This window comes from Intestinimonas sp. RTP31139st1_F5_RTP31139_211217 (genome assembly GCF_040226735.1).
Taxonomy (GTDB): domain Bacteria; phylum Bacillota; class Clostridia; order Oscillospirales; family Oscillospiraceae; genus Intestinimonas; species Intestinimonas butyriciproducens.
Genome location: NZ_JBCOAQ010000011.1, coordinates 39738 through 83017 on the forward strand (window position 1 = coordinate 39738; position 43280 = coordinate 83017).

Sequence of the window (43280 nt, forward strand, 5' to 3'; positions counted from 1 at the left end):
GACAAGCCTGTGTACAACATGGACATCTTTTTCCCCAAGCGCACCGCCGACCGTGAGGAGAGCGTGGAGGTCCGCTGAATCCTGTGAAACCGGCTGTGCCGGCTGCACGAGGAAGCGCGGCCAGCACAGCCATTTGGAATGGAGAAGACAACGCATGACTGATCAGAAATCCCTGCGTACCCGCCTGAAAGACGGCGAGACCGTATTCGGCATGTTCTATAAATTGAACAGTCCCCTGGTCACCGAGATCATGGGCTGGTCCGGCCTTGATTTCATTGTTGTGGATTGTGAGCACTCCGCCATCGGCTACGAAAGTGTGGAGGACATCGTCCGCACCGGGGAAAATGTGGGGCTGTCCACCATCATTCGCGTCCCCTCCGCCTCGGAGGAACATATTTTCCACGCCCTGGACTGCGGCGCCACCGGCGTTCAGATCCCCAATATGACCACGGTGGAGCAGTTCCGGGAGAACGTCAAATCCGCCAAGTACTACCCCGAGGGCACCCGGGGCCTCTCCCGCCAGACCCGCAACGCTATGTACGGCTTCTGGGATGAGAAGGCCAAGCCCTATGTGGAAGCCTCCAACGAGAAGTCCCTTGTGGTTGTCCACATTGAGAATAAGGAGATGGCGGACGCCGCTGAAGAGATCTGCCAGATCCCCCAGATCGATGTGGTGTTTGTCGGCCCCGCCGACATGAGCCAGTCCCTCGGCATCCCCGGCAAGTCCACCGATCCCCGCGTGGTGGAGGTAGCGGCCAAAGTGCTGAAGACCGCTGAAAAGTACGGTAAGGCCGGCGGCATCAACGTGACCAGCAAGGCCGATATGGAGCGATATATCGACCTTGGCGCCCGCTACATCCTTTACAGCTCCGACACTGCGGTATTTTCCAAGACCATGAAGGAGCTCGCGGCCCAGTTCGCACCTTACCGCAAGACCAACTGACACAGCCAAGTCCATGTTTTCCGGTCACCTGTGCACGGATCGAAATCAGAATTTAGGAGGAATACCAATGAAACGCAGATTGGCAAGCCTGATCGCCCTGGCGATGGTGGGCACCATCGCACTGACCTCTTGCAGCTCCGGTTCCGGCTCCACCACTCCCGCGCCCGCAAACACTGACTCTGTGCAGACAGAGGGGAAAGACTACGGCGGACTGAAGTATCTGCGGATGTGTTCCGGCACCCAAGGGGCAACCTGGACCACTGTGGGGTCCGCCATGATGGAGTATGTTGGTTCCGCCGTGAAGGATATGGGCGTGAGCGCCTCCAACGGACCCGGCGGCTCCGTGGCCAACTGCCGTGCCGTGGCCAACGGAGAGTATGAGCTGGGTTGGGCGTTCACTTCTACCGTATACGACGCTTACGGCGCTACCGGGGCGTTTTCGGAAGATGAACCCATGGAGAACCTGACCCATATTATGTCTATCTTCCCCAGCCAGCAGCACTTTGTGGTACCGGCCGACAGCAGCATTCAGTCTCTGGCCGATATCAACGGCAAGGTCGTCAATTTTACACCTGTCACCGAGACCAGCTATACTGTGAACAACAAGGTGTTCGAGGCTTACGGCATCAATCAGGATACCATTGAGAGCGCCGGCGGCACCGTGACCCTGACCCGATTCAATGAGGCCTCCGAGCTGCTGAAGAATGGAGAGCTGGACCTGTGGACCGCATGTATCGCCGCCCCCGGCTCCGCTGTCAGTGATATGGCATTTGCCCCTGGCATCCGCTTTGTCAACATTGACGAGGACAAGATTCCCCAGATTTTGGAACAGCTGCCTGGCTTTACTGAGATGACCATCCCCGCCGGTACCTACGAGGGCGTGGACGAGGATGTTCGTACCGTCGGTACCGTAGGATCCATCTTCTGCACGGCGGATCTCCCCGAAGATGTGGTCTACGACTTCCTGAAGACCATCTATGAGAACTGGGATGCACTGAAGGCCATCAATCCCACCGCCTTCGGTGATCTGGACGTGAACGACTGGCTCAACGGCGCTACCGCCCCCATCCATCCCGGCGCTGAGAAGTTCTATAAAGAGATGGGCGTCATGTAAACTCAATCATCTTTAGGGAGGGGGATCCCCTTCTTACCGCCTGCACCGTAAGAAGGGGATCCCCTCCGCAATCGTTACTTGGCCGAGTTCAGGCGAATACCCCTGGGTCGGATTCAACGTAGCCTTGAAAAAGAGAAGGAAGGAGTTCAACTCCCATGCTGTTCAAAAAAGACAAGCAAGCGGCATCTACCGGGTCCGAAAAGTCTCTTCAGGAGAAGATGATCGAAAAGGAAGAGGCCGCTGCCACCAAAGAGCGTATGGCGGAGGAACTGATCCAGGGCAAAATCAGCCTGTTCAAGAATCCTCTGGCGGTGGCGACCGCCCTTGTGGCGGTGGTACTCGCCCTGCTGCATATTTTTTACGCCTACAATGGTGTGATCGAGGCCTGGAGCCTCCGATTTGCCCATCTGACCTTGATCCTGTTGATGTGCTTCCTCATGAAACCTACCGGCAGGGCCTCCGTCAAGCAGAAGCCCACCATTGGCACTGTCTGGGATCTCGTGGCCATTGCGGCCACCCTAGTGGTGGCGGTGTACATCTTCTCCGACATCGCAGGATTCCAGAACCGGGCCGGTATGCTGAATAAGATGGACGTCATCATGGGGGCTATCTTTATTGTGCTGGTGCTGGAGGCCGCCCGCCGCACCGTGGGTAAGGTCATGGTGATCCTCTGCCTCTTCTTCCTGGCCCACACCGCATTCTCCCACTATTTCCCGGGCTTCCTGAACGGACCTCCCAGCTCCTTGAAGAGTATCGTGAACTGGATCTTCGCCTCCACCGAGGGTATCTTCAGCACCCCTGTGGGCGTGATGGCCAGCTACATCTTCCTGTTTGTCCTCTTTGGCTCCCTGATGATCCACACCGGCGCCGGCGAACTGTTCATTGATTTCGCGCTGGTTGCAACAGGAAAAATGCAGGGCGGGCCCGCCAAGGCCGCCGTGGTCTCCTCCGCCATCATGGGCACCGTCAGCGGCAGCGCCGCGGGCAATGTGGTGACCACCGGCACCTTTACCATCCCCCTGATGAAGAAGGTGGGTTTTCCTCCTGCCTTCGCCGGTGCGGTAGAGGCCTGCGCCTCCAGCGGCGGCCAGATCATGCCTCCGGTCATGGCCGCCACTGCATTTATCATCGCCGAGACCATGGGCGTGCCCTACATCAAGGTGGTGGTGGCCGCCATCATCCCCGCTGCCATGTACTACTGGAGCATTTTCAAGATGGTGGACATTGAGTCCTATATGCAGGACTTGAAGCCCTTGAAGCAAGAGGATCTGCCCGACCTGAAAGCTGAGTTCAAGGAAAAGGGACACCTGATCATTCCTCTTGCCGTATTGATCATTGTGATTTTCATGGGCATGTCCGCCGGTAAGTCTGTGGCCATCGCCATTGCTCTCATTTTTATCGTCTCCTCTCTGAGAAAGTCCACCCGCATGTCCATTACGGAGATTATATGCGCCTTTGAGGAGGCGGCCAAGAGCGCGGTGCCCATCACTGCCGCCTGCGCCGCCGCCGGCATCATCATTGGCTCCCTGGTCACTTCAGGTCTGAACATCCGCCTCACCAGCATCATCACGAATCTGGCTGGCGGAAGCGTGCCCATTCTGCTGATCTTCACCATGATCGCAGCCATCATCCTGGGTATGGGCATGCCCACGGCCGGTGTGTATATTACCCTGTCCGCCCTAGTCATCCCTGCGCTGGTCAATGCCGGGATCAACCTCTATGCCTCTCACTTTTTCCCCTTCTTCTTCGGTGTGTTCTCCAGCATTACGCCTCCCGTCTGTTTAGCCGCCTTTGCTGCGGCGGGTATTGCGGGTACCGATCCCATGAAGACGGGATTCGAGAGCTTCAAACTGGGCCTGATTGCCTTGGCCATGCCGTTCTTCTTTGTGGTCAACCCGGCCCTGCTGGCCCAGGCATCTCTTCCCATCTGCATTAAGGAGGCATTCTTCGCTTTTGTCGCAGTCAACTGTCTGGGCTATGCCATCAAGGGCTGGTGGGGGAAAAAGCTCCCCGCATGGGAGCGGCTGCTGTTAGCGGCCCTGGTTTTGTTGCTGCTGACGCCTTCCACCATTGCGGAGATCGCCGCGACGGTAGTTTACTTCATTCTGTTCTTCAAGCACAAGAAGGACAAGGCGGTCCTGAAAGCCGCAGCCTGAGCAAGGAGGCATAACATTATGTATGAACTTCTGGAATACCTGATTGCCATCGGCGGCTCCGTAGTGCTCTTTTTTATCACAAAGAGCACCAATATGGGCGTGCGCCAGTTTACGCTCTATCTGTGTGTGCTGGTCGTGTGGAGCATCGTTCTGTATGCGGCGCTCTACCTGATCCATAAAGCAAAGTCGAAGTCCAAGAAACCCTCCTGACGTTTTCCCAACACATCCCAACCAATACTTTGCGCTGGAATGCCGCCGGTCCGCTTTGCGGCCGGCGGCATTCCGGCATGAGGCAGACTGGACAACAGGAGGTTATGATGGAAGGACAATGTGCATTCTGCGGCCTGTCCAATCAGGTGCGGATCTGCAAGAATCCGGATACCGGCAAGGGCCCTCAGTTTTGTTCTACATTGCTGTACCCAGAGTGTATAGAGAAGGCGGCAGAGGAGTACCAATCGGAGGAGATACACACATTTGCGGTAAACTCCGCAAAGAATGAGCGGTCCTGCTATGATTGCAGCGTGGAAACAGCCGGACTTCCCAAGCCGGTGAAGTGCCGGATCGAGGAGACCATCGACTTCTGCAAGAGCATGGATTATAAAAGAATCGGCCTTGCCTTCTGCGGCGCCCTTCACAGAGAGGCGGCCGTGGTAGCGAAGATTTTTCGGGCGCACGGGCTGGAGACCGTCTCCGTCATGTGTAAGGTAGGCGGCATAGACAAGGCCGCCATCGGTATCCAAGAGGAGGAAAAGCTTCACCCGGGGAGATTTGAGGCCATGTGCAACCCCATTGCTCAGGCAGAGATTCTGAACCAGGCGGATACGGACTTTAACGTGGTGATAGGGCTGTGCGTGGGGCATGACTCCTTGTTCTTATCTCACAGCAAAAAAATGTGTACCGTCCTGGCGGTAAAGGACCGGCTGCTGGGGCATAACCCCCTGGCCGCCGTATACACCAACCACAGCTACTACGGCTTTTTGAACAACGGGGATTGACCGCATAGAGACTTACTGTTACAAATAATGGATAAAAGGAGGGCCCGCCATGCAGGGCACCATAAGCAAGGACTTGATGAAGTCCGCCGTTAAGGAGGTTTGGATCCGCTCCCTCACAGAGATCCAGCCGGATATCCTCGAGGCGCTCAACGCCGCAAGGGAAAAAGAGACCAATGAAAGGGGCAGGAAGTATCTGGATATTTTGATTCAGAACGCGCTGCTTGCCACCCAGAATCGGACTGTGATCTGCCAGGATACCGGAGTGCCTACCTTTTTTATCAAAACATCACTGGGCTTTCCCTACGACGGCGATCTGCGGGAGGTCTTTGATGAGGCTCTCCACGAACTGACCATGGGGGAATTTCCCATGCGGCCCATGGTGGTACATCCCCTGACCCGGGAAGACCGGTGTGATAACACTGCGGCCAACGTGCCCCTTCTGCACATCGAGCTGGACCACGGCACTGATTATATGGAGATCAAAGCCATGCCGAAGGGAGCAGGGTCCGGAATATGGGGGACACTCCAGTTCTTCCCACCCTCGGTGGGAGCGGCCGGTGTGAAAAAATTTGTGGTGGACTCCGTTCTGCGGGCCGGTTCCAATCCCTGTCCGCCCCTCATTGTGGGCGTAGGCCTGGGCGGGCCTCTGGAGGAAGTGGCCCGACTGGCCACGGTGGCCTCTGCACGGCCCATAGACCGGCGTCACCCTGAACCAGAGATCGCCGCACTGGAGGAGGAGTTGAAGGAGGCGCTCAATATGAGTCAGATCGGCCCCATGGGCATGGGTGGGGACACCACAGTTCTGGCCGTCAATGTGGAGTATTCCGGCACACATAAGCCCTGGATGCCCGTGGCGGTGAACATCAACTGCTGGCCAGGGCGAAAGGCCACCTGCCGCATCTACAGCGACGGCCATGTTGAGCAAGTGAAGGGGGAATAGCCATGGCAAGAACCGTCTATTTGAAGACGCCGCTGACAGAGGAGGATGTTCGAGGACTGCAGTTGGACGATGTGGTCTACCTCACCGGCGACGCCTATACGATGATGTATATCGACCATTTTACCCGTCTGACCGGTATGATCAAGGCAGGGGAGCCTCTGCCTATGGAACTGAAGGGGAATGTCATTTATAATACCGGCACAATTTTTCGCCGTGAGGAGGACGGCACATACGACTTCCGGGCCATTGGAGCCACCACCAGCTCGAAATTTAACGCCTATACGCCTGAGTTTATCCGTCTTTCGGGTGTCCGGGCCGTAATCGGCAAGGGCGGTATGGACCGGAATGTTTTGGACGCCATGCAGGAATGTGGCTGCGTGTATCTAGCCATCGTAGGGGGCTGTTCGGCCATCTATACCCCCCATGTGGAGTTGAAGCGGGAGTTCTGGCCGCAGAAGAGCTGGGCGGACAACCAGCTCCAGCTCAGACTGGACGCCTTCGGCCCCCTCTTCGTGGCCATGGATGCCAATGGGAACAGCATCTATGAGCAGTGCGGAGACACGGCCCAGGAGAACCTGCCCGCCATCTATGAAAAGCTGGGGATTAAGGCAACGTAATGAGTAAAAGGCGGGCAGCGGATCATCCGATCCGCTGCCCGCCTTTTCGCGTGGGGCCATCCCCGGTTTTCTCTTCTGGCCTGACCCTCTTTTTCATAGGATGGAACAAACACATTTAGGAGGGAACCGGATATGAAATTGTTTCTGGTCAGACGAAAGCTCATCACAGCGGTGGCCTGCCTGCTGCTGGCGGCGGGGATGTTCTATGTGGTGAACCACCCGGCCATAGTAGGGGCCGCCGCGACCACAAGGCAACTGCCCATCTACTGCGTGCAGCGGGACCAAAAGGTGCTGTCCATTTCCTTCGACGCAGCATGGGGTGATGATAGGTTGCGGTCATTGGGAGATGGGAGATGCATACGGTGACGATATCGAGCCCCCGTTTTCCCAGACAGGCTGCCTGGCCGGGGGGTGATTTCACAAAAATAGGATGAACTAGATGGGAGGCTCTATGGGATAGACCTCAATGGCACCCGCCAGGTCCCAATGATCCAGAACCTGCCGAATTTCATAGAGCGTGGCAAAGACATAGAGCTGATTATAATAGTCCACAGTTTCCTCAAGGCCCAAAACCGTTTTTACCTTTTCCAGCCGATACCTTATTGTATTACTGTGTTGAAAGAGCATCTCTGCTGCCAGGGAAATATTTCGGTCGCATTTTACATAAGTAAGTACTGTTTCCAGCAGATTGGAATGATGACGTTCGTCGTATTCGGAGAGCAGTCTTTCAATATTATAGTAAAATTGCTCTACCCAAGCGTGGTGGCGCAGAGCGCAAAGAAACTGGTAAACTCCGATTTGGCAGAAATCAAGCAGAGGTTCCTTGCTGATGACGGAAGTAGCGCAGGCGTATATGCTCTCCCAAATGCTCGCAGGCAGGGTATTGAGCGATTCGCGAGGAGTACTGATTCCAATTCGAAAATCCATCCGCTCTAAATTGAGCAGATAGAGCAGCTGCAACAGTTTTTTCCGAATGGTGTCCACCCCATCGTCAGTGGAGTAGATGACTAAGATTCCAGACGGATATTTTACTAAGGTGTAAGCGTCATACTCCGAATGGAGCGATTCCTTCCGATTGTGCAGATAAGCTCTGTAATATTGATCGAGTTTGTCTGAAAGTATCTGTTCCTCGCCAGAGGCAGGGCGGCAATAGCAGCAGATATTGTTGGCCCTGAAAAATGGATTGATATTTTTGATGCGCGCATCAAGTCCGGCGTTCTTTGGGCCCCGGAACAATTCATTGATGCGATCAATCAGGGACGCATTAAAGTTATTGGAGAGCAAAGCGTTCTTAATGTTAAAGATAATATCCTCAAAGTTGACATTAGAAAACAAAAGGATAGGGGTATGGTTCCGATTGGCCAGGTCGATAATCTCAGGCGGGAGCTCGCGGAAATAGATATCCTTAATTGCAATCGCCGCCACATGCTGCCCAATCAGCGCTTGCAAACATCCAATGCCGTCGTTGATGTTCTCTCTGGCGTAAGAGAGCGTGGTGATAACGAATTCCCCGGAATTGAATTCCCTCTGAATGACTTCCTTGCTTTCCCATTCAAAAATCCCTACTCCACTGATGACGTTGTAGAGTCCGCTCTGATTGGTCAGGAATTCGAAGTCGGAAAACAGGGGTTGGGAGAGAACCTCCATGACAGTCAACATAACGGCATTAACCTCCATGGCATACAGTAAGGCAGAGCGGGCGGCGGTTGCTCTGCAGGCGGAAAGGAAAAACATTTATAGAAATGATCGGTTTCCCCTTTCCGTCTGCAGTCCATTATACTGGATTCCCCTATATAATGTAATCAGGAAAGATACCGGGAAATGCTGCGTGAATAAAGTAATGCAGGACATTCCGGAAACACAGAGCTCTAGTGGGCGGGAAGTGCAAACCCCTTAGACTGAAGTACCCAGCGGGCGACGGCATCGTTGGTGGCAATCCAGGCTCCGCGGGACTTCATATAGGCAATCAGCTCACCCAGGGCATTTACGCGGCAGGCACGGCCAATAAACTGAGGATGGATGATGAAATCCATAACACGGCCCCCTTCCTCTGCCATGCCGTCGAATTCCTCGCGCCAGATCTCCATTTGCTGTGCGGCAGATTTGATACCATATCTGGCAGGGGGGCTATCGATATAGTAGTCGTAGGCGGTGTCGTCATAGAAAGCATCCGCCATCAAGTCTACCAAGGGGACGGACTTTTCCCCGATTTCCACCAGGTGAGGCCCATCCCAATTGCCCCGGTAAGAGGTGTAGTAGTAACCGCGCTCCAGCATAAGCTGCCCCAAGGACTCGGTGAATTCTTCCTCAGTAGGGCGGAATCCGGTGGGCTTGACGCCGCACAGCTCCCAGAGGATGCGCTCGGCCTCCTCAAAAACGAGTTTAGGGTCGTCGCCCATGCTGTCAAAATGATGCAGACCGTGGTTAGCGATTTCATGGCCCCGGCGGTGGATCTCCCGAATGACCTCCGGGTATACGGTGGCATTATAGGCGGGCACAAAGAATGTGGCCTGGATCCCTTGTATATCCAGCATATTCAGTATGCGGGGAATTCCCTGCTTGGCTCCATAGGTGCCTTTGGACATATGGACCAGGTGCCCCGGATCCAGGCGGTTAGATTCTGACCAGTTGAGCTCAAGGTCTACGTCGAAGGCAAAAGAGACTGCAACACGTTTCCCATCGGGCCATTCCATCATTGGGGGTGCCCTCCTTCCGTATGTGCTAAAACGTATCTGGCAACTGCTTCACAGGTAGTAATCCAGGCGCCCTGCTGCTGCATGTAGCCAATAAAATCACCCAACCGCTTGATCCGGCCGGGCCTGCCGATGAGGGCGGGATGGAACTTCAGCACCATGATTTTATCGCCCTCAGCAGCTACGCCGTCGAATTCCTCGCGCAGCATGTTGATATACTCCCTGTTGGTGAATGCAATGCGGTGTCCTGGCTCAATGGCACAGGAGTAATAATAGTAGGTAAAGTCGTCCAGAACTACGTCCGTGGGCAGCTCCACCAGTGGGGACTCTCCAGCCTCGGCCTCGTGGAGATAGGCATAGTCACAGTCCCTCAGATTCGAGCTGTACAGATATCCGCGCTCCCGCATCAGGGAAAAAGCTTCTGGATGCAGGGTGCTGTGGGGCGCGCGGTGCCCTGCGGGCCGACGCCCCGTGAGACGCTCGATTACGGACTCAGCCTGTTCCATCTTAGCGGATTCGTCTTCGCGGCTGTTATACCGCTCTGGCTCGTGCAGAATGCCATGATAAGCAATTTCGTGGCCGGCCTTATGGATGGCGGCGGCGGCCTCCGGGTAGTGCTCAAGCACATAGCTCGGGGTAAAAAAGGTCCCCTTGACGCCGTAGGTGTCCAGCATCTTCAGACAACGCCAGATTCCCTCGTTCCCGCCGTAGCGGCCTTGATCCTGCTCGTCCGGCTCTTTGCCCTGGCGGGCCAGATTGGAAATGCGGAGGGTCTCCGCCTCAAAGTCAAAGGTGAGCATGACCGCGACCCGTCTGCCGTCGGGCCATTGGATCCCGGGACCGGTTCGTATGCCGTCAATCAGAGAATACATAGTGGGTCCTCCTTATGTAAATGGCTGCATAAAAGAATATTACAGCTTGTCTTCGCGCATCAGGGCTGCATTGGTGCCGTTTACTTCCCAGAAAGCCTTTGCCGCACGGGCGGCCAGATCCGGCACACAGGCCTGGGCTTCGGCGATGATGGTGGGCTCGTCGGCTGTGAGTACTTTGCCGCCGGCCAATAGGAGCTTTCCATCCACACACACCAGAGAGACTTCGCTGCCGCGGGCGCTGTAGACTAGATTGGGCACGATGTTGCGCATGGGAGCGGTGTAAACCGGCATCATTGAGGGGGCGGTCAGGTCCACCGCAATAAAGTCGGCGCGCTTTCCCGCGCGGAGGGAGCCCACCAGCTCGTCCAGACCCAAGGCCTTGGCGCCGTCGATGGTGGCCATGCGCAGAGCGCGCCAGGCAGGCAGCTTCTCCGGATCCTGGTACTTGATTTTGTTGAAGAGCGCCACCAGTTTCATCTCATTAAACATATTGTGGCAGTTGTTTCCGGGCGCCTGATCGGAACCCAAAGCGACGATGCCGCCGGCATCCTGAAAGACGACGGAGGGAGGGACGATGCCGTCGATGATGCCGATAGAACCGGGACAGGCGATCATGGACGCACCGCTGCAAGCCATCTGCCGGACTTCATCATCGTTGGCATCGGTTAGATGAACAGCAAGCAGCCGTTCGTTTAAATAGCCGATTTCATTCAACCAGGCAATGGGGCGCTTGCCATAGCGCTGCATAATTTGGGCGGTTTCGCGGCTGCCCTGCTGGACATGCATATGAATTTTGGTTTGCCGAACCTTAGCCAAGGTCTGGATTTGGGCAAGCAGTTCCGGACTGCAAAAGTCCGCGCCTTGTGGCCCGAGAAAAACCTTGATTCGACCGCCGGCACAGCCATTCCAACGGTCAAAGAACTCCAGGCCCTCCTGTAAAGACTGGGAACCCATGTTGGAGTCAAACTCATAGAGTTCACTGGGCGCATAGATTTTGTAACAGGCGTCCCGAATTTCTTTTGTAAGACAGGCGCGCACGCCGAGCTTCTCGACAAAAGAGGCGGTCTGCTCCGGAATGACATTGGAATCACTGAAGGTAGTGGTGCCGGCGCGCAGCGCCTCCATGTAACAGACCTTGCTGCCCAAGATTTCTTCCTTGCGGCTCAGGGCATCATCAAAGGGGCCCATACCATACATCATCCAGTGTTTCGTATCCTGTGCCAGACCGCGGCAGATGCCAATATCGGTATGCATATGTGCGTCGATTAGGCCAGGCAGGACGACATGATGGGGCAGCTCCAGAACCTGCTCTGCCTGGTACTGAGATAGCATGTCCTCTTGGGGCCCCAGAGCTTCGATAGCGCCGCGATCTACGACCATGGCGGCGTCGCCTAAATAACCGACGCCACTCCCCTCCAAAGTGTAAAAGTGGGGTGCAATAACAATCATATCTACTTTTTTCATGTTCTCTACCTCGCAGTATGGGAAGTGCCCGCAGACGCAGACGATCTGCGGGCACTTGCCCACTGTAATTGTATACGAACCAGATATATGGGATGTCGCGGTTATTCCTTGTCGCCGAAGTCCTGTTTGGTCTCGGACTTGACCTTGAGGCCGTAGTGGGATTCAAAGTAACGGTATCCGATATAACCGGTGACCAGAGCAATCGCAATAAAGGCCCAGCTCGCCTTAGGAGCCCAGGACAGAGTACCCAAGAACATGATGAATGCCATGATGGCCAAAGCAATCGAGAGAACCCTCCAGCAGGGCATATGATAGGTGGGGTGGTAGTCGTCGCGCTTGTGATATTTGAAAACGACCAGGTATCCAATGATGGAGCGCAGGGATATCGTCAGGGTGAAGTAGCCCAGGATCTCACTGATATTGGAGACAAAGATAAAGAAGATGGCCAGGGCGCACTGCACGACGATGGAGAACGCAGGGGTTTTGTACTTGGGATGAATTTCGCCGAACTTGGGGAACCACAGACCGTCGCGGGCCATCTGGTACTGGACGCGGGGCTGAGAAAATACAGAGGTGGCCAGAGTGCCGGTCACAACGACCACAGCAAGCGCGGCGCTGAGCGTGCCTGCCAAGGAACCAAAGCCGGGAATCTGGGACACAGCGGCGGAGACGGGGGCCTCGGCGGCGGCCAGTTCAGCAACGGGGAGCAGACCAGCCATGGCGGTAGCAAATACAGTGTAGAACACGGTAATGATGACCACGGTGAGGATGAGGGCAATCGGCATGTTCTTCCTGGGATTTTTAATCTCGCCGGCGCAGACAACGACTTGAGAGGTGCCGTCATAAGACCAAGTGGTGGCAGAAATACCGGCGATGAGGGCGGCAATACCCACGGGGGCGCCGGGAGCTGCAGGCGCGGCGAGAAGGTCGCCGCGGGCAAAGCAGATGGCGACACCGGCCAGGATAACGAAGGGAATGATCTTAAAGGTGGTAATAATGTCCAGCAATTTGCCGCCGCCCTCTACGGAGCGAATGTGAATAAACATGAAGAGCAGGATGAAAGCCGCAGCAATAAACTTACCGACCAGAGGGCTATGATGTGTAAAATAGGAGAGATAGCTGGCGATGGAAAGGGCCATGGCCGAGAGCCCGGGAGGGTCGGAAGCAACGAAATTGAGCCAGCCGGAGATGAACGCTAAGGGGCGCCAGCCGGCGAGTTCAAAGGTCTTATACACGCCACCGCTGACAGGATAGGCAGAATAGATCTCAGCATAGAACATGGAGGCGGGAATCTGGTACAAACCGCCCAGCAAAAAGGAAAGCGCAATAAACAGCGCACTGCCGGAAGCACCGGCAATTTCGCCGATGGAGGTAAAGATACCGGAGCCGACTGTGGTGCCGATGCCGATGGCAATCGCTGTGGACAGGCCCAGTTTGCGGGTTAAGCCTTCGTCGTGAAATACCCGATCGTCCTGATTGGTTGTGTTAGACGACATAATGTTACCCCTTTCTTCTCTTTGCCTTTGTTTGTGGTCGGAGGACGCTCCGGCCTTTGGATTCAGCGCTTTTCTGGATTGGAATTCGGGATGCCGTGGGGGTCGGGACAAGATTTGAAGAGTTTTGTGCTACTATTATAGCACATCTTTTTGGTAAAAATCGCTGTGCCATCTCCAAATCTAAGCTGAGATTCTTGTACAAACACACAACGAAAGACGAAAAAGTAAGTGCGAAAAAGGAAACCTATGCGCACATATGTTGTCTATCATAGGAGTCCCTATAAAATAATGTCCACTGAACAAAAAAAGGCCACGTGATATCAAGAAATAGCGCCGTTTCTGCGGTATAATAAGTGCAAGGAAAAACGGGAAAACACGCGAAAAACCTTGCACTTGGAGGCGGCCATGTATCGATACAGTAACGGTCAGATCAGCCTTTCTGACTTCAATCAACCGGCAGGCATGAATCTGAAAGAAAGCAATCGCTGGGTCAAAAAGGCACAGACAATACCCTGGCTGGATATTGAGAAACGCTATGCCAAGCGGTTCACCAATCGCAAGGGCAATGTGGCAAAGCCACTACGCTTAGCCTTAGGAGCCTGCATCATTCAGGCGGAGTACGGTTTTTCCGACGAAGAAACAGCTCTGCAGATTCAGGAGAATCCGTATTTTCAATACTTCTGCGGCAATCCCGGCTACGACGACAGCAAGCAGCCCTTTGACCCATCTCTTATGGTGTACTTCCGTAAGCGCCTGACGCCGGAAGTGCTGGGAGAAATCAACGAGATGATACTCAAAACTGCAACCACATCAGAGAACAACGACGACCATAACACTCCCACAGGCGGTGGTAACAGCGGCACTCTGATTGTGGATGCAACCTGCGCGCCGTCTGATATCCGATTTCCGCAGGATGTGTCGCTTTTGAACGAGGCGCGTGAAAATGCAGAGCAGATCATTGATACGCTGCAGGAGCAGAGCGCGGAAGAGAAACCCAGAACCTATCGCAACAAGGCCCACAAGGACAGCCTCAAGTATATGCGCAGCCGCAAGCACAACGTGAAGAAGACGCGCGAAGCAATCCGTAAGCAACTCCAGTATCTCCGCAGAGACCTTTCCATCGTCGATTCTATGCTGCAATCCGGCCTGAAGCTATCCCAAAAGCAGCAGCTTCGGCTTGAAACACTGCGAAAAATTTACGAACAGCAGAAGTACATGTATGACAACCATACACATTCCGTTCCTGACAGGATTGTCAGTGTAAGTCAGCCGTTCATCCGACCAATCGTACGCGGAAAAGCCGGAAAGCCGGTGGAGTTCGGGGCAAAACTGGATATCAGTGTATCCAATGGATGGGCAAGGTTGGAGTACTGGTCATTTGATGCCTACAACGAAGCCACAAAGCTGGTTGAAACCATAGAGCGTTACAGAGCCCGTGAGGGACATTATCCGGAGCGCGTGCTGGCGGACAAGATTTACCGAAACCGCGAAAACCTCAGCTACTGCAAACTGCACGGAATCCGGCTCAGCGGTCCGGTATTGGGAAGACCGAGAAGGGACGAGCAGCGCGACAGGCGGCAGACCCATTTCGACCAGAATGAACGGATAGAGGTTGAACGACAATTCAGCTTTGCAAAACGCAAATGCAACCTTGGAAAAGTGAAAACGAAACTGGCGGAGACCGTAGGTTTTACGCTTGCCATGTCGATTGTAGTGTTGAATCTGCGTAAAATCCAGCATACCCTTTCGCGCCTGTTTGGGCGGATTTTGCACTTTTTATTGCCGCAGCAAAAATTGGTATTTGTTCAGTAGACATTAAAATAGAGAGAGGAGAAGAGCAGGATTTTGTAGTTTGCTACAAAGAAAGGGGGTTACGTTCAAAACATTTACAAGATGGTCCTATGGTATAGTGGAAACAGAAAGGGGTGGCCGGGATTTGAAGAGTTCGGCGCCACAAAACCAGAAAGGACTGTTTGTAGTATGAAGAACTTCAAGTTTGACGTGGACTATGTTCGCGATCAGTTCCCTGCGCTCAGCCGTTCCGTGAATGGAAACCCTGCCGCCTTTTTTGACGGCCCCGGCGGCAGCCAAGTCCCGCGCCGGGTGGTTGCAGCCATCGAGGATTATCTCTTTTATCACAATGCAAACGCCGGCGGTGAGTTTTTGACCTCCAAGGACAATGACCGCCTCTTCCGCCGCGGGCGCGAGGTCTTAGCCGACTTCCTCAATTGTGCGCCGGAAGAGGTGTGCTTCGGTGCCAACACCACCTCCAACAACATCCGCCTGGCATTTGGATTCCTGCGTACCCTGAAGGCTGGGGATGAGATCATCATTACTGACATCGACCATGAGGGCAACCGCTCTCCCTGGCGGACTTTGGCCGATTTCGGTATTGTGGTGAAGAGTGTGTCTCTGGACCCCGAAACCTGCACGCTGAATTTTGACGACTACAAAGCGAAGCTTTCCGATAAGACAAAACTGGTCTGCGTCAACTGGGCTGCAAACGCCTGCGGGACCATTACCGATGTGAAGGCCTATATTGAGCTGGCCCATAAATACGGGGCCGTCACTGTGGTGGACGCTGTGCACTATGCGGCTCACAAGCCCATTGATGTAAAGGCCATTGATACCGATATTCTGCTGTGCTCTGCTTACAAGTATTTTGGTCCTCATGTGGGCGTTATGTATATCCGCAAGGAGTTGGGCGAGAGCTTCCCCTCGGTGCGTGTTTATGCAGAGGATAATGCCGACATGCCCACCAAGATGGAGACGGGGACACTCTCTGTGGCCAATATCTGCGGCGCCGCAGCGGCCGTAGAGTTTATTGCAGACCTGGGAGAGAAGTACGGCGAGTGCTTTGAAGAGGAGCTGGGCGCTCTTCAGGGGCGCCGCAGGGACATTGTAGCCGGCATGTTGGCCATCGACGCCTACGAGGATGGCTTGGTGGGCCGCATCCGCAGTGAACTGTCTGCAATTGACAATCTGAAGCTGTACATGGCGCCTGAAGGCACGCCTCGTACCACGACAGTCTCGTTCACCATCCATGGCGTCAACTCCGCCGAGGTGGGCAAATTCCTGGCCGAGAAGGGGCTGTTTGTGTGGAACGGTGACTTCTACGCGCTCGAAATTGTACATAACGTCCTAAAGCTGGGCCCCCAAGGCGGATTGGTCCGGATTGGCTTGGCGCCCTACAACACCGAGCAGGAGGTAGACCGTCTTCTGGCCGCTATCAAAGAGTTCGCTGCTGCGCATAAGTGAGTGTTCCCACACCGGGGAGCCCTCTGCATGTCGGATTAAGAGGGAGAGGGCCCTCCCGTTGGGAGAAACAACGAGAAACTGGAGGTGCAAGACATGGCTCGCCCTGAATTGATCGTTATGCTCACTTGGAATGATAAGACGGTTGAGAATGCCAAGGAGCTTTTTCTGGAATCCAAAGACGCCCCGGCGAAGTTTTGGGGCTGTAAGCGGGAAGGAATCTCTGAGGAGCGACTTCGGGACCTTATTACCACGATGCGGAACGCAGGGAAGGAGACCTTCCTGGAGACCGTAGCCATCGACGAGGAACACTGCCTGGATACGGCCCGAATCGCTGCGGAGTGCGGAGCGGACCACCTGCTGGGCACGGTATACTTCGACAGCGTGCAAAAGGTCTGCGACGAGGCCGGCATGACGTATTCCCCCTTCTTCGGCCTGGACCCCGCGGACACCCGTCTGCGCGGCACTGTGGAGGATATCGTCGCCGATGCCAAGCGTGTAGAGACCCAAAATATATGGGGCCTGTCCTTCTCAGGATTCCGCTATGTGAGCGGAGATCCAGCGGAACTCATCCGCGCAGTGTGTAATGCGGTGGAGAAGCCGCTCACTCTGATGGGGAGCGTCAACAGCTATGAGCGCTTGGATGTGCTCAAAGAAGTACCGAACCTTTTCGGCTTTACAATCGGCGGGGCCTTCTTCGAGAAAGTCTTCGGTGAGACCTTCCCGGAACAGATCGAGGCTGTGCACAATTACCTGTTAAAGGAATAAACAAGTTTAAGGAGGGGACCCGCCATGGATGCGTTGGAAGCGATTATGACCAGACAGAGCATTCGCTCCTATACCGGAGAGGGTATTTCGCGGCAAATGCTGCGGCAAATTGTGTCTGCCGGTATGCAGGCGCCTTCGGCGCATGCCTGTGCAAGCTGGAGATTTCTTACCATAACCGACCGGGAGACCATGCGCGGGATTATCCCTTATAGCCCGTGGTGGGGGCTGTTGGAGGAGGCCGCTGCACTGATCGTAGTATGTACCGATACCAGAGGAGTTGAGGGGATTTCCCACGAATTCCAGGTTGACGGCTGCGCAGCCGCCATGGAAAACATGCTGTTGGCGGTCCACGCCATGGGACTGGGCGGCGTATGGCTGGGAGTCTGTGAGGGGGAGGAGAACTGCTGCCTGGTCAAGGCCCGGCTGAAGCTGCCCGGCTACACGAAGCTGATAGGGATGATGGCGGTGGGCCATCCGGCAAAGCGGCCGGAATGGAAAGATCGTTTCGAGCCGCAGAAGTGGTTTGAAGAAGACTGGGGGAACCAGCTCCACCCGGACTGAATCCCTCTGTTTACAGGCGGGCGCAGAAACAGTATGATAAAGTTAGGGATTGTTTGAACAGAATTAACAAGCCCAACCGCCGGAGCTTTTTCACCCTGGACGGAGCCGGACATAGCTCCAATATTCAAACAAGACCTGGTCCCTCTGGAACCGTACAGGAATTTTCTGAATGAGAAAGGATGGGCGCAGTGTACGATCTTTGCATCAAAAAAGGGACAATCGTCAATGCAGACCGGAAGGTCAAGGCCAACGTCTACATTAAAAATGGGAGAATCGACGCTATTACCGCGGAGGAGGATATTCCGGCCGCCAGGGTGATCAATGCTGAGGGACGACTGGTCCTCCCTGGGTTTGTAGATCCGCACACCCACCTGAATGATCCCCCGGGAGGAGATGTGAGCGAAACATTCCTTACCGGTACCCGCTCCGCCGCTGCGGGCGGCGTGACCACCTGCATTGAGATGCCGCTGACCACACCTGTGGTCTCCACGGCAAAAGCCTTTATTGATAAACGGGCCATTTGCGGGCCCAAGGCTGTGGTAGACTTCGCCATGTTTGGCGCATGTGTACCCGGCAATCAGGATGAGATCCAGAAAATGTTGGCCCACGGCGCTGTGGCGTTCAAGGCATTTACGCCGTTTTCCATTGAGATTCCCCGTCTGGATGACGCTTCCATGCTCAAGGCCATGGAGAGCTTGGGCAGGGAACAGGTTACACTGAGCATCCACTGCGAGAATGCAGATATGATCACGAGCCTGACCGAGGAGCTTCAGGCCCAGGGGCGGGTGAAGCCCGGCGATTATCAGGATGCACACCCCCTGATCTCCGAATTGGAGGCAGTTCAGCGTGTAGCGCTCATGGCCTATAAGACTGGGGCCAGAGTCCACGTGGTGCATTGCAGCTGTCCTGAGGCGGTGGACGTGGTGTCCTACTACCGCTCTTTGGGTGCGGACCTCACCGTAGAGACCTGCCCGCACTACCTCACGCTCAACGAGAAGGATGTGGAAAGGTGGGGGGTGTATTGCATCTGCAATCCCCCTATCCGCGACCAGAGCGTGCAGGATGAGTTGTGGAAGCGGGTGCTGGAGGGCAAGCTGGACTGTATCGGTACCGACCATTCGGCCTATCTCCACACAGAGAAGGCCGAGGGCAAGGACAATATTTTCAAAACTCCGGCCGGGATCACCGCCATGCAGCTATGCTATCCCCTGTTCTTTGACGAGGCGGTAAACAAACGCGGCATGTCCGTGGAGCAGTTCGTCAGCATGTCCAGTACCGCGGCTGCCAAACGCTATGATATCTATCCCAAGAAGGGACTCATCGATGTGGGAGCCGATGCCGATGTGGTCATCTTTGACCCAAAGGCCCAGTGGGTGGTGGAAAATAAAAAACTATTCTATCTTGAGAAGTGGACCCCACATGTCGGCCGTACCGTGACTGGCCGGGTAGACGAGACCATCGTCCGCGGCAAAAGCGTCTACCGCGACGGCGAGATTCTGGCGGAAGGCGGGTATGGCTGCTTCGTCCCCGCTCTGCGCTGAGGAGGGGGAAAAGGTGCGTATTTTGCTGTTGAATCCCAATTCTACACAGATGGTCACCCAGCGTATCCAGCGGGCGGCGGCACCCTATCAGAGCGCGGAGTTGGAGATCACTGCTGCCACCGCAAAAAAGGCGCCTCCGGCCATTGAGACTGCGATGGATGAACTGCAAGCCTCCATCGCCGTACTGGAGGAGCTGGAGGCGCGCAAAGGAACCTATGATGGTGCGGCGCTGTGCTGCTTTTCCGACCCGGGATTGGATGCGGCCAAGGAGCTCTGCGATGTGCCCGTGGTGGGAATGTGCGAGGCGGCGGTCTATTTTTCCGCCTTTTACAGCCGGCGATTTTCCATCTTGGGCTCCTGTGGCTCCGGCGACGTGCCCTATATGTACGGCCACATGAAACGCTACGGTGCGGAGACGCGGCTGGCCAGTGTGGACTATACCGGCACCGGTGTGCTGGGTGTGCCCGATCAGGTGACGGACGACATTTCGGAGAAGATTGAGGGTATCATCCACAGAGACGGTGTAGGGGCGGTACTGTTAGGCTGCGCTGCTTTTGCCGGCATGGGTGATGCGTTGAGCAAAAAGCACGGTATTTATGTTACAGACGGCATTGGTCCTGCCATTATGACATTGAAAATGCTGCATGAATACAGGCGGACCATCTGAGCCGCCACATCAAGAAAGCGGTGGGGGTTGCCATGTGTGGGATGGAGAACGGCCAATGGATTCAGAGGCATTTGTCTGAACTGGCTGAGAGCACCAAAATAGACGGGAAAATCTGGCGGGCCAGCTATACGGAAGAGGACGGCATAGGACATAGGATGTTCCGGCGCTGGATTGAAGAGGCCGGCCTGGAGTGGCGCGAAGATGTGCTGGGAAATATCTACGGGCGCCTGCCCGGGCGGCGCAGCGGGACCATCCTGTTGGGGTCCCACATCGATACGGTGCGGGACGGAGGGCGCTATGACGGGGCCGCCGGCGTTATGACGGCTCTGGCCGTTCTCCGCGACTTGAAGGCCGCCGGCTATGAACCGGAGTACAATTTGGAGATCGTGGGTCTCGTAGAAGAAGAGGGAAGCCGGTTTGCCTCCTCCTGCCAGGGGAGCTGCGCCATCTGCGGTACGCTCCGGGAGGAAGACCTTTTGGAGAAGGATTCCGACGGGGTTACCTTCCTGGAGGCGGCCAATCGAGCGGGATATCACCCGGAGCGGATGGAGGAAGCACGGCGGAAAGACGTGCTGGTTTATCTGGAGCTTCACATTGAACAGGGGCCCCTGTTGGAACAGCAGAAAAAACAGATTGGAGTGGTGGAGAATATCGTGGGTATCGCTACCTATGACATTACTATCACTGGAGAGCAAAACCATGCGGGCACCACGGTCATGGCGCTGCGTCGGGACCCGGTTGTGGCGGCCGCCCGTCTGATTGACCAAGTGACGGATGAGGTCATGGAAAACTCGCCCGGTGGGACGGCCACCTTTGGTCGGGTGGATACGGATCCAGGAATGCTCAATGTTATCGCTGGCCGGGTCCATCTGCTGCTGGACATGCGGGATAAAGAGGAAGAAAGGCTTCGGATGCGGGAAGCGCAGCTCTTCCGCAGACTGGAGGCGCTGCGGGAGCAAGGATTTGGCGCCGAGGCGGTCCGAACGCAGTGGACCCCTCCTGTGGCCATGGATCCAACGCTCGTAAAAGACATACACGCCGCCGCCGAGGCGGAGGGACTTTCCTACCTTCATATGAACAGCGGCGCGGGCCATGACGCTATGGTATTTGGAAAGCTCCTGCCCACAGCGATGATCTTTATTCCCAGTCAAAAGGGCATCAGCCACAATCCAATGGAGAATACCTCCACAGAGGATCTGGAGGCGGGATTCCGTGTGTTGCGCCGGGTGGCCATGTTGCTCAGTGCCCATGAGTACTGCTTGAAAGGATGATTCTATGAACCGCAAACCGAGATTGGGACTCGTCGGTGTGGCGAGTCATGACGAGAGCGGCGGACAGCGCGCCGACAGCTTTTTGGCAGAAGCCAAAGAGGCGATGGAGAAGGCCGGCATCGACGCCTACATCGCCCCGACCATGGTCTGGACGCCTGCTGAAGCGCTCCAAGCCGCCGAAGAACTCAATGAGGCGGGTATCGATGCTGTGGCGGTGGTACATATCACTTGGATTATGGACTCCCTGTCCTATCTGCTCCTGAATAAAGTAAAGGTTCCCGCCGCCCTGTGGGCCGTGCCCTATACCGAGACTTTCTCCCTGGCATGTGTGCAGCATATGGGGGCCACTCTGAAAATGCAGGGAATTCCCTATGTTCCCGTATATGGGCATCCACAGGATGCGGAGCTGGTGGAACAGCTGCGCCGGGTGGCGGAGGCCGGATACCTGCTCTCCCAAATCCGAGAGATGAACGTGGCTCTGATGGGACCGCGCCAGACTTGGCGTGTGGCCGGTCCTCAGGATATGAGCATGGAAGAGTGGGAGTTTTCCCGCAAGTTTGGGACGACCATCGTCCACCTGGAGATGGATGAGATTCTGGACCGCGTGGCAAAAATCAGCGACGAGGATGCCCGCAGGTGCTTAAAGGAGCTGGACGGCCGCACAGGAAAAGCAGTGGCGCCGCCTGAAAATATGCTCTATGCCGCCAAGGTCTATCAGGCTGTCAAGGACGTAATACAGACAAATCGTCTGGAGGGTGTGGCTGCAGAATGCTATCCTAAATTTGACGGCTTAACCAACCTGACTGCCTCCTGGCTGGCCGATGAAGGCGTGGTTGTGGAGACAGAAGGAGATATCGCCCACGTGGTGCTCCGCGTGGCCATCAATCTATGTGCAGGCCCCGGCGTCTCTCTGCTGGGGGAGGCGGGCAGCTTTGATCGGGAGGAAAACGTGATTGCGGTCTCCCATGGCGGAAGTTCGGGCGCTTCTGTCACGGAGGATATCTCCAAGGTGCAGGTGTCTCCCTCCGGCGAGATTGGCACCTATGTGGGCACGCCGGTGAAGGCGATGCCCGTGGTCACGGTGGCCAATCTTACCGGACAGAAGGGCTGCTACAAGATGCTGATTGCCAGAGCCGAGACGGTGCCTGTCGAAGACGAGGAATGGGACAGCGCTGGGCGCCGTCTGCTGGTCAAGCTCCGTTTCGAGCGGGATGCGGACCAAGCAGTGCGCATCTTCCTGGAGGAAGGTATCGACCATCATCTTGTAATCCGGGAAGGTGATTACACCAAAACGCTGTCTCTTCTGTGTGATTTTCTGGGAGTCGAAAAAATATTTCTTTAAAGCGGCGTGAATCTTATCAGCGAGCCCGACATTTTATCCCAATTCCCCTCCTGCCCTTCCCAACCATCTTTCCGGGTTCGCAGAAAAGCCTCCTGTCGCAGCAAAATGCTTCGGCGGGAGGCTTTTCAGTTTATGAAGCTGCGGATTCAGCGCAAAAGGGGCGAGAGAGAAAGCGGATGAAAGGGGGGAAGCCAGTGCAGATGCAGGAGAGAAAGACAATGCTTCGCACGGTCTGTATGCTGTCCTGGCCCACCGTGCTGGAACAGGCGCTCCAGACCGGAGCACAATATGTAGACACAGCCATGGTAGGACGAATTGGGATGCAGGCATCCGCTGCGGTTGGGCTCACCGCCTCTGCAATGTGGCTGATTACGGGACCTTTGGCGGCCATTGGAATGGGGGTGCTCTCCTGTATCTCCAAAGCCATCGGCGCGGAGGACCGGCAGAAAGCGGGGATAGCCTGCAACCAGACAGTGCTGCTGACCCTGGCCACAGGCGTGCTCTTTGGCGCCATTGCGCTGGGCATCAGCCCCTTCCTGCCGGACTGGCTGGGGGCCGGGAGGGAGATCCGGAGGGATGCGTTCCGCTACTTTTTTATCACTAGTCTGCCCATGGTATTCCGTGCTGCGGCAGTCATCTTCGGCGCAGCAATTCGTGCCACAGGGAATACAAGGACACCTATGAAAATTACCGCAATCTCCCTTTTGGTCAACATAAGCCTTAACTACTTTCTAATCTCACCTTCACGGGTGCTCTTTCTGGGGCCGCTGCGCTTCCATATCTGGGGCGGCGGACTGGGTGTGACAGGGGCGGCGGTGGCCACAGCCCTGGCCTATGTTCTCAACGGTGTGCTGATGTTTGCAGCTCTGAGGCGGAGCCCCTACTTCCGCATCTGTGGAGAGGGCCTGCGCCCATGCCGGCCGGTCATCGCAGAGTGCCTGGGAGTGGGCCTGCCCGCCGCAGGGCAGCGGTTTATCATCTATGTGGGGCATATGCTGTTTACCGCCATGGTAGCCAGGCTGGGCACACTGGCCGTGGCCATCCACTCGATCGCCCTGACCGCAGAGGAGGCTTTTTATATCCCAGGCTATGGGATGCAGGCTGCCGCCGCTACACTGGCGGGGAATGCAGCCGGGCGGCAGAATTTAGAACAGCTCCGGCAGGTGGCCCGAACCACTACATTGCTGAGCACTGTGATTATGACAGCGCTCAGTCTGCTGCTTTTTTTGTTCCCAGAACATGTAATGGCCCTGTTTACAACAGATCCCCGAGTCATTGAAGGTGGGGGACGGGTACTGCGCATTGTATCGGTGTCGGAACCCTTGTTTGCCGTGGCCGTTATCATGGAGGGGATATTCGATGGAGTAGGAGATGTTAAGGCCCCCTTCCTGATCTCGACACTTTCTCTGTGGGCCGTACGTCTGGTACCCACTTGGCTGTGCGTGACCCGCTTCGGCCTGGGGCTGGAGGTGGTATGGATCTGTATGGTGGGGGACAATGTGCTCCGCTGCCTCCTGCTTCTGGGCTGTTTCTTTGGCCGGAACTGGAAGGCCTATCTGGAAAAGAAACTGGTCCGTCCCGGAGACCGGGACGGGCAGCGATCATAGAAAGGACGAGGACAATGAGTCACCAGTATTTTTTGGGCGCGGATATCGGGACCACGGCGATTAAGGCCGCGCTGTTCGATGAACAAGGCCGAAAAGTGCTCCACCACGCCCAGGAGTATACCCTCTTGAAGCCGGATGCCCAGCGAGTGGAGCAGATACCACATGTCTATTGGGAAACCTTTCAGGCATGCGTAAAGAAGGTGGTGCAAGATTCAAAAATCGACCCAGAGCAAATCAAAGCATTTTCCATGGACTCCTCTGCGGAAACCATTGTTTTTCTGGATGAAAAAATGGAACCGCTGGATAATTTTTATGTCTGGCTGGACAGCCGGGCCAGTATAGAGGCGGAGGAGATCAATCATCACTTTACTGCGGAGGAGATCCTGCATGCCACTGGGCAAACCCCAATCGATCCCTGCTATCCGGCGGCTAAGATAGCCTGGTTCCGTAAGCACAAGCCGGAGGCTTTCCGAAAAATCCGCATGATGTTTATGTGTGATGACTACATTCTCTGGCATATGAGCGGGCGAAAGGTGAGCCACGGCTCTAGCTGGTGTACCTCCTACTTCTGGAACATCACCACCAAGGAATGGTGGCCGGATATGCTCGACTACTTGGGCATTACGGCTGGACAGCTGCCAGAAATCGTGGAGTGTGGCACCCCGGTAGGAAACATCCTGCCAGAGGTGGCCGATGCGCTGGGGCTGCCCAGGGACCTGCTGCTGGTGATGGGCGGACAGGACCAGTCCAGCGGTGCCATCGGTGTAGGCAACGTGACGCCCGGCGTATTCAGCGAGTCCACTGGAGGGGCCCTGATGGTATGCACCACTACGGATAAACCGGTATTCGATCCAAAGGGACGGGTTCCCTGCAATTACAGCGACATGGAAGACATCTATATGATTCAGGCGGGCGCGAAGGGCGGCATCCTGCTGCGCTGGCTGCGGGATACACTCTGTCGGGAAGAGATGCGGGCAGAGGAGGAGGGCTACGGACTGGCCTACGACCTGATGGACCGTTTGGCTGCGGATACGCCTGCCGGAGCAGAAGGGCTTTTTTTGATTCCCTTCTTTGGCGGAGCGGGAAATCCCTATCACGACAATTTTGGGCGGGGAGTTCTCTATGGACTCAGCTTGGGACACACCAAGGGCCATATTATCCGGGCCTTCATGGAGGCGCTGGCCTGTAATATCACCAAGATCATCGAATATGTGGAACAGTTAACGGGCGTGAAGGTGAATCAGGTGCGCTCTTTGGGCGGGGGCTCTCTGAGTCCGCTGTGGTGCCAGATCAAGGCCGATGTAATGGGCCGTGAGGTGGTTACCATGAAGAATACTCAAGATGCGGCCTGCCTGGGCGCCGCAATCGTTGCGGGGTTTGGCTACGGCGCGTGGGACTCTATCGCCGAGACGGCGCTGCGCTTTGCCGAGGTCGATCATGTCTACCATCCGAACCCGGAACACAGACAGACCTACGACTTGCTCCTGAAAAAATGGGATATCTTCATCGAGGCCACGGAGGGCAGCACGGAGGAGCTGGCCCGATGATGAAAAAGGGGGAAAACGAGCATGTTTAACAGCAGAATGTTCACAGTGATTTGGGCGGCTGCGGGCATTACGGGAATTTTTACCGTTCTTCGCCAGGGACTGTATGATCCCCTGAGAGGGGTCATGCTGATTATGGCGGGATTTATCACGCTCTCCGCTGTAGTTCCCTTGAGTTTGGGTATAGGAAAGCGCTATCCGCAGAAATATGTTAAGGCAATCCAGTGGGTGATCAGCCTGCTCTGGATGGGGCTGGGGTGCACCATGGTTGCCTACTTTTTTGTGGAACGGAAAATGCCTTACCACCAGCCGGATAACTATACTGGTGGGGCATTTGCAGTTCTGGGCCTCGTCCTCCTGACTGCTGCCCCAACGATGACGATCTATGTGCAAAGAAACAGACGCAGGAGCGAAGAGAAACGGCCGAGCTGTAAATAGAAGCAATGAGCGGCCGCTAAGCGCTGCAGCGCAGACTGCGGGAGATGAGGAACGCTCCGGTGAGATTTAACGGGAGCAGAAGAAGGCACACAGCGCCATAGCTGCCCCATTGGGTATAGAGAGAGCTGCCCAACATGGGGCCCAGGAGGGAGGCGGGAACCATCTGGAGGGACATAATGGCGAGGTTTTGAGGATAGTGGCGCGGGCCGAAGAGGTCCCGAACCAGGGCGGCGCACAGACTGGACATGCCGCCATAACCGATGCCCAGCAGCCCAAGGCCCAGCAGCAGAAGCGGTAGACGGTCCAAAAGAAAGGAAATGACCATAAGTGCCATGGCGACCGCCATGATGAGGCTGTCCCACAGTGCACTTCTATGGCCGCCCAGCATGTCGAACAGCCGCCCAAAGGCCAGCCGACCTGCGCAGCCGAAGGCGGTCACAACGCCGGAGAGCAACGCCGCCGTCCCCGCCGCAGCGCCCAGCTCCAGTGCCATTTGGGCGGCGCTTCCGATGGCGGCCAGCCCTCCGGCTGTCAGGACCATGAGCCACAGAAAGACGCTGCAAAAGCGGCCTGTTCGCAGCATTTGAGCGGGAGACAGGTCCGCGGAGGACCCCGGCGCGCCCGGTTCCGACGGGACCGGGGTGGGAGAAGGGGGGAGGAGCAGTCCGCCCAGGATCAGCACACTTCCCTCAAAGAGACCGAATGCCAGTAGGGTCCGGGTCCAGCCCAACGCGGAGAGCAGATGATTGGCCGCAGCCGCCATGGGAAAGGTGGCAAAGCCGTAGCAGGTGAGGAGCAGGCCGTTACAGGATCCCGGCCTGTCTGGAAACCACCGGGCGGCGTATCCCAACAGGATGTTGTAGGCCATGCCCACGCCGCAGCCGCACAACACGCCATAGCCCAGGGCCACGCCCGCAAAAGAGGGGGTGGAGCCTCCCGCCAGAAGGAACCCGGGGAGCAGCGCGCCTCCGGCGCACCACAGAAGTGTTCGGGGCCTTAGGCGCGCCGACAGAAAGCCACTGAGTAGAGAGCCGGCACAATAGGAGCACATGGACAGGGTGAATACTCCGGAGGTCTCTACCCGGGACCAGCTGTAGATCCCCTCCAGAGGGATGACGAACACCGACCAGGCGTACAGCACGGCCACGGACATCAGCAGCACGCAGCACAGGGCCAGTACAGCCCACCGCTTCTTTCCCATTTGAACACCTCCTGAGGAGCGCCCGCCGGGCCCGGCGGGCGCTTTCTGTGAAAAAACGCCCCCCAGAGCAGACTGGGGGGCGTTCCGGGTGATTGCAGGTTATTTCGCTCTGGCGTGGAACATGCGGAAGTCCACTTTTTCAGGGACCACCACCTCTTCGGGATCCAAGGTCCTGCCCTCACGGGCCGCCAGGGTCTGCCGGATAAAGATATACTCGTTGGGCACGGAGTTGTCGCCCTCCCGCAAATCGGGGATCTCCAGGCCGCCGCCGGCTTCCAGAATGGCCAGAGCTTCCTCTGGCCGTCCCGTGTGGGCCAGGGCGAAGGCGTGGTAGGCCTGCACCATGGGAGCCGCGCGCTGCTCATCCGTCAGCTCGTCATAGACTGAATTCATCAGTGCGTATTCGCCGGCCTCATAGGCAAAACGAAGCGCCTCTTTGGCAAGCGGCAGATCACCGGGATTGAGCGCCCGGGCCTTGGCCATCAGGTAGGCGCTGCGGTGCTCATCCCCCAGTACCCGCCAGACATTGGCCAGGCCGTGGTAGCCCCAGGTACTCTGTTCCAGAGCCATGGATGTCTCAAAGGCGTTCAGGGCGTCCTCGTAGAGGTCGCGGGCAAAGTAGCACAGGCCCAGATGGTACCAGGCATACCAATTCTTTTCGTCGGCGGATTTCACCGCCTTTTTCAGAAGGTCAAACCACTCGTTCTGGACCAGGAAGGAGGCGGGAGAATCCTTGGGGTCGGGGCAGTCCAGATAGCCGTTTTTCAGGAAACGATACCACACTTGCTGCGCGGGCTCCAGCCCGCCGAAGTCAAGGTAAGGGGCCACCGGCTTGCGCCCCCGGGACTCCTGCATCAGGTTATCCAGCGCGCCCCAGCCCTGCCCCTTCAGCACCGCCTTGGCGGGGGAGGTGGCGGCGGTATGGGTGGCCTGGAGCATCCGGTCCATCTCCGCCTCAGGGAGTACGCCGTCCAGCCACTGCTGTACGGCCTGTTTGCTCTCCTGCCAGGGGCCGTGGACGCGCTCGGGAGAGAAGTCCACCGCGCCGTAGGCCTCCAGCCATTCCCAAGCGGTCTGCGGGGGCATGGGGAGGCTCTCGTTCTGGGTGGGAGCCAGTCCTGCCTGGATCTCCAGGTAGGGCTGGTCGTAGCCGGTGCCGCCGGTGAGGAACTTCTGCCAGTTGTCCCCTCCCACAGAGGTGCCCCAGACAAACATTTTCCGGCCCTTCAGACGGCGGGTGGATGCGTGGATGATGCCCTTGCCGTCAGCCCGGACATAGGCCTCGTATTTCCGCTGTCCCTCGGGAATCTTGTAGAAATGATCCACCACAATGGTGTGGTTGGTGGGATAAGAGAGATCTACACCGTCTACCATGGGGATGGGGAGCTTGTACACCGGATCCTCGTCCTGATTGATATAGGCCTCGTCGGCGGGAACGATGACTCTGGCCCCCTCCTCCTGCTTCACCGCGATGGTGCTCCACCAATACACCGGCTTCACCTCTGTGGAGCCGTTGACCAGGCGCATCCGGGCAAAGAGGAAGGGGACGTCGTCTTTCAGGAAGAAGTCCATTTGGAAGGTATTGGCCCGGATGCGTTCAAAGGCGTAAAGCCGCAGCACCGGGGTGCCGTCGTCGAGGACATAGGAGGCGGCGAAAATGGGGGAACAGGTGAGGGCGGAATGTCCGCGGACGCCGCAGTTCCACTCCACGCCGCCGGAGAACCAGGCGTTCCGCACGGCAAAGTTGCAGGGGCGAAACACAGGGTTGTTGATGATGAGGTCTCTCTGGTTTACCTTGTCGTAAAGGGACCACATGCGCCCGCCCAGGGCGGGGACAAAGGTGGCCTTGAGAAAGCGGTTTTCCAGCACGGCCACGTCAAAGACCTGCTCGGTCTCAGAGCGGTCATAGTCGTCCTGACTGGTGTAGGGCAGCATGTGGAGGATATTTCCGTAGTTAATGTACAGACCCTCCGACTCATCCAGAATGCTGGTCTTTTCAAACATTTTCTGCTTGTAGAGGATGGGATAGGCGCTGTCGGGCCCTAGATGGGAGCCAGGAATATGCATTTTTTCAAAAGTCAGGCTGCTCATGCCGCACCCCTCCTCAATAAGTCACTTCGACGGGAATGCCCTTTTCGGCGGATTCGATGATGGCCAGAATTGCAATACAGGTCTTGCGGGAGTCCTCCAGCGTCACCCGGAACTCCTGGTCGTCCACCATGCGGTCGATAAAGTCGCGGATGCTCTCATAGGAGAGCCCCTTGCACTTGCCAAAGACAAAGTTGCTCACCAGAATATCGGGGACCATGATCTTCTCCTGGTCGGCAAAGGTGATAAGGTCGTGGTTGGAGAGATTCAGGTTTACCATGCCCTCGGTGCCCATGATGGAGAAACGGAAGTCGTTGACATTGCCGTTGCCGTTGGGGGTGACCCAGCCGTTTTCCATATGGGCGATCCCGCCGTGTTCAAATTCGATAGTGGACAGATAGATGTCGGGGGTATCGATGCCCTCCGCCTTCAGGATGCCCTCGCGTTTTACCGCGTAGACCCGCTTGACTTCGTCGTTGAAGAGCCAGCGCAGGGTGTCCAGGGAATGGCTGCCCAGGAACCAGAGGATGGAGGACTTGGCCGCCCAGGGAAGCAGGTCCGTGGCGCACCACTTGATGTCGCTGTGGCGGATATAGGCGGTATAGGGGTCTCCCAGCTTGCCCGCCTCGATGAGCTGCTTGCAGGTGTTGAAGGGGGCGTTCCAGCGGTTGTGGAGGTCCACCATACACCGCACGCCGTTGCGTTTCACCGCCTCCACAATGCGCTCGGCGTCCTCGCGGGTGGTGGCCAGGGGTTTCTCGATGAGCAGGTGCCGCTTGTGATCGGCAAAGCAGCAGGCGATGTCGGCGTGGGCAAAGTCTGGTGTGACGATGGCCACGGCGTCGATGTCGGCCTTTTCCGCCATCTCGTGGTAGTCGGTATAGACCTCTTTGATGCCGAATTCATCGGCGATGGCCTGAGCCCGCTCACGGTTCATGTCACAGATGGCCACCGGCTCGGCATTGCTGTGCTCCCGATAGATATAGGCGTGGGTCCTGCCCCAGGTGCCGGCGCCTACGATACCCATTTTAATTTTCTTTTCCATCATTCATTCACCCTTATTCCATCAAAAATATTGAGAACCATAGAATCAGCCCTTGACGGCGCCCGCCGTCATACCGGCGACCAGATGCTTCTGGAGCAGCCAGAAGATGATGACCACTGGGACGGTGATCATGACGGCCCCGGCCATCAGCGTGCCCCAGTTGGTGTCGTATTGCCCCTGGAAGCTGGCGATACCGATGGGGAGCGTCCAGTTGCTGTAGCTGCGCAGCAGGACGCTGGCGAACACGTATTCGTTCCAACCGGAGATGAAGGCGAAGATCGTGGTAGCCGCAAGCCCGGGCAGGGAGAGCGGGAGCACGATTCTGGAGAAAACCTGAAAGCGGTTGGCTCCGTCCACCATGGCCGCTTCGTCGATGGTGGGCGAGATGGAGTCGAAATAGCCCTTCATCATCCAGGTGCAGAAGGGCACGGTAAAGGTGGTATAGGCTAAAATCAGTCCGAACATGTTGTCCAGCAGGTTCATATTGCCCATGATCACGTACATCGGCACCACGATGAGGGCGCCGGGAATGACTTGGGTCGTGAGGATAATGTAGGAGAGAGCGCTGCGCCCCTTAAAATGAAACCGGGAGATACCATAGGCGCCCAAGGTGGCGATAATCAGGGAGAACAGCGTGGTGCAGAGGGAAACGATGACGCTGTTCCGGAGCCAGGTGGTAAAGCTGAAGGCACCGGTGGTGGAGAGCATGGCCTTGTAGCCGTCGAGTGTGGGCGCTTTGGGGAAAAGGGTGGGCGCGGCATACACTTCGCTGGCGGGTTTGAAAGAGACGGAGATCATCCAGATAAAGGGGAAAATGGCAAAGAGGCAGACCAGCACTGCGGCCACGACGACTCCGATCTTCAGTCCAAGTGATTTCTTCATGCCTTCTCTCCTTTATTCAGAGCCCGGAAGTAGAGCCCGGTGAAGATGCAGCTTGCCAGGAGCATGAGCATGCCCACTGCCGAGGCCTTACCGAAGTCAAAATATTTAAAGGCCGTCTGCTGCACAAAGATGGTGAGAATCTCCGTGGCACGTGCGGGGCCGCCCTTGGCCAGCAGATAGGCGATGGCGTAGTCTTTCAGCGTCCAGATGATGAGCAGAAGGAACACGACCATGGAGACGGGCTTGAGTGAGGGCCAGGTGATATAGCGCAGCTTTTGGAGGCGGGTAGCCCCGTCGACTGTGGCGGCCTCATACATCTCCTGATCAATCCCCTGCAGCCCGGCCAGCAGCATGATGGCCACAAAGGGGAACCCCTTCCAAATATTGACCGCCATGGCCGCCGGAAGCGCCACGTTTTTGTCCAGCAGCCAGCCCACGTTTCCTGAGAGGACTCCCATGCCGGTGAGCATTGAATTGATGATGCCGTAATCCTTGTCGTACATCAGGATCCAGACCAGGCATGCCACCACCTCCGGGACGGCCCAGGGGATGATGATCAGAGCTCTGGCCAGTCCGCAGCCCCGGAACTTTGTGTTCAGGGTCAATGCGGTGCCAAAGCCGAGGATGAACCGGAACGCCACCGTCACCACCATGTACAGCACGGTCACCCGCGCCGAGTTCCAGAAAAACTCATCTTGGAACACGTTGACGTAGTTCTCCACACCCACAAAGTAGTGTCCGTCGGGCGACGGCTTGGTCATTTTCCAGTATTGCACGCTCATCAAAGCCGCCTTGAGGATCGGGTAGGCCAGGAAGACGGCCAGGATGATCACCAGCGGTAAGATAAAGAGATAGCCGCTCTTTGTCTCGCGGCTTATTTTCAGTCTTTTCATGGGGCGCCCTCCCTATCGGCGGAGAAGCGGACCGGGCCCGGACCGGCTTCACCGCGGTTAAGCTCTGGCTGATTTGATTCCGGCGCCGGCGGCAACTGCCGCCGGCGCCGGTCCGTATGCGCTGTGGATCTGCGTCCGGCTCAGGAGCCCAGAATGGCGGCCATCTTGTCGTGGGCCTCGTCCAGGATCGGCTTGACATCCACCGGCGTATCGGTGAACATCTCGGCGGCGGCGTCGATCATGACCTGGCTGAGTTCGCTGTATTCGGGGATGGCGGGGTCGGCGATCAGAGTGGTGTAGTTGTTCTCCATGAAGTCATAGAACAGGGCGGAGAGGGGATACGCAGCCTTGTACTCGTCAGAGGAGGCGTACTCGATGCTGGCGGGAATCTGGCCGCAGTCGGCGATAATCTTCTGGGCCTCGGCGCTGGTCATCCAAAGCAGGAAGTCCCAAGCCTCGTCGGGGTGCTCGCACTTGCTGCTGATGAGACTGAGCACGGGGAAGTTGGTGGGGTTGGGCTTATAGGTTTCGCCGTTATAGACCACGTCGAACTGGGGGATGATGCCGATGTCGTCCATCATGGCGGCGTCATGCTCCTGGCACATGCCGATGAACCAAGGGCCGTCCATGCAGAAGGGGACTTCGCCGTTCCAGAACATCTCGCGGGAGTCCTTCTTGTCCAGCACCAGCTTGCCGCACTTCTCGGTGGCGATGAAGTCGTTCCACCACTGGGCGGCCCAGACGTTGGCCTCAGAGTTACAGTTCAGATGGTCTGCGGTGTAAGGCGCGGTTTCGCCGTCAGCAAAATACAGGCCATTGGAGACGGGACGGGCGATCAGACGGTTCCACTCGCTGACGGAGAAGGCGTGGGTGCCGTATACGACGCCCATTGCCACGCTGTCGCCCTCGGAGAACTTGCGGCAGGCCTCCAGGAAGTCGTCCTGTGTCTTGATGCTCTCGGGGTCGATGCCCTTTTCCTCCAGCATGGATTTGCGATAGAACATGGCGGTAGTGCCCCAGGAGTAGTTGGACACGCCCAGCGTTTTACCGTCATATACACCGGTCTCCTGGCCGGTGAGCTTGCCCTCCAGCCCCGCTGCGTTGAAGCGATCGGTGAGGTCCAGGAAAGCGCCGCCCTCCCGCAGTGTCTGGTAGGAGGCCAGATTCTCGGGATAGATCTGCATGATGTCGGTCTCGTTGTTAGCCAGGATCTCTGTGGTCAGGTTGTTCCAGTAGTCGGCATAGCCGGCGCCGGAGATCTCGATCTGCACATTGGGGTCGATCTTGTTGTACTCCTCCACCAGCCGGTCGATTACGGCACGGTGGGGGGCCTCAACATAGAGGAAGGTGGCCATCGTCAGCTTGATGGGCTCCGTGGCGGAGGAGGAGCCGGCAGGTTGGGTAGTGGCGGGGGCGGGAGTGCTGCCGCCGGAGCCGCCGCCGCAGGCGGCCAGGGAGAGCGACAGGGCCGCTGCGAGAGAGAATGTGATCAGTCGTTTCGCCAGTTTCATTTCAGTACCTCCTTAAAATTCAATCGAGTTGAGTCCTTCCTGTGGGTGTGCGTCTGCGTTATCTTCCGATCTGCTACCCTCCACTTCTTTTCAATGTCTTAATGTCGCGTATAGGTAATCCTCGATTACATCGCCCACATGGTCCTCCAACAGGGCGTTGGGCTCGTTTTCCAGGGCCGTGGTCCGCACCCGTTCCGCCTGGCGGGGCAGATACTGACTCAGCAGGGAATAGGGGATGGGGCGGCTGCCCAGACGGTCCATCAGCCGGCGGATGGAGCTGCGCACTTCTCCGTCGGTGAGATAGTAGCGGGCCCTGTCCGACAGGCTGAAGGCCCGGTCATATTTCTGCTGTGATTCGGTACCGTGATAATGCTTCCTCCAGTACTTGTCGTCTCGGAGCATGGCCGCCTCCAACACAGCACGAAAGCCGCTCAGGGGTGCCTCCGTATCGGAGAAGAGCTCCCGTTCGATACACTCCAGGGCAAAGAGACCCTCCCGCACGGCAAATGTGAGGGCAGGCCCCACCTTCAGGATGGCCACCCCGTCCTCCACCATCTCCCGCAGGGCATATCTGGTCTGATAGTCGGTGGAATGGCCCTCCAGCACCAACCGGTCATAGCGGTGCAGTGCACCGGTGATTTTGGCGGCGCTGGACCGGCTGTAATCAAAGACGGAATCGCTCCCAAACTCCACGCCGGGCTGGACCACCACGGCTACCACCCGTTCCCAGGCGTCCTCCAGCCCTCTGGAGAGGAAGGCGTCCCGAAATGCGTGCAGAGTATGGTCCAGATCGGAGGGTTCCGTAACGGCGATGCCCTCCTCCGCCTCCTGGGCACCGCCCGGAATGGGCACTTCGCTGCCCACCACATAGACCGGGGCTACGGCATCCGGGTCCTGAGCCCGCCGCTGGGTGTAAGCCGCTTCGGCCACGGCGCACAGCTCTGCGCCCCGCCGGGCGATGACCTCGTCGGGCAGGCGGAGATGGGCGTCGTCGTCCCCCACCTTCATACTGGTGTCGATATGTATCTTGGTAAAGCCGGCGAGGACGTACCGGCGGACGAGTTCACGGGCGAGGGCCATGGCCTCGGCCTCCGGTTTCTCAGCAAAGGTGAGGGGGCCCAGATGATCGCCCCCCAGGATGACCTGGCTGCTGGGCACGTCCAGCTCACGGGCCAGCCCCAGTACATAGGCGTAAAATTGTTCCGGCGTCATGCCGATATAGCCGCCGAACTGATCCACCTGATTGGCGGTGGATTCGATGAGGACATAGGTGCGGTGTTCCCGGGCCTTTTTCAGAGCGGCGCGCAGCACATATTCGTTGGCGCTGCAGCAGGAATAGATGCCCACGCCCTCGCCCGCCCGGTTGGCGGCGGCAATTTTCTGTAAAATATGTCCCATGGCGCTCACAGCTTGATCCAGGCGTCCAGCCCGTCGGGGTGGTCGGGGTCGGTGCCGGTGACCTTGGACTTGTAGAAAGCGGTGAGCTGGCACAACACGATGACAGCCAGACCTCGCACGATGTGGTCCAGATCCTCGTCCACAGGAAAGTTGAGGGCCCCATCGATTGCAAGAGGACGGTCGGTACAGGTGACCACGGTGGAACCGTGACCCACCATATCCCGGATCAGGTCCTGCTCCAGAGGTCCGCTGGCGATGGCGGCGATAACCAGGGTCCTGTCCCGGATGAGGACCATGGGCCCATGACGGACGTCCAGTACGTGGTAGCAGTTGCTGGGAAGCTGGCAGACCTCTTTAAAGGCCAGGGCACCCTCCTCGGCGATGCCGTGGATCTCCGCGTCCGCCAGGACCACGGCATGATCCCAGCTCCTGCCGGCCAGGGCCTCCCACTCGGCCTCGAAGCGCCGGACATAGCGCTCTCCTATGTCCGGGAAAGCCAGGAGCTGGGCCCGAAGGGTCTCGTCGCCCATCAGGCGGGAGAGCACGTACATCACTGAGTAATAGAGACAGCTCACCGTCCTGGTCTGGCATACGCTCTCATCGAAGCACCAGGGCATCTCAATGGACAGGGCGCTGTGCTCGGAAAGTTTGCAGTGTTCCGCACAGGAGAGACTGAGCACGGTAAAGGAGCAGCCGGCCGCCTTCAGCGCGTCCAGCGCGAACATCACTTCGGATGTGCTGCCGGAGCGGGACACCGGGACAATCAGGGCTCCCTCCATCGTGCCGGCATACCGTGCCGCGTGGACCGTGGCGTCTCCGGCGGGGACGGCAAAGGAGGGGCGTTTCAGGCGGATATTGACGGTGTCCGCCATGGATTTGGCCAGGGAGAAGCTGGAGCCGCAGCCCATAAAGACCACAAGGGGAGGGTTGACTTGCTCCACCAGAGCCCGGATTTCGGGGAGCCGTGCCTCCAGGTGCTCCGCGCACCTGCGCATGGCCTGGTACTGATTCTTGATCTCATCATAAATAAGGCTCATATTCCATCCTCCTCAGACGTCTGTTTCAGCCGTTCAAACCCAAATTTAGCGGCGCCCAGCAGGGCCGCGTCATTTCCCATGGAGGCATATACGATGGCGGTGTCTTTCATGCAGCCGCACACCCGCTCCCGGAACCGCCGCTCCAGGGCCTCCGCCCACACGCCGCGCGTATCAGAGATACCGCCTCCGATGAGAAAGGCGTCCGGGTTGCAGAGATTGGAGATGTCCACCATGACCAGACTCAAATCGTCCACAAAGGCGTCCATCACCTTGCGGGCCGCCGGGTCGCCGGATCGGAGGACTTCGAAAAATTGATAGCCGGAGTGGAGCCGGTCCGCGCCCACTTCCCGGTTATAGTTGCTCCACAGGGCGGTGCCGCTGACATAGCGCTCCACACAGCCCTTCTGACCGCAGTAACAGGGGAGGCCGTCCGGGTGAAGGATCATATGGCCGATTTCACCGGCGCCGAACTGCGCCCCATGCCAGAAAGCGCCGTTGGAGACCATGGCGCCCCCCAGGCCGGTACCGATGACGATTCCCACCACCACCGAGTATGTCCGGGCGGCCCCCTTCCACAGCTCACCCTTGATGGCGCAGTAGCAGTCGTTGTTCACGCTCACCGGTATGTGGAAGTCGTCCTCCAGCTCTTTTCGGAGGTGGCGCCCCTGCCAGTTGGCGTGGACCCCGCAGTTGAGGATGACGCCCTCCACGGGATCAATGCGCCCATTGCCGCCGATCCCCACCACGGAGATGGGATACTCTCCGCTGTACTGGGAAATAATGTCCCGGAAGGTGGCGATCAAAAAATTTCCATCCCGTTCCGGGATATCGTACCGCTTTTTGGTCAGAATGTTGCCATCGCCGTCCACAACCGCGCCGACCACTTTCGTTCCGCCGGAGTCTATGGAAATTGCGTACATACAGACCACACCTCACGGTTCTAGTATTGGTTTATATGCACAATTATAGAGGCCGTTTTCCCGCGCCTCAATGGATAAGTGTTCATGGTTTTAGTAAAAATGTCCGAACTTTTCGCCGATTTTTTCTGATTTATTGACTTATCACTTTCGAACGAATATACTGAAGAAAAAATGGTAGGCGAGGGGGGGAGGATTGGTTCATGACATCCATCTATGATTTTGACAAACTGGCCAAGCTGCTCAACAGCCTCTATCTCCTAACGGGACGAAAGATCACGTTGAAAGACAGCGATTTCAACAACGTCATCACCAGCAATACCGCCTGCGAGTTCTGCAGACTCATCCAGAGCACACCGTTCGGCTACGAGAAATGCCTGGCCTGCGATACAGAGGCGCTGGCCTATGCGAAACGGCAGAACAAGGCGTATCTCTACCGATGTCATGCCGGACTGATGGAGGCGGCGGTGCCGGTGATGGAAAAAGGGAGGCTGCTGGCCTACCTCATGTATGGGCAGATCCTGGACGAGTCCCCGCTGGAGGAGCAGTGGGCGCGGATCAAACGACAATGTGCCTGGCATGAGGATCTGCCCGCGCTCCGGGTGGCCTTTTACCGATTGGACCAATTGGAGCAGAAGACCTTGCAGGCATACGCCGACGTGCTCTCCGTCTGCGCCTCCTACATCTGGCTCCATGAGTATGTCAAGCAGAGCGAACCCACCGAGTCCCAGATGATCGCCTCTTACATTGATAAAAACTATACCCGGCCGCTCACGCTGGGGGTGATCTCCACAGAACTGGGGATAGGGAAGACCAAGCTGTGTGAAACGGCGAGAAACAGCTTTTCCTGCAGCGTGCAGCAGTTGATCCGCCAGAGACGGGTGGAGGCGGCCAAGGAGCTGATGGCCGAGGGCGATCTGCCCATCAGTCAGATCGCCGAAGCGGTGGGCATTGGGGACAGCAATTACTTTGTCAAGGTATTCAAAGCGGCGACGGGATACACACCTCTGCGCTACAAAAAGCTGCTCCAAAGTGCGGCGCGGGACGCCGGACCTGAAGCGGCGACCCGGGGGGAACGCCCAAATAATCTGTACGAAATGGAGAAAGGAGAGGAATCGCATGGCAACGATCTGTAATGTGCGCATATTTGACGGAACAGCGTTTCGAAAGGAGTCTGCGGTCACGTTTGAAAACGGCACGGTCACGGCCCTGGATGACCGCCGGGAGGGAGAGGACATGGGCGGAGTGCTCCTCTGCCCCGGGTTTGTGGACATCCACATGCATGGGCAGAAGGGGCTGGACAGCATGCGCCCGGGGGACAACGGGCGCATGGCGGAGACCCAGGTGAAGTATGGAGTCACCTCCTTCTGCCCCGCCTCCATTACAGAGACGGACGAGGCCATCCGGGCCTATCTGGCTGATATCCGCGCCGCCATGGAGCTGGAGCGGGGCGCGCGGGTGCTGGGGGCCTACCTGGAGGGACCCTATCTTGCCGAGCGGGTGAAGGGCGCACATAACGCGGCCAAGCTCCGGGATCCGGAGTTGACGCACTACAAGGCGCTGACCGCCGGATTCGAGGATGAGATACGCCGGGTGACCCTGGCTCCTGAAAAGCCGGGGGGCATGGAGCTTGTGCAGTACCTCAAGGGCCGGGGGGTGGTGGCCTCTATCGGACATTCGGTCGCAACAGCGGCGGAGGCATCCCGGGCCGTGGCCCTGGGGATCACCTGCTCTACCCATACCTGCAACGGAATGGAACCGCTCCACCACAGAAAACCGGGCGTCCTGGGGGTGACCCTCACCGACGACGGGATCCGGGCCGAGTTCATCGCCGACCTGGTCCACATCGACCCCATCCTGATCCAGCTGATCTACCGGGCCAAAGGCGTGGAAGGCTGCTATTTCTGCACCGATTCCATGGAGGCCGCCGGTATGCCGGATGGGAAGTACCACCTGGGCAATGAGGCGATCACAGTAAGGAATGGAATGGCGCTAAAAGGAGAAAGCCTGGCGGGGAGCACGCTGACGATGGACCAGGGCGTCCGGAATCTGGCGCAGAAAGTGGGTCTGCCCCTGGCGGACGCCCTGCGCATGGGGACCCGGAACCCGGCGGACGTGTTGGAACGGAAGGACCTGGGCCGGGTGGCCATAGGGGCTAAGGCGGATTTCGTCCTTTTGGATGACGGGCTCCGAGTCTGCGCCACCTATGTTCGGGGCAGACGGGAGTACAGCGCTCGCTGAGCCGCACCACCCAAAAACGAAATAAATATGAAAGAATAATACTTTCGTTTGATGGTATTGTACGTCTGTCCGATGGACTTGTCAACTACAAGACGGAATCTCCTGACAGAAAGAGCGGCGCCGGAACCACCTCATGGGGGGCCGGCACCGTATTTGGTCAAGGGACTCAAAGGGGGCATAGAATCCCCAGATCGTCGGAAAAGGTATATGTAACCTCAATCCTGCCGTGCTCAAAAACAAGGATCTGCTCCACGGCTTCGGCCATGGTGGCCCGGTCCAGTTCCAGGAGGGAGCCGCGCGCGACAAGAGATTCCAGCCAGCCCGGCGCGTGGGGGGGTGCCTTTTCAGCCGCCTCCAAATGGGCAAGCTGCGCCGAGAGGCCCGCCGTCTGACGTTCATAATCCGCCCGGTAACGGAGGTAGTCCTCCCGGCTGAGCAGGCCCTCCCGATAGTCCTCATAAACCGCCTGCCGGAGGCGGTGGAGGCGGTCCAGGCTGGTCTGCAGCGCCCGCTGCCCATCGTAGGTTCCCCTTGGTTTGGCCTTTGGCAGGGCCTCTGCGGCCAGCAGACGCAGGTCCCCGGCGGCGGAGAGCAGCCGGTTCAGATCGCCCAGCAGAAGCTGTTCCAAGTCCCGATGGGCAATCTCATGGCGGGTGCAGATAGAAGAGCCATACCGCTTGTAAGAGCCGCAGCAGTAGAAGGCCCCTCTGTTTCGAGTGACTTTGCTCATGGCCCGGCCGCAGTCTCCGCACCGGAGAAAGCCGGCAAAGGGGCTCACATTCCGGGCGAAGTCGGGCGTCCGGGCCTCTCTTTCCAGCAGCGCCTGTACCCGTGCCCACTGCTCGGGACCGATGATGGCCTGATGCGTACCCTCTACCACCGCCCATTGGTCGGGCGGCAACTGCTTTGCTCTGCCGTGCAGGGTCTGCCGGGGGGCACGGCCCTGCTCCATATTGCCGATATACATCTGATTGTGAAGCATCCGGTGGATGGTGGCATAGGTCCAATAGGTCGTGCTCCGGATGCGGCGGCCGTTGCTGTATTTCTCCCCGTTCAGGCGCTTGTACTCACTGGGGCAGGGGATACCCTCCTCATTGAGCAGCTTGGCGATCGATACTTTTCCCATGCCGTGTTCAAAGAGGGTGAAGATGCGTGCCACCACGGCGGAGGCAGCGGGGTCCACCACCAGCCGGTTGTGGTTATCAGGGTCCTTGCGGTAACCGTAAGAGGCGAAGGCACCGATGAACTCCCCCTGCCTCTGTTTGGTGCGGAAGGCACTCCTCACTTTTCGCGAGATGTCCCGGGCGTATTGCTCGTTAAAGACGTTTTTGACCGGCAGCAGCATGTCGTAAGGGCCCTTCTCACTGTCGATCCCGTCGTTGACGGCCAAAAAGCGTACGCCGTGCTCCGGAAACCAACGCTCCAGATAGCGGCCCACATCGATGTAGTCCCGGCCAAACCGGGAGAGGTCCTTAACCACCACACAGTTGACCTGCCCGGCTTCAATATCGCCCAGCATCCTCCGGAAACCGGGACGGTCGAAATTGGTTCCCGTGTACCCGTCATCGGCATACCATCCGGCTGGACACAGGTCCGGCCGCCGGGACAGAAAGTCCTCCAGGAGCGCGCGCTGATTGGAGATGCTGTCGCTCTCCGGCTTGTCCCCGTCCTCCCGTGACAGCCTGGTATAGAGCGCGGCCCGCCATACGGGGGCGGCTTGCTCCCGCGCGCCCCAGCGGGATGCAGAGGGAGACGACTCCATCCATCTCTTCCTTTCCATATCCTAAAATATAGAAGTTCAGGAGCCGGCGTGGGCACGGATCAGGCGCTTGAGCATGTCCCGTGTCCCGCATGTCCCGCTGAATCGCCGCGCGATGGTGAGAGCGGAGCCCGCCTGCGGCCCCGCAGGTGGAGCTTCCTTTTTGGAAGGTACAGATGTCATTCTATGATTCTCCTCTCCCTGTGGTCTTTTTCTATAATGTATTGCGGTGGACGGGCCGCTATGCAGGCGTTTGATGGGGCGGGAGGGAGAGAGAAGAGAGGTTTTGATCGAAAAAGTACGCCTGCCATTGCCATGGAGGCGCATTTTTGTTATGCTGCAAAGGACAAGAGGAGGGAACAGAATATGGTGAGACCCATTGTAAAAGATGTCCTGCTTCTGGGCCGGAGGGCGGAAGCCGCAGTTGAGGCCGATCTCCCTGTGGTGCAGGATCTGATGGATACCCTGCGGGCCCACACAGGGCATTGTGTGGGGCTTGCGGCCAATATGATCGGCGTCAATAAGCGGATCATTGTGGTGGACGGAGGCGGAGTACCCTTTCCCATGCTCAACCCTGTCATTCGAAAAAGAATGGGAGAGCCCTATGAGGCGGAAGAGGGCTGTCTGTCCCACTCAGGAACCAGGAGGACGCTGCGCTATCCTTCCATTGAGGTGGAATTTCAGAATCTGAGTCTTCAAACATGCAGACAGAGGTACAGCGGATTCCTTGCACAGATCATCCAGCACGAGCTGGACCACTGTGAAGGGGTGCTCATATGAATGGACCTATGCTGTGCTTTGGCGATTCAAACACATACGGCTATGACCCGCGTTCTTATCTGGGAAGCCGTTATCCGACAGAGGAACGCTGGACCGGTATTTTAAAGGGCCGTGGGTGGGAAATTTTAAACTGCGGAGAGAATGGGCGGGAAATTCCGCACAGGGCATCTGAACTGGAGGCGCTGGACAGGCTGCTGGAACGGAGCGGGCGCCTGGAAGGAATCGCTCTCATGCTGGGAGGAAATGATCTGCTGCAAAATCCCGCATTTGCGGCGGAAGATGTGGCGGCCCGAATGGAGGAGATGCTGGGCAGGCTTTTGGAGCACAGCGCGGTCAGAGAGAACGGTGCGGGGGTGCTCTTGCTTGTTCCGCCGCCCATGCGTCCCGGGACCTGGGTGACGGAGGAGCGTCTGCTGACGCAGTCCGCCCGGCTGGGCGGCTGCTATGGAGCATTGGCCCGGCGGCTGGATATCGGGTTTGCAGATACGGCGCCCTGGAATGTTGACCTAACCTTTGACGGAGTACACTTTTCTCCGGGGGGACACCGCACCTTCGCGCGGGAATTGGAACAGGTCCTGAAGCATATCTGTACCGAAAAACGGCGTTCGCAAACTGACATCACCCTGGGGGAACGAGGACACCCAGATGCTGATCGATATTCTGGGCAAATATAAGGTCAAGGCAACCTTCTTTGTCGTGGGCGACTGGGTGGATAAATACCCGGAGTCGGTGAAGGCGCTCCACGACGCCGGGCATGAGGTGATGAACCATTCCAATACCCATGCCCATATGTCCCAGCTCTCCAAGGATGAGATCATCGCGGATGTGGAGGCGTGCAACGACAAAATTGAAGCGGTGACCGGTGTGCGGCCCACCCTGATCCGTCCGCCTTACGGAGAATATGACGACAACGTGATTACGGCGATCCGTTCTATTGGGATGGAACCCATCCAGTGGGATGTGGACAGCCTGGACTGGAAGGACCTGGAGGCGCCGGAGATCATCAAACGGGTGACCGGAAAAGTTCAGTCCGGCTCCATTGTTCTGTTCCACAATGCCGCACTGCACACACCGGAGGCTCTGCCAACCATTATTGAGACCCTTCTGCAGGAGGGGTATACCTTTGTGCCCATCTCGGAAATCATTCTTCCGCAGCCCTATACCATTGACCACACCGGGCGGCAGTTGCCTGCGGATGCGCAGGCATCCTAAAATGAGGAAACCGCCGGCTGCTGTAAATACAG

Annotated in this window: 40 protein-coding genes; 24 read left to right on the plus strand and 16 right to left on the minus strand. The window is 57.3% G+C overall.

Annotation, left to right across the window (positions count from 1 at the left end; all coding sequences use genetic code 11):
- The first annotated feature begins 154 nt into the window (after positions 1-154).
- The 8 genes from ABUA09_RS09250 (at position 155) to ABUA09_RS09285 (ending at position 7131) form a co-directional block, all read left to right on the plus strand.
- Positions 155-943, plus strand: a complete 789-nt coding sequence (locus ABUA09_RS09250; RefSeq protein ID WP_052082905.1) for an HpcH/HpaI aldolase family protein — start codon at positions 155-157, stop codon at positions 941-943.
- A 67-nt stretch (positions 944-1010) separates the two neighbouring features.
- The gene (locus tag ABUA09_RS09255; protein ID WP_052082904.1) at positions 1011-2057 is read left to right on the plus strand and encodes a TAXI family TRAP transporter solute-binding subunit; all 1047 of its coding nucleotides are present in this window, start codon (positions 1011-1013) and stop codon (positions 2055-2057) included.
- 155 nt (positions 2058-2212) lie between these two features.
- The gene (locus ABUA09_RS09260) at positions 2213-4213 is read left to right on the plus strand and encodes a TRAP transporter permease (protein ID WP_227151773.1); all 2001 of its coding nucleotides are present in this window, start codon (positions 2213-2215) and stop codon (positions 4211-4213) included.
- Between the two features lie 18 nt (positions 4214-4231).
- Positions 4232-4423 (plus strand): hypothetical protein, encoded by a 192-nt coding sequence (locus tag ABUA09_RS09265; RefSeq protein ID WP_033119207.1) that lies wholly within the window; start codon positions 4232-4234, stop codon positions 4421-4423.
- Positions 4424-4527: 104 nt separating this feature from the next.
- The gene (locus tag ABUA09_RS09270; RefSeq protein ID WP_227151774.1) at positions 4528-5208 is read left to right on the plus strand and encodes a DUF1847 domain-containing protein; all 681 of its coding nucleotides are present in this window, start codon (positions 4528-4530) and stop codon (positions 5206-5208) included.
- A 49-nt stretch (positions 5209-5257) separates the two neighbouring features.
- Entirely contained in the window at positions 5258-6148 is an 891-nt protein-coding gene (locus ABUA09_RS09275) for a fumarate hydratase (RefSeq protein WP_058118583.1), read from the plus strand.
- A 2-nt stretch (positions 6149-6150) separates the two neighbouring features.
- Positions 6151-6765 (plus strand): fumarate hydratase C-terminal domain-containing protein, encoded by a 615-nt coding sequence (locus ABUA09_RS09280; protein ID WP_052082901.1) that lies wholly within the window; start codon positions 6151-6153, stop codon positions 6763-6765.
- A 132-nt stretch (positions 6766-6897) separates the two neighbouring features.
- The gene (locus ABUA09_RS09285) at positions 6898-7131 is read left to right on the plus strand and encodes a hypothetical protein (protein WP_208319257.1); all 234 of its coding nucleotides are present in this window, start codon (positions 6898-6900) and stop codon (positions 7129-7131) included.
- Between the two features lie 69 nt (positions 7132-7200).
- On the opposite strand, the gene ABUA09_RS09290 is transcribed toward ABUA09_RS09285, so the two are convergent.
- The 5 genes from ABUA09_RS09290 to ABUA09_RS09310 form a co-directional block, all read right to left on the minus strand.
- A complete protein-coding gene (locus ABUA09_RS09290) occupies positions 7201-8424 on the minus strand; it encodes a PucR family transcriptional regulator (protein ID WP_058118581.1) in 1224 nt (407 codons plus the stop codon).
- 209 nt (positions 8425-8633) lie between these two features.
- Positions 8634-9461, minus strand: coding sequence for a polysaccharide deacetylase family protein (locus ABUA09_RS09295; protein ID WP_279201812.1), 828 nt, complete (start codon positions 9459-9461; stop codon positions 8634-8636).
- Positions 9458-10330 carry a polysaccharide deacetylase family protein gene (locus ABUA09_RS09300; protein ID WP_058118579.1) on the minus strand — a complete coding sequence of 291 codons (873 nt, stop codon included), beginning with the start codon at positions 10328-10330 and terminating at the stop codon, positions 9458-9460. The genes ABUA09_RS09295 and ABUA09_RS09300 overlap by 4 nt, the downstream gene beginning before the upstream one ends.
- Positions 10331-10369: 39 nt before the next feature.
- Positions 10370-11794 (minus strand): amidohydrolase family protein, encoded by a 1425-nt coding sequence (locus tag ABUA09_RS09305; protein ID WP_349949319.1) that lies wholly within the window; start codon positions 11792-11794, stop codon positions 10370-10372.
- A 101-nt stretch (positions 11795-11895) separates the two neighbouring features.
- Entirely contained in the window at positions 11896-13290 is a 1395-nt protein-coding gene (locus ABUA09_RS09310; RefSeq protein WP_349949320.1) for an amino acid permease, read from the minus strand.
- Between the two features lie 405 nt (positions 13291-13695).
- Between ABUA09_RS09310 and ABUA09_RS09315 the strand changes: the two genes are divergently transcribed.
- The 11 genes from ABUA09_RS09315 to ABUA09_RS09365 all read left to right on the plus strand — a co-directional run bounded on the left by ABUA09_RS09315 (position 13696) and on the right by ABUA09_RS09365 (position 26284).
- Positions 13696-15102: an IS5 family transposase gene (locus tag ABUA09_RS09315; RefSeq protein WP_279201808.1), complete on the plus strand. Its 1407-nt coding sequence runs from the start codon at positions 13696-13698 to the stop codon at positions 15100-15102.
- A gap of 168 nt (positions 15103-15270) precedes the next feature.
- On the plus strand, positions 15271-16548 hold the full coding sequence (locus tag ABUA09_RS09320) for a cysteine desulfurase-like protein (RefSeq protein WP_058118576.1): 1278 nt from the start codon (positions 15271-15273) through the stop codon (positions 16546-16548).
- Positions 16549-16641: 93 nt separating this feature from the next.
- Positions 16642-17313 carry a hypothetical protein gene (locus ABUA09_RS09325; RefSeq protein WP_147586215.1) on the plus strand — a complete coding sequence of 224 codons (672 nt, stop codon included), beginning with the start codon at positions 16642-16644 and terminating at the stop codon, positions 17311-17313.
- Positions 17314-17337: 24 nt separating this feature from the next.
- Positions 17338-17874, plus strand: a complete 537-nt coding sequence (locus ABUA09_RS09330) for a nitroreductase family protein (RefSeq protein ID WP_058118574.1) — start codon at positions 17338-17340, stop codon at positions 17872-17874.
- 188 nt (positions 17875-18062) lie between these two features.
- Complete coding sequence (gene allB / locus ABUA09_RS09335) at positions 18063-19415, plus strand: allantoinase AllB (protein WP_158453400.1); 1353 nt, start codon at positions 18063-18065, stop codon at positions 19413-19415.
- Between the two features lie 13 nt (positions 19416-19428).
- Positions 19429-20082 (plus strand): aspartate/glutamate racemase family protein, encoded by a 654-nt coding sequence (locus ABUA09_RS09340; protein ID WP_058118572.1) that lies wholly within the window; start codon positions 19429-19431, stop codon positions 20080-20082.
- A 41-nt stretch (positions 20083-20123) separates the two neighbouring features.
- A complete protein-coding gene (locus ABUA09_RS09345) occupies positions 20124-21353 on the plus strand; it encodes a M20 family metallo-hydrolase (RefSeq protein ID WP_227151785.1) in 1230 nt (409 codons plus the stop codon).
- Positions 21354-21357: 4 nt separating this feature from the next.
- Positions 21358-22695: a hypothetical protein gene (locus tag ABUA09_RS09350; RefSeq protein WP_058118570.1), complete on the plus strand. Its 1338-nt coding sequence runs from the start codon at positions 21358-21360 to the stop codon at positions 22693-22695.
- Between the two features lie 218 nt (positions 22696-22913).
- Positions 22914-24302 (plus strand): MATE family efflux transporter, encoded by a 1389-nt coding sequence (locus ABUA09_RS09355; protein WP_195615359.1) that lies wholly within the window; start codon positions 22914-22916, stop codon positions 24300-24302.
- A gap of 14 nt (positions 24303-24316) precedes the next feature.
- Positions 24317-25849 (plus strand): xylulokinase, encoded by a 1533-nt coding sequence (locus tag ABUA09_RS09360; RefSeq protein ID WP_058118568.1) that lies wholly within the window; start codon positions 24317-24319, stop codon positions 25847-25849.
- Between the two features lie 21 nt (positions 25850-25870).
- Positions 25871-26284, plus strand: coding sequence for a hypothetical protein (locus ABUA09_RS09365; RefSeq protein WP_058118567.1), 414 nt, complete (start codon positions 25871-25873; stop codon positions 26282-26284).
- Between the two features lie 16 nt (positions 26285-26300).
- Here the strand turns inward: ABUA09_RS09365 and ABUA09_RS09370 are convergent, their stop codons facing one another.
- From ABUA09_RS09370 to ABUA09_RS09410, 9 genes are all read right to left on the minus strand, one after another.
- Positions 26301-27485: an MFS transporter gene (locus ABUA09_RS09370; protein WP_033119204.1), complete on the minus strand. Its 1185-nt coding sequence runs from the start codon at positions 27483-27485 to the stop codon at positions 26301-26303.
- Between the two features lie 99 nt (positions 27486-27584).
- The gene (locus ABUA09_RS09375) at positions 27585-29576 is read right to left on the minus strand and encodes a DUF5107 domain-containing protein (protein ID WP_195615358.1); all 1992 of its coding nucleotides are present in this window, start codon (positions 29574-29576) and stop codon (positions 27585-27587) included.
- Positions 29577-29589: 13 nt separating this feature from the next.
- Positions 29590-30621 (minus strand): Gfo/Idh/MocA family protein, encoded by a 1032-nt coding sequence (locus ABUA09_RS09380; protein ID WP_033119203.1) that lies wholly within the window; start codon positions 30619-30621, stop codon positions 29590-29592.
- Between the two features lie 42 nt (positions 30622-30663).
- A complete protein-coding gene (locus tag ABUA09_RS09385; RefSeq protein WP_033119202.1) occupies positions 30664-31500 on the minus strand; it encodes a carbohydrate ABC transporter permease in 837 nt (278 codons plus the stop codon).
- On the minus strand, positions 31497-32393 hold the full coding sequence (locus tag ABUA09_RS09390; RefSeq protein ID WP_033119201.1) for a carbohydrate ABC transporter permease: 897 nt from the start codon (positions 32391-32393) through the stop codon (positions 31497-31499). The genes ABUA09_RS09385 and ABUA09_RS09390 overlap by 4 nt, the downstream gene beginning before the upstream one ends.
- Positions 32394-32533: 140 nt before the next feature.
- Positions 32534-33904: an ABC transporter substrate-binding protein gene (locus ABUA09_RS09395; protein WP_349949321.1), complete on the minus strand. Its 1371-nt coding sequence runs from the start codon at positions 33902-33904 to the stop codon at positions 32534-32536.
- Between the two features lie 90 nt (positions 33905-33994).
- The gene (locus ABUA09_RS09400) at positions 33995-35302 is read right to left on the minus strand and encodes a class II D-tagatose-bisphosphate aldolase, non-catalytic subunit (protein WP_195615357.1); all 1308 of its coding nucleotides are present in this window, start codon (positions 35300-35302) and stop codon (positions 33995-33997) included.
- Positions 35303-35307: 5 nt separating this feature from the next.
- On the minus strand, positions 35308-36339 hold the full coding sequence (locus tag ABUA09_RS09405) for an SIS domain-containing protein (RefSeq protein WP_195615356.1): 1032 nt from the start codon (positions 36337-36339) through the stop codon (positions 35308-35310).
- A complete protein-coding gene (locus ABUA09_RS09410; RefSeq protein WP_058118561.1) occupies positions 36336-37259 on the minus strand; it encodes an ROK family protein in 924 nt (307 codons plus the stop codon). Before ABUA09_RS09410 ends, ABUA09_RS09405 begins: the two co-directional genes overlap by 4 nt.
- A gap of 200 nt (positions 37260-37459) precedes the next feature.
- Here ABUA09_RS09410 and ABUA09_RS09415 point away from each other — a divergent pair, with 200 nt between their 5' ends.
- Positions 37460-38392 carry a PocR ligand-binding domain-containing protein gene (locus tag ABUA09_RS09415; RefSeq protein ID WP_058118560.1) on the plus strand — a complete coding sequence of 311 codons (933 nt, stop codon included), beginning with the start codon at positions 37460-37462 and terminating at the stop codon, positions 38390-38392.
- On the plus strand, positions 38376-39497 hold the full coding sequence (gene nagA, locus ABUA09_RS09420) for an N-acetylglucosamine-6-phosphate deacetylase (RefSeq protein ID WP_195615355.1): 1122 nt from the start codon (positions 38376-38378) through the stop codon (positions 39495-39497). Before ABUA09_RS09415 ends, nagA begins: the two co-directional genes overlap by 17 nt.
- Before the next feature lie 166 nt (positions 39498-39663).
- Here the strand turns inward: nagA and ABUA09_RS09425 are convergent, their stop codons facing one another.
- Positions 39664-41259: a recombinase family protein gene (locus ABUA09_RS09425; protein ID WP_349949322.1), complete on the minus strand. Its 1596-nt coding sequence runs from the start codon at positions 41257-41259 to the stop codon at positions 39664-39666.
- A 36-nt stretch (positions 41260-41295) separates the two neighbouring features.
- Positions 41296-41439, minus strand: a complete 144-nt coding sequence (locus ABUA09_RS09430) for a hypothetical protein (protein WP_156113817.1) — start codon at positions 41437-41439, stop codon at positions 41296-41298.
- Positions 41440-41622: 183 nt separating this feature from the next.
- Between ABUA09_RS09430 and ABUA09_RS09435 the strand changes: the two genes are divergently transcribed.
- From ABUA09_RS09435 to ABUA09_RS09445, 3 genes are read left to right on the plus strand one after another with little or no spacing between them, the layout of a single operon-like run.
- On the plus strand, positions 41623-42036 hold the full coding sequence (locus ABUA09_RS09435) for a peptide deformylase (RefSeq protein ID WP_033119106.1): 414 nt from the start codon (positions 41623-41625) through the stop codon (positions 42034-42036).
- Positions 42033-42710, plus strand: coding sequence for a GDSL-type esterase/lipase family protein (locus ABUA09_RS09440; protein WP_279201788.1), 678 nt, complete (start codon positions 42033-42035; stop codon positions 42708-42710). The genes ABUA09_RS09435 and ABUA09_RS09440 overlap by 4 nt, the downstream gene beginning before the upstream one ends.
- A complete protein-coding gene (locus tag ABUA09_RS09445; RefSeq protein ID WP_227151782.1) occupies positions 42682-43248 on the plus strand; it encodes a polysaccharide deacetylase family protein in 567 nt (188 codons plus the stop codon). Before ABUA09_RS09440 ends, ABUA09_RS09445 begins: the two co-directional genes overlap by 29 nt.
- Positions 43249-43280 lie beyond the last annotated feature (32 nt).

Coding starts and splice junctions, on each gene's coding strand:
- ABUA09_RS09250 (WP_052082905.1), top strand. CDS start 155: ATGACTGATCAGAAATCCCTGCGTACCCGCCTGAAAGACGGCGAGACC.
- ABUA09_RS09255 (WP_052082904.1), top strand. CDS start 1,011: ATGAAACGCAGATTGGCAAGCCTGATCGCCCTGGCGATGGTGGGCACC.
- ABUA09_RS09260 (WP_227151773.1), top strand. CDS start 2,213: ATGCTGTTCAAAAAAGACAAGCAAGCGGCATCTACCGGGTCCGAAAAG.
- ABUA09_RS09265 (WP_033119207.1), top strand. CDS start 4,232: ATGTATGAACTTCTGGAATACCTGATTGCCATCGGCGGCTCCGTAGTG.
- ABUA09_RS09270 (WP_227151774.1), top strand. CDS start 4,528: ATGATGGAAGGACAATGTGCATTCTGCGGCCTGTCCAATCAGGTGCGG.
- ABUA09_RS09275 (WP_058118583.1), top strand. CDS start 5,258: ATGCAGGGCACCATAAGCAAGGACTTGATGAAGTCCGCCGTTAAGGAG.
- ABUA09_RS09280 (WP_052082901.1), top strand. CDS start 6,151: ATGGCAAGAACCGTCTATTTGAAGACGCCGCTGACAGAGGAGGATGTT.
- ABUA09_RS09285 (WP_208319257.1), top strand. CDS start 6,898: ATGAAATTGTTTCTGGTCAGACGAAAGCTCATCACAGCGGTGGCCTGC.
- ABUA09_RS09290 (WP_058118581.1), bottom strand. CDS start 8,424: ATGTTGACTGTCATGGAGGTTCTCTCCCAACCCCTGTTTTCCGACTTC.
- ABUA09_RS09295 (WP_279201812.1), bottom strand. CDS start 9,461: ATGATGGAATGGCCCGATGGGAAACGTGTTGCAGTCTCTTTTGCCTTC.
- ABUA09_RS09300 (WP_058118579.1), bottom strand. CDS start 10,330: ATGTATTCTCTGATTGACGGCATACGAACCGGTCCCGGGATCCAATGG.
- ABUA09_RS09305 (WP_349949319.1), bottom strand. CDS start 11,794: ATGAAAAAAGTAGATATGATTGTTATTGCACCCCACTTTTACACTTTG.
- ABUA09_RS09310 (WP_349949320.1), bottom strand. CDS start 13,290: ATGTCGTCTAACACAACCAATCAGGACGATCGGGTATTTCACGACGAA.
- ABUA09_RS09315 (WP_279201808.1), top strand. CDS start 13,696: ATGTATCGATACAGTAACGGTCAGATCAGCCTTTCTGACTTCAATCAA.
- ABUA09_RS09320 (WP_058118576.1), top strand. CDS start 15,271: ATGAAGAACTTCAAGTTTGACGTGGACTATGTTCGCGATCAGTTCCCT.
- ABUA09_RS09325 (WP_147586215.1), top strand. CDS start 16,642: ATGGCTCGCCCTGAATTGATCGTTATGCTCACTTGGAATGATAAGACG.
- ABUA09_RS09330 (WP_058118574.1), top strand. CDS start 17,338: ATGGATGCGTTGGAAGCGATTATGACCAGACAGAGCATTCGCTCCTAT.
- ABUA09_RS09345 (WP_227151785.1), top strand. CDS start 20,124: ATGGAGAACGGCCAATGGATTCAGAGGCATTTGTCTGAACTGGCTGAG.
- ABUA09_RS09350 (WP_058118570.1), top strand. CDS start 21,358: ATGAACCGCAAACCGAGATTGGGACTCGTCGGTGTGGCGAGTCATGAC.
- ABUA09_RS09355 (WP_195615359.1), top strand. CDS start 22,914: ATGCTTCGCACGGTCTGTATGCTGTCCTGGCCCACCGTGCTGGAACAG.
- ABUA09_RS09360 (WP_058118568.1), top strand. CDS start 24,317: ATGAGTCACCAGTATTTTTTGGGCGCGGATATCGGGACCACGGCGATT.
- ABUA09_RS09365 (WP_058118567.1), top strand. CDS start 25,871: ATGTTTAACAGCAGAATGTTCACAGTGATTTGGGCGGCTGCGGGCATT.
- ABUA09_RS09370 (WP_033119204.1), bottom strand. CDS start 27,485: ATGGGAAAGAAGCGGTGGGCTGTACTGGCCCTGTGCTGCGTGCTGCTG.
- ABUA09_RS09375 (WP_195615358.1), bottom strand. CDS start 29,576: ATGAGCAGCCTGACTTTTGAAAAAATGCATATTCCTGGCTCCCATCTA.
- ABUA09_RS09380 (WP_033119203.1), bottom strand. CDS start 30,621: ATGATGGAAAAGAAAATTAAAATGGGTATCGTAGGCGCCGGCACCTGG.
- ABUA09_RS09385 (WP_033119202.1), bottom strand. CDS start 31,500: ATGAAGAAATCACTTGGACTGAAGATCGGAGTCGTCGTGGCCGCAGTG.
- ABUA09_RS09390 (WP_033119201.1), bottom strand. CDS start 32,393: ATGAAAAGACTGAAAATAAGCCGCGAGACAAAGAGCGGCTATCTCTTT.
- ABUA09_RS09395 (WP_349949321.1), bottom strand. CDS start 33,904: ATGAAACTGGCGAAACGACTGATCACATTCTCTCTCGCAGCGGCCCTG.
- ABUA09_RS09400 (WP_195615357.1), bottom strand. CDS start 35,302: ATGGGACATATTTTACAGAAAATTGCCGCCGCCAACCGGGCGGGCGAG.
- ABUA09_RS09405 (WP_195615356.1), bottom strand. CDS start 36,339: ATGAGCCTTATTTATGATGAGATCAAGAATCAGTACCAGGCCATGCGC.
- ABUA09_RS09410 (WP_058118561.1), bottom strand. CDS start 37,259: ATGTACGCAATTTCCATAGACTCCGGCGGAACGAAAGTGGTCGGCGCG.
- ABUA09_RS09415 (WP_058118560.1), top strand. CDS start 37,460: ATGACATCCATCTATGATTTTGACAAACTGGCCAAGCTGCTCAACAGC.
- nagA (WP_195615355.1), top strand. CDS start 38,376: ATGGCAACGATCTGTAATGTGCGCATATTTGACGGAACAGCGTTTCGA.
- ABUA09_RS09425 (WP_349949322.1), bottom strand. CDS start 41,259: ATGGAGTCGTCTCCCTCTGCATCCCGCTGGGGCGCGCGGGAGCAAGCC.
- ABUA09_RS09430 (WP_156113817.1), bottom strand. CDS start 41,439: ATGACATCTGTACCTTCCAAAAAGGAAGCTCCACCTGCGGGGCCGCAG.
- ABUA09_RS09435 (WP_033119106.1), top strand. CDS start 41,623: ATGGTGAGACCCATTGTAAAAGATGTCCTGCTTCTGGGCCGGAGGGCG.
- ABUA09_RS09440 (WP_279201788.1), top strand. CDS start 42,033: ATGAATGGACCTATGCTGTGCTTTGGCGATTCAAACACATACGGCTAT.
- ABUA09_RS09445 (WP_227151782.1), top strand. CDS start 42,682: ATGCTGATCGATATTCTGGGCAAATATAAGGTCAAGGCAACCTTCTTT.